Origin of the sequence: Streptomyces sp. NPDC000075 (assembly GCF_040301925.1) — a bacterium.
Classification (GTDB): domain Bacteria; phylum Actinomycetota; class Actinomycetes; order Streptomycetales; family Streptomycetaceae; genus Streptomyces; species Streptomyces polychromogenes.
Window position 1 is genome coordinate 1 of the sequence record NZ_JBEPFL010000041.1, and the last position, 52,853, is coordinate 52,853.

Sequence of the window (52,853 nt, forward strand, 5' to 3'; positions counted from 1 at the left end):
GCCGACGTGCCTGATGGTCTCGTTGGTCCAGACCGGCCGAGCCCGGATGGATCCGTGCATGCGCCCGCGCGCTGCTGCGCGCCGGCGCCCGGACGGCGCGCCTGCGCTCGCGCGCCGCGGAGCTGGACCGGCTCGCGCAGTGGTGCGCGGGTACCGGCACCGAGGCCCACCTGCTCCACGGGCCCAGCGGAGTCGGCAAGTCCCGGCTGGCCCTCGAACTCGCCGACCGGCTCGCCGCGTCGGGCGCCTGGGACATCGAGTTCCCGGCCCCCGACGCCGAGCCGACCCGTACCGACCGGCCGCTGCTCGTCGTCGTCGAGGACGCCGAGACCCGCCGCGAGCAGGTGGCCCGGCTCCTCGACCCGGCGGACGCCGGCCCGTCCCGGGCACCGGTCCGCGTCCTGCTGCTCGCCCGCACCCGGGACGGGTGGTGGGACGAGTCTCAGGACGGCATCCGCACCAGGCGGGAACTGACCGCGCCCGACGACACGGACTCCGCCCACGCCGACGCCGTACACGACGCGGTACGGGACTACGCGGCCGCACTGACCGCGCCGGGCCGGCCCTGTCCACCGCTGGAACAGGACCGCTCGGACCGGCTCGTCGCCACCACGTCGGACCAGCCGGGCAGGCCCGGATCCCTCCAGAGCGCGGTCCTGGCCGCGCTCCTCGACACCGCCCACGGCGTCGAAGCGCCCCTGGCCGTACGGGAGATGGGCCACCTCCTGCACTCCGCGGCCGCGTACGGACTGGAGCTGGCCCCCCAGGTGGTCGAGGCGGCCGTCGCCACGGCCGCGCTGTGCGGGGCGGCGGACGAAGAGGCGGCTCTGGCAGCGCTCGGGCACGTCCAGGCACTGGAGGAACCCGGCCTGCGACTGCGCACCGCGCGGTGGCTGCGCACGGAGTTCCCGCCGGAGCCCGCGTCCTGCCCCGGCTACTGGAACCAGTCCCTGCCGGACGCACTGACCGAGGACCTCCTCGCCGGCCTGGTCACCCCCCGGTTCCTGATGAGCGCGCTGATGGAGACCACCGAGGCCCAGGACCGCCGGGCCCTGACCGTTCTCGCGCGCGCCGCCGACACCCGCCCGCAGGTCCGCGCCCACCTGCGCGAGCTGGTGTCCCTGCTGCCGGGCGTCTCCCCCATGGCGATCGAGGTGGCGCTCGGCAGCGGCTACGCCGCCCCGCTCGCCGAGGCGCTGACCGCCCTCGCCGAAAAGCACCCCGCGCTGCCCGCCGACCTGCTGGACGCCGTACCCCCGGGGGTCACGGTCTTCGGCGAGTTCCCCGTGCTGCTGGCGGAGAGCCTGGTGGACGCCTACGAGCTGCGCGCGAAGACGCAGAACGGTTTGCGCGGACTGACCAAGACGCTCGTGGCACTGTCCGGGCGGCTTGCCGACCTGGGCCGTGGGGAGCAGGCCCTCGGCGTCGCCCGGCGGGCCGTCGAGAGCGCCGCCCTGCTCGAAGACGGGCAGGAGTGGCAGGGCCACGCCGCCCGCGCGCTGCACCGAGCCACCGACCTGACCCCCTGACAGGAAGAAGACCCGTGAACCTCGACGTCACCTCCATACGGGCCCAGTACCCGGCGTTCTCCGACGATTCGGTCTGGCTGGACGCCCCGGCCGGCACCCAGATGCCGCAGAGCGTCATCGACGCCATCGCGGACGCCTACCGCGCGGGCATCGGCAACCTGCACGGCGCCTTCCCCGCCAGCGCCCGCTCCGACGCCATCGTGGCCGAGGCCCGGCAGGCCGTCGCCGACCTGGTCGGCGGCTCGCCGGACGGCGTCGTCTTCGGCCCGAACATGACCACGCTGACCTACCGCTTCGCCGCCACCCTGGCCAAGACCTGGGGCCCGGGCGACGAGATCGTGCTCTCGACCCTCGACCACGACGCGAACCTGCGGCCGTGGGTGCAGGCGGCCGAGGCGGCCGGCGCGACCGTCCGGTACGCCGAACTGGAGGTCCCCTCCGGGGAACTGCCGGCCGAGCAGTACCGGCATCTGGTGGGCCCCCGGACGCGGCTCGTCGCCGTCACCGCGGCCAGCAACATCCTGGGGACCATGCCCGACCTGCCGCGCATCGCGGAGATCACCCGTGCCGCGGGCGCCCTCCTGTTCGTCGACGGGGTGCACGCCACCCCGCACATGCCGGTCGACATGGTCGCGCTGGGCGCCGACTTCTGGGCCACCAGCGCCTACAAGTGGAACGCCCCGCACGTCGGCGCGATCGTGGCCGCCCCCGCACTGCTGGCGGAGCTGCACCCGGACAAGCTCCTTCCCTCGCCGGAAACCGGACCCGAGCGGTTCGAGACCGGCACGCTGCCCCTCGCGGACCTCGCGGGCGTGCGCGCCGCCGTGGACTACCTCGCGGGACTCGACCCGACGGCCGAGGGCTCCCGCCGCGAACGGCTCCTGCTGTCCATGGCGGCGGTGCGGGAGTACGAACAGGGCGAACTGGCCCACCTCCTCCAGGGTCTCGCGGCGCTGCCGGCGGTACGGCGGATCGGCGCGCCCGCCCGGAGCACCGCCACCGTGTACTTCACGGTGGACGGACGCACGCCGCAGCAGGTGGCCGAGTACCTGGCCGGCCGGAAGATCAACGCGTGGTACGGCCACTCCTACTGCTGGGAGGCGACCGCCGCCCTCGGCATCCGCGACCAGGGGTCCGCCGTCCGCGTCGGCATCTACCACTACACCAGCCGCTCGGACACGGACCGCCTCCTGGCCGCACTCGCCGAGCTGGCCTCCTGACCGCCCCCTCCCCGCTGCCCCACCACGCACCCGCACGACCGATTGGACGAGAACGCATGCCCGAGTCCGAGTCCCTGCCGGCCCCGCTCCGGCTCCGTTCCGCGACCCGGCGCCGGCTGCTCATGTGCCCGCCGACGCATTTCGAGGTGTCCTACTCGATCAACCCCTGGATGGACCCGGCCCGGCCGGTGGACACCGACGCGGCGATGCGGCAGTGGACCGGCCTGAAGTCCCTCTACGAGGACTTGGGGCACGAGGTACTGGAAGTACCGCCGGTTCCGGGCCTCCCGGACATGGTCTTCGCGGCCAACGGCGCCACCGTGGTCGGCGGCAAGGTGCTCGGGGCCCGGTTCCGGCACGCCGAGCGGACGGCGGAAGGCCCGGCGTACCTGGCCTGGTTCCGGGCCCAGGGGTACGAGGACGTGCTGTGGCCGGAGCACATCAACGAGGGCGAGGGCGACTACCTCACCGTCGGCGACCGGCTGCTCGCGGGCACCGGCTTCCGGACCGACCTGAGGTCCCACGCCGAGGCACAGGAGTTCTTCGGCGTTCCGGTCACCGGACTCCAACTGGTCGACCCCGCCTACTACCACCTGGACACCGCGCTGTCCGTACTGTCGGACGACGAGGTCATGTACTACCCGGCCGCCTTCTCCGAAGGCAGTCAGGCGGTCCTGCGCCGGATGTTCCCGGACGCGATCCTCGCCTCGGCCGAGGACGCCGCGGTGTTCGGACTGAACGCGATGTCGGACGGCCGCCACGTCATCCTTCCCGAATCCGCGACGGGGCTCGCCAAACAGCTCTCGGAGCGGGGCTTCGAACCGATCGGGATCCGCATGGACGAACTGCTCAAGGCGGGCGGCAGCGCGAAGTGCTGCACGCTCGAACTACGCGACTGACGCACGGCGCACCACGGCCACCGGGCCGCCCGTGGACCGGGCGGCCGGCCGGACACCGCGCGACGCCCGTCATCCCAGCCGGTGCATCCAGCCGTGCGGATCGGCGGCGCGCCCGGTCTGCACCTCGACCAGTGCCTTCCGGAGCCGCATGGTGACCTCACCCGGTCCACCGTCCCCGTGCACCCATGAGGCCTTGGCGGACTTGACCGAGCCGACCGGGGTGACCACGGCCGCCGTGCCGCAGGCGAACACCTCGGTCAAGGTGCCGGCGGCCACGTCCCGCTGCCAGTCCTCGGTGGAGATCCGCCCCTCCTCGACCACGTAGCCGAGATCGCGGGCGAGGGTGAGCAGCGAGTCGCGGGTGACGCCGGGAAGCAGGGTTCCCGTCAGCTCCGGGGTGAGGATGCGCCGCCGCTCCCCTTCCGCTCCGTACACGAAGTACAGGTTCATGGCGCCCATCTCCTCGACCCAGCGGCGCTCCACCGCGTCGAGCCAGACGACCTGGTCGCAGCCGTGCCCGGCGGCCTGGGCCTGGGCGGCCAGCGACGCCGCGTAGTTGCCGCCGGTCTTGGCCGAACCCGTACCGCCCTTGACCGCCCGCACGTAGTCCTCGGACAGCCAGACCGACACGGGCTTGACCCCGCCCGCGAAGTACGCGGCGGCCGGGAAGGCGATCACCATGAACAGGAACTCGTTCGACGGGCGGACGCCGAGGCCGACTTCGGTCGCGAACATGAAGGGCCGCAGGTAGAGCGCGGATCCGTCGGTGTCCGGCACCCAGGCGCGGTCATGTTCGACCAGCGCGTCGCACGCCGCGACGAACAGATCGGCGGGCAGCTCGGGCATGGCCATCCGGCGGGCGGAAGCCCGGAACCGCTCGGCGTTGGCATCGGGGCGGAAGGTGGCGACGGTGCCGTCGGGCTGCTTGTACGCCTTGAGGCCTTCGAAGATGGTCTGCGCGTAGTGCAGGGTCATGGTCGCCGGGTCGATCGACAGCGGCGCGTAGGGAACCAGCTCGGCGTCGTGCCACCCCCGCCCCTCGGTCCACCTGATCTGAACCATGTGGTCGGTGAAGTGCCGCCCGTAGCCCGGATCGGCCAGGATCGCCCCGCGCTCCGCGGCGGACCGCGGGTTCGACGAAGGCTTGAGCACGATCGTGGGCGTTGTCATGCGACTTGTCCTTCGTTGGTCGTTTTCGCAGCACCGGTTTCCGGCTCCGAGTGTCCGATTATCGCAGTGCCGATGGCCGGATGGAATGGCCTCCCGGCCGCAGCGGCGGCACGGCGCGGCCGGGCGGCGGGGCTTCGGCGTGCCGCCCGGCCGGTGTCGTGGGGTCAGCGGCTCGCGTAGGGCAGCAGGGCCATCTCCCGGGCGTTCTTGATCGCGGTCGCGAGGTCCCGCTGCTGCCGCGCCGTCACCCGGGTGACGCGTCGGCTGCGGATCTTCCCGCGATCGGAGATGAACTTCCGCAGCAGGTCGGTGTCCTTGTAGTCGACGTACGTGATCCCGGCCGCGTCGAGGGGGTTGGGACGGGACGTGACGGGCTTGCGGGGATCGTTGCGCCGGGCCATGGCGGTACTCCTGTGGGTGGTGGGTCGGGTGGGTCAGATGTGTTGAGTGGTCGGGTGCGGTGCCGGGGGCGCTGTCAGGCGGGGTCGAGCAGGGCGTCGAAGGCCGCCGGCAGGGTCTGCCAGGACGCGGGCCCCGACGCGTACTCCGCGTCCGTCAGCAGGCACGAGTCGAGGAGTCGCTCCAGCCCGTCCCGGTCGAGACCCGGGGAGGTGAAGACGAGGTGCTGGCAGCAGTCGCCGTGGTCGGGGTGCCAGTCGAGGGCGGCCGCGGCACGGCGTACGGGCGGGACCAGGTCCCAGGCCGCGTCCGGCAGTGACGCCAGCCAGGGACCGGCGCTCTCCACGCACAGGGCTCCCCCGGCCGCGTCCCAGGCCAGCAGCGTGTCGGGGCGGTCGGCGAGCCAGAACCGGCCGCGGCTGCGGGCGGCCGCGCAGCACAGGTCCTCGAGCGCCTGGTAGAGGCGTTCGGGGTGGAACGGGCGGCTGCGGTGCCAGACCAGCGTGGTGACGCCGGCCTCGTCGGCTTCCTGGGGCAGGAGGGCGCAGGCGGGGTGTTGGGCGGCCGCGGCCGCCTCGACGTCGAAGCCGGCGAACGCCGCCCGGGCGAGCTCGACGGACGCGGCCGGCACCCGCCGCGCGGTGGGGTGCAGTTGCGCCAGCAGGGCCCGGTCCTCGTCGTCGGCCGCCTCGCTGTCGACGACGGCCAGCACGGGCGCGTACTCCAGCTGACGCGCCCAGGTGTCACCGACGGTCCGCCGGTCGGTGGGCGCGGCCGCCAGTCCGGCTTCGGCCAGGTCGTCGCCGTTGCCGAGGTACGGCAGGACCAGCGCGGGGTCGACGGCGGTGATCACGTTCGTCAGGAGGAGCCGCTCCCCGCCGTGTCCGGCGATCACTTCGGCCATGGCCCTGGGCTCCACCGAATCCCACAGCTCGACCACCGCGAGGCGGGTGAGGCCGCCGTCCGCCAGCCGCTCCAGCTCCGGGACCAGGTCCTCGCGGAGCGCGCAGCACGCGCAGTCGTTGACCAGGGGTGTCTCCTCGCGGGAGAGGGTGCCGGAGGCGTCCCGGATGAGGCGGAGCACCGTGCCGCCGGGGGCGTTCGCCAGGTCGTGGTGGAGGGCCACGCTCCCGGGAACGGTGCGCAGGAGGCGGTCGACGACCTGTGTCCGGGCCTCGGCGTGCAGGCCGGCGACGATCACGACGGGGAGCTCGTGTCCGTGGTCCATCAGCAGGCTCCGTAGCGGCGCTGGAACTTCTCGACGCGGCCGGCGGTGTCGAGGACGCGGGCGGTGCCCGTGTAGAAGGGGTGGCTCGCGGAGGAGATCTCCACGTCGACGACCGGGTAGGTGTTGCCGTCCTCCCAGTCGACCGTCTTGTCGGCGGTCATCGTGGACCGGGTGAGGAATGCGGTGCCGGAGGCGGTGTCGCGGAAGACGACGGGCCCGTAGGCGGGGTGGATGCCGGGCTTCACGGCAGGAACCTTTCGACGGTGGGGCGGGTGCGGGGCGGTCCGGGTCAGCGTTCTTCGCGGAAGTCGACGTGGCGGGCGACGACGGGGTCGTACTTGCGCAGCACGAGCCGGTCGGGGTCGTTGCGCCGGTTCTTGCGGGTGACGTAGGTGAACCCGGTGCCCGCGGTGGAGCGGAGTTTGATGACCGGGCGGATCTCGTTGCGTGCCATGGCGCTACTATATGGCAATGGTTTCCATTTCCAATACGGGATGGACGTCTTCACGAGAGGGGACCCAGCACCCATGTCGGCCCACTGCCAACTGACCGGCGCCAAGCCGGGCTTCGGCAACAACATCTCCCACTCGCACCGGCGCACCCCGCGCCGTTTCGACCCGAACGTCCAGCACAAGCGCTACTGGCTGCCCGGCGAGGGCCGGTACGTCCGCCTGACGCTCAGCGCCAGGGCGATCAGGACGGTGGACGCGATCGGCGTCGAGGCCGCGGTGGCGCGGATCCGCGCGCGGGGAGGGAAGGTCTGATGGCGAAGCGGAGCAAGATCGCGCGGAACGAGAAGCGCAAGGAGACCGTCGAGCGGTACGCCGCGCGGCGGGCGGAGCTCAAGCGGACCGTCCGGCGCCCGTCCTCCACCCCGGCCGAACGCGCGGCCGCCCTCGCGGAGTTGCGCCGGCAGCCGCGCGACGCCAGCGCGACCCGGGTACGCAACCGCGACGGCGTCGACGGCCGGCCGCGCGGCTACCTGCGCAAGTTCGGGCTCTCGCGGGTGAGGACCCGGCAGGAGGCGCACGCCGGGCACCTGCCGGGAGTGACCAAGGCGTCCTGGTAGCCCCGTCCGCATGCCCGACCGTCCGGGAGGCGGTCAGGACGGGGGGCGGGAGGCGGTCAGGACGAGGTCGATCAGGCGCGGGGCGAGGGCCTCGTCGAGGGGTTCGCCGGTGAGGAGGACCCTGGCGAGGAGGGGACCCGTGATGGCTTCCACCAGGAGGTGGGGGTCGGTGCCCTCGGCCAGTTCGCCGCGGTCGATACCGCGCCGGACGAGCGTTTCGGCGCGTTCGAGGCGGGCCTGCCAGTACGCGCGCCGCCCTTCCTCCAGCGCGCCCTGCTCGCGGACGGTGCCCAGGAGCAGCAGCGCGGTGCCGGCGGGGGTGGCGAAGAAGCGGGTCAGCGCCGTGAACAGTTCGCACAGGTCCTCGCGGACGGTGCCGGTGTCGGGGGTGGGCAGGGCCTCCTCGGTGCGGGTGGCGAGCGCGTCGAAGATCAGGTTCTCGCGGGTCTTCCAGCGCCGGTAGACGGAGGTCTCGTGGACGCCCGCGGCGCGGGAGACCGCGGCGACCGTGGTGGCGGCCAGTCCCCGGGAGGTGAGCAGGTCGACGGTGGCGGCGAGGACGGCCTGCCGCATCCGTTCCCCGCGCCGTCTCAGGGGCGGGGTCTCCTGCGGGGCGCTTTCCTCGTGGCTCGTCACCCGGCCAGGCTATCGCAAGACTCCTTGCGATAGGAGGAGGGGCGGCGTACGTTGGAACGCAAGACGACTTGCGTTAGCTCGCGGTCGCAGACCTGAGACGACAGACGAAAGAGGTTCCGTTCGTGGAACTCATGCGTGCCGCGCGCCTGCACATCCCCTCGCGCACCCTCACCGTCGAAGAAGTCCCCGTTCCCTCTCCCGGACCCGGCCAGGTGCTGGTCAAGGTGGAGGCCGCGGGCGTCTGCCTGTCCGACGTGCACCTCGTCGACGGCTCCCTCACCCCCGTCCACCTCACAGGCGACACCGTCACCCTCGGGCACGAGGTCGCCGGGACCATCGCCGAACGCGGACCCGGCGTGACCGGCTGGACGACGGGCCGGCGCGTGGTCCTCCAGGCCGGCGAGGTGCGCGACGGCCGGGTCCTGACGCGTGGCGTCGACTACGACGGCGGCTGGGCCGGGTACGCCCTCGCCACCGTCGAGACCCTCGTCCCGCTGCCCGGCCCGATCCCCTTCGAGCAGGGCGCGATCATCCCGGACGCCGTCTCCACCCCCTGGGGAGCCATCACCACCACCGCCGACGTCCGCCCGGGCCAGGCCGTCGGCCTGTGGGGCATCGGCGGGCTGGGAGCCCACGCGGTCCAGCTGCTGCGCGCCGTCGGGGCCTGTCCGGTCATCGCCGTGGACCCCGCCCCCGCCGCGCGCCGGCGGGCCCTGGACTTCGGCGCCGACCTGGCGCTGGACCCGGCCGACCCGAGCCTGGCCGACCGGGTCCTCGCCGCCACCGGCGGGCGGGGGCTGGAGGCCGCCTTCGACTTCGCGGGAGCCGCCGCCGCCCGGGAGCAGGCCCTGACACTGCTCGCGGCCAGGGGATGCCTCGTCCTGGTCGGCCTGAGCGCCCAGCCGCTGACCGTCCCCGACGCAACCCGCTTCAGCTACCTCCAGCACCGCATCCTCGGCCACTACGGATCCGCCGAGGACGCGGTGGCGCGAGTGACGGCCCTGGTCGAAGGCGGCAGGCTGGACTTCTCGCGCTCGATCACCGACACGTACCTGCTCGCCGACGCCGCCAAGGCCGTGGAGCGCCTGCGCACCAAGGAGGGCGACCCGATCCGCCTCGTCCTGCGCCCCTGACCCCCGTCCGCCGGCCGCCGCCCCCGACCGCCCTGACGGACAGGGCGGACGCGACGGACACGACGGACGCGACGGACGCGACGACCCGCCCCGAGACAGGAACCCGGCCATGCCCCTGGACCCGCCCCTCTCCGCCCTCCTCGACCAGCTCAACGCCACGCCCGCCCCGCGCATCCGCGACACGGACCCGGAGGAGCTGCGCAAGGCACAGCGGCAGCTCGGCGCGGGCCTCCCCGCGCCGGAAACACCCGCGGTCGGCTCGGTGGAGGACGCCTCCGTGCCCGGCCCCGCGCGGGACATCCCCGTCCGCGTCTACCGGCCCGCGACGGACGGCCCCGTGCCGACCGTGGTGTTCTTCCACGGCGGGGGCTGGATCACCGGCGACCTCGACTCGCACGACGACGTGACCCGCAGGCTGTGCCGCGACGTGGAAGCCGTGGTCGTCGCCGTCGACTACCGCCTGGCACCCGAGCACCCCTTCCCCGCCGCCTACGACGACTGCCTCGCGGCGGCCCGTCACATCGCCGACCACATCGCCGACTACGGCGCCCGCCCGGACCGGCTCGCCCTGGCGGGCGACAGCGCGGGGGCGAACCTGGCCGCCGCCGTCGCGCTCGCCTTCCGCGACGAACACCGGCCCCTGGCCGCCCAGCTGCTCGTCTACCCCGCCACCGACTTCGACGGCACCTACCCCTCCCGCACCGAGAACGCCGCCGGATACCTCCTGAGCCGGCAGGACGTCCTCGACCTCCAGACCCTCTACGCGGGCGACGACCCGGCCGTACGCGCCTGCGCCCGCGTCTCCCCGCTGCGCGCCGACAGCCACGCCGGCCTCGCCCCTGCGGTCATCGCGACCGCCCAGTACGACCCCTTGCGCGACGAGGGCGACGCCTACGCCGCCGCCCTCACCCGGGCCGGAGTGGACGTCTTCGCCCGAACCTACGACGGGCTGATCCACGCCTTCCTCCACCTCACCCGCCTCTCCCCCGCGGCCGACGAGGCCGTCACCGAGCTCCACGCCCAGCTCAAGACCCGGCTCGCCTGAACGGTGTCCCACCCCGCCCTGCGGTCTCACCGCCCGCGCACCGGTCCCCGGCGCCCGGCACAAGCCCGTCCGCACCGCGCACCGCGCACCGCCGCGTCACCGCGCCCCCGGGCCGGTGTCGGCCCGGGGACGCGGTGGGCGGTTACTCGGGCCGGTAGGCGCTGATGGCGTCGGCCATCGGCTTGCCGAAGGTCATGTCGCCGGACGGGACCGGGCCGCCGTCGAGGGAGGCGACCATCTTGCCTTCGTCGGGGCCGGCGCTGAGGGTGCAGGTGACCCCGTGGGCGTCGGCGCGTTCGAAGCCGAAGCGCGGGTAGTAGGCGGGGTGTCCGAGGACGGTGACGGTGCGCTCGCCCAGGGCGCGGGCGGTGTCGAGGCCGGCGCGGATGAGCGTGCTGCCGATGCCCGCGCCCTGGTGGGCGGGGTCGACGGAGACCGGGGCCAGCGTGAGCGCCGGGGCGTCGCCGATGCCGGCGCGGGTGAAGAGGATGTGCGCGATGACGGTGCCGTTCTCGTCCTCGGCTACGAGGGAGAGTTCGGGGATCCAGCACGCGTCGGCGCGCAGGGCGTCGACGAGGTCGGCGTCCTCCGGGGAGCCGAAGGCTGCGGTGATCACCTCGCGTACGCGGTCGTGGTCGTGGTGGGTCTCGGTCCTGATCTTCACTGCGGGAACGTTCGCTTTCTGTGGTGGTGTGAGGTGGGGAAGGAGGGGCCGTGGGGCGGGGGCACGGCTGCGGGCGTGCCCCGGCTGGGGCCGCCGCGGCCCGGTCACAGGGTGAGCAGGGCGCGGCCGGCGGCCTGGGTATCGGCGAGGGGTCTGAGGGCCAGGCGGACCAGGGCGAGCGGGTTGTCGTCGCCCGCGATGCGGTTGGCGGAGAGCTCGCCGCAGGTGACGCACTGGTGGATGATCACCCACTCGCCGTCGGTGCGGACGGACATGCCCAGCGCCTCCATGCGGCCCCGGCAGTCGGCGTCGCGGTCGCCGGGGATCTTCCGGTCGACGTGCAGGCTGGCCAGGCAGTTGGGGCAGTGGTTGCGGTGCGCGGTGCCGGGGGCGTCCGGGGAGACGTCGAGCCGGCAGGACGTGCACCGGAAGTCGCCCGCCCGGTGGCGGCCCTGGGTGTGCAGGACGTCCTTGTGCCGCTGCGGACGGCGCTGACGGCGGTTGTTGGTGCGTGACATGGGGGTGCTCCTTTCCTGTCGGGCAGTCAGAGGGTTCCGAACGCTTCGAGCGGGAAAGGCGGTTGGGCCAGCGGGCGGACCGCCATGCGCATCAGGATGAGCTGGTTGTCGTCCGGGCGGACGGGGTGGGAGGTGAGCTCGTCGCAGCGCACGCAGCGGTGGATCACCCTCCAGTCACCGGTGCGGAGCACGGCGATGGCGATCGGGGACATCCGGCCCTCGCAGTCGCTCGGACCGCCCTCGACGTGGTCGAGGACGTGCCGGGAGTGCAGGCAGGACGGGCAGTGGTTGCGCGGCGCGCCGTCGGCGGCGTACGCGGACACGGTCAGACCGCACCACGCGCAGGCGAAGGTGCTGAGGCTGAGAGTGTTGTGGCTGGTGTTGCTGGAGTTGGTGGTGTGGCTGGACACCCGGGTGCTCCTTGCTGGGAAGTGGTCAAAACAGCAAGAGCAGGCCGAGTGGCCTCGTCAGAGGGCAGCCCGACGACACCGCAGGACGGCGGACGGGCAGATCGGAACACCGGAGGACACGTCCGGCAGCAGCCCGGGGAAACGGGCGGCGGAAAGGCTACGGACGGTTACGCGGTGTGGCGAGGCGCACTCGGCGCGGGCCGGGACATCAAACACCCTTTTCCAGGGCACACAGGCCCAGAACGAATCAGAACGACCCCGACAGGTTAACAAGGCCCCCTCTGCGGGTGTCAACGCAATTTGATCGCCGCGGCGGAGAGCGAACGTACCGTCCTGATCATGAACGTCAACCCGTTCGCCCCCACCCAGGGCGAGGCGTTCCACCCCGACGCCGTGTACCGGCTCAACGTGGACACCGACGGCGACGACATCGCCGACCTGGCGTTCAGCTTCGTCCTCTCCCCACCCGACGGCGGCAGCCAGACGGTCACCGTCCACCGGGCGACCGGCGACCGGGCGCGCGAACACGCGGCAGGCGGAGAGGCCGTCATCTCCGGCGCGGCCGTCGCGTTCGGGGCGGATCCGAACGTCGTGGACGGCAACGGCTACCGGTTCTCCGCCGGGCTGCGCAGCGACCCGTTCTTCGCCGACCTCGACGACATCGTCAACGACTTCACGTGGACCGGCAACGACTTCGGCATCGACAAGAACGTCTTCGGCATCGTGCTGGAAGTCCCCGACACCGAGCTCGGCGACGGCCCGATCGGCGTGTGGGCGCGGGTCAGCCTCCGTCAGAACGGCCGGCTCGTCTCCGTCGACCGCGGCGCCCGCCCCTCCCTGACCGCGTACTTCAACGCGGAGGACGTCAAGGAGAAGTACAACGCGGGCGACTGGGACACCTACCGCGAGGCATGGAGCGCGGTCCTGGCCCACACCGGCGGATACAGCGCCGAGGACGCCGAGAAGGCCCTGCGCACGGTGCTGCCGGACGTCCTCCGGTACGACCGCAGCCGGCCGGCGGCCTATCCGAACGGGCGCACGCTCACCGACGACGTCACCTCCGCCCGCCTCGCCATGGTCTCCGGCGGCAAGATCACGGACGATCACATCGGCCCGCACACCGATCTGCTGGACCGGTTCCCCTACCTCGGCCACCCTCACCCGGCTTCCTGACCACCCACCCGCCCCCGCGCCAAAGCTTTACCCGGCCCGACGCACGATCAGGCCGGCGGTGGGTAGGTTGGAGGTAGACCAGCCTGGTCTGGTGGGAGACCCCGCGCTACCGGGTGGCCACACCGAGTGGTCAGTGGAAGGTACGGGTGGTCTCGCTCGGCTGTGCGCGACACCGATGCCGCGTGCTTGACGGCCCTTGATCCGTGCGTGCTGCGGACGCCGACCGTGATGGGCTCAATCCCGAATCGGCGGCACACCATGCACCCCACCGTGGGCGTGGACATCGCCACGTACGACCACACGGTCGTCGTGACCCTGTCGGGGGAACTCGACACCGACACCTCGCCCCTGGTCGCGCAGACCACCGGCACCCTGGATCTGTCCTCGGGGGCCCGGACCCTGATCCTCGACCTGGCGGCCGTGACGTTCGTCGACGCCAGCGCCCTGAACATGCTGCTCGCCCTGCGCCACCACGCGCGGGCTCGCGGCACCGCCCTGCGCCTGCGCGCGGTCCCCCTGCAGGCGCAGCACCTGCTGGACCTGACCGGCACCCGGCACCTCTTCACCCTGTGTTCCGCCCGGGACGCGGCCGGCGGCACCTGACCGCGAAGCCCGCCCTGCGGGCCGGCCGCCGTGCCCGCGCGGCGGACGCGGGCGCATCCGGGCTCAAGCGTGCCCGCGCGGCGCATCCGGGCTCAGGCGGCGTCGGTGGGACGGGGGCTCGTGGCGGGAACGTGGACGTGGACCGTTTTGCCGCCCTCGGCCGCCGGCCGCACGCAGACCTCGGAAGCCAGCAGGTTCACCACCGGCCAGCCGAACCCGCCGCCACCCGCCAGATCCGGCGGGCGCGCGCAGGGGGGATTCGGGCTGGTGTCGGTGACGTCGATGTCGAGACCCTCGCGCGACCAGGCCAGCTGAAGGGTGCAAGGGCCCCGGGTGTGGCGGACGGCGTTGGTCACCATCTCGGAGGCCACCAGCAGCGCCGCCTCCCGCACGAACTCCGACACCATCCGGCCCCCGGCCACGCTGTCCGCGACGAAGCGGACCGTCTCGGCCCGCGCTCGCGCGGCGGCGCCCCGACCACCGCAGACGCAACGACGACGCACCGGACGATCCATCTCCACTCCCGAAACCCGCTCACCCCACCCCTCACCTCTTGCGCCCCTACCCCACGAGAGGCCCCGGCAGTCTTACGGCAGATGGCGGGCGAAGAAGGTCCCCACCCGGCGCCGTACCTCGGTGAGCGTCGCCGTGGGGTCGCCGGTGCCGACGAGCGCGGTCCGCGCCGCCGCCGTCACGAGACCGGACGTCTGGAGTCGCGGGACGAGCGAGCCGTAGTCGGTCAGCGCCCAGTGGTTCGCGCCGGGGAGCAGCGCTCGGCGGCCGGGGAGGCCCGCCCAGGACGACTCGATCCGGGCGGCGCCGTCGAATCCGTCGGTGCGCAGCAGCAACAGCGGCCAGCCGGGGCCGGCCGGCGCCGGGTACAGGTCGAGGTAGCCCTCCAGGTTGGCCACCGCGCCGACCCGGCGGTCGCCACGGGCCGCGTACACCGCCGCCGTGCCGCCTGCGGAGTGCCCGTACAGCCCGATCCGGCGGGAGTCCATGACCCGGGCGAGGGGAAGGCCGCCGAGCCGGTCCAGGACCAGCCGGAGGTCCGCGATCCGGGTGTCCACCATCGTGCGGAAGGTCGCCGGGTCCGGCGGTCCGGTCAGGACGGTCGTCCGCATCCCGGTCGGCAGCTCCACCTGGGATGCGTCACCGGGGTGATCGAGGAGCACGACCACCCGGCCGCGGCTCGCCAGGTCCTCGGCGAGGGTCGTGCCCAGCGTGCGGGAGTCGCCGCCGCCCGGTGAGTACACCAGCACCGGCCGCCGCCCGGGCAGCGGCGGCGCGCCCACGTGCCCGTGGGTGAGGACCGCGCCCCAGTCCACCGTTCCCGGCTGCGGCAGTCCGGGATGGACGCGGGGCGCGAGACCGGCGAACTCCCGTGCCTCGGCCGCAGTGAGCTGCGGGGCCCGGGGAAAGCCGTGGACCGACCGGGCCGGGTACAGGACGGTCAGCATCAGCTCCCGTACACCGCCCACCCACGGATCGGTCCGGGCCGGGTCGGTCAGATGGACCGTCCGCACCCCCACGGGGTTCGGACCGGCGGGCGCGGGCAGCCGGAGGTCCGGGCCGCCACCGGACGCGGACGCGGCGGTGGGCAGCAGGGCGGCGGCACTCCCGAATAGGGTGCCCTTGAGAAGAGTGCGTCGAGAGGTCATACGGGCATCGTCGGGGCGGGCCCGTCACGCCGCGAGGGTTCAGGCCCTGGCCGAAAGGCCGCCCCGGGACGGGGAGTTGTGCGAGTGTTGCGCGTCCACTTCACCGCGCGGGACTTCGCCCGCATCCGGTTCGCGGCCCGCCCGGCGCCGCTCCAGGAGCTGCACGCCGCCCTGACGACAGCCCTGGCCCGCAGCGGCGGGCCGCTGTTCGCGCCGTGGCGCGGCCGCGTGCTGCGCGCCCTCCCGGCCGCGAGCAGCCCGCTTGCCGACCTGGTTCCGCAGGGGCGCCCGCCTTCCTTCCTCGACGTCCTCGGCGACACCCTCGCCGAGGGCTTCGAACAGATCCGCGCCGCCGGCCCCGCTCTCGTCCGGTCCGAGCTGGAGCGGATCTACGGGGCGTCGCAGGCCCCTCGCTGGATGCGCGGCCTGCACGCGGACGAGGAGAAGGCCTGGCACACCCTGCACCGCGCCCAGCGGGCCGCGTACGAGACGGTCCTCGCGCCGGTCTGGCCCGTCGTACAGGACCTGCACCGCCAGGAGTTCACCCGCTACGCGCTGACGGTCGCCGAGCACGGCGTGGCCGCCGCCCTGACCGGCCTGGCCCCGGGCAGCCGGCTCGACGGGGGCGTGTGGGAATGGCCCCGTGCGGCGCCGGCCCGCGACGTCCGCCTCGACGGGCGCGGCCTGGTCCTGCTGCCGACCTTCCACCACCCGGCGGGACCGCTCCTCCAGGACACCCCGGGCCGTCCCGCGGTCCTCACCTACCCGGCGGGTCCCGGGCTCCCGCCCACCGCCGGGGACCCGGTCGTCTCCGCCGAGGCCCTCGCCGCCGTCCTGGGCCGCACCCGGCTGGACGCGCTGCGCCTGCTCGCCGAACCTCACACCACGACCTCCCTGGCCCGCGCCCTCCGCGTCAGCAACGCGACGGCTTCGTCCCAGGCGGCGGCGCTGAGGGCGGCGGGCCTGGCGACGACGACCCGCGCGGGCCGCGCGGTCACCCACCGTCGCACGGCCCTCGGCACACTGGTCGCGGGCCCCTGGCCGCCGTAGTCCGCCCCCTGACCGCTGATGCCCCGGCGGACCCCCGCGCACGGCTCCGCCCGGCGCCTCCGGCTACGGGCCGGCCGTGTGCCGGGACCTGAGGCCTCTCACTCCATGGGCCGGCTGGTGACGTAGACGGTACGGAGGACGATGGCGGCGGAGAGCAACAGCAGGTTGAAGCCCAGCAGTTCGTACAGTCCGAAGTGCCCGCTCACCCGCGGGCCGCCTTCCATGCCCAGGAGTCGCAGGCCCGCGAACCCGAGGAAGATCCCTACGAGGGCGTGCACCACCCGCCCGACCAGCTCGCCGGCGACCCGCCGGTCGCGGGGATCGGCGAAGAGCCGCACGTTGACTCCGAGCCGTCCCTCCTCCAGCGCACCGCCGAGACGGTCGAGGCGGCGCGGCAGGCGGCGCAGTACGGGCAGCAGCGCGATCAGTTCGTCGCGGGCCGTGTCGCGGACGCTCTGCGGTCCCAGCCGGTCGGTCAGCCGGGCCGAGGCGTACGCACGGGACGCCTCCAGCATGTTGAAGCCCGGGGAGAGGCGGACCAGGGTGCCCTCCAGGGTCGCCAGGGCCCGGAACACGGCCGCGATCTCGGGCGGGACCGCCAGGCGGAAGTCGGCCACGAGCCGGAACAGATCGCTGAACATCTGCGCGTCGGGTGCGGACCCGTGCCCCAGGTGGCGGGCGCTGAACTGCCCGAGGGCGCGCAGCAGCCGTTGTTCGTCGACTTCCTCGGGACGGTCGGTGATCTCCAGCAGGGCGTCGCGGAGGGCCGTCGGATCGCCCCGGTCGACGGCCAGGAAGAGGCCGCCCATCGCCTCGCGGAGCCCGGAGTCGAGCCTGCCGACGGAGCCGAAGTCGAGCAGGGCGGCCGTACCGTCGGGGCGGAGCAGGATGTTGCCGGGGTGCGGATCGGCGTGGAAGACGCCGTCCCGCGTGATCTGGTCGAGCAGCGCGGTGAACAGGGTTTCGGCCAGCTCGGTGCCGTGCCGCCGGTCGTCGGGGACGGCCTTGCCGAGCGAGGTGCCCTCGATGCGGCTCATGACGAGGACGCGTTCCGTGCTGAACTGCCCGTGCAGGACGGGTATGGCGACGCCGGCGTCGCCGCGGGCCTCGGCGGCCCGGCGCACCGCGGTCATGTTGCGGGCCTCGACGCGGAAGTCCAGCTCCTCGCGCAGCGCGACGGCGAAGCCGCGCGCCAGCTCGTTCAGCCCGAGACCGCGCCCCCAGCCGGTGCGGTCGCTCAGAGCGGCGGCCAGGCGCCCGACGATGTCCAGATCGCGCTCCACGAGTTCCGGTATCCCGGGCCGCTGCACCTTGACGATCACCTCGGTCCCGTCGTGCAGGACGGCCGCGTGCACCTGGGCGATGGAGGCCGCCGCCAGCGGGACCTGCTCGAACGTGGCGAAGAGGTCCTGTACCGGCGCTCCCAGACACTCCCGGAGCTGTGCCTCCACCTCGCTCCAGGGCGCGGGCGGCACCTGGTCCTGGAGCAGGCTGAGTTCCTCGACGTAGACCTCGGGCAGCAGGTCCCGCCGGGTCGACATCAGCTGACCCAGCTTCACGAAGGTGGTCCCGCCGGCCTGCAACGCCTGCCGCAGCTCCCGCGCCAGCAGCTCGTGCCGTACGCCGGGCGCGCTGCGGCGCCCGCGCAGGTACGGCCCGAGGCCGTGCCGGGTGGCGATGCGCACCACCCCGGAGTACCGGCGCGCACGCGCGATCCGCCCCCGCACCGACCGCGCCCAGCCGAACGGCCGCAGCGCTCCCACGGGCACCAGGACGTCCAGCGCGACGAGCACCACCATCGAGGTGAGCATCCCCACCCCGGTCATCAGGGACAGCAGCGGCGCGAGCTCCCCCGACGCCTCCAGCCGGGGCCCGAACAACCCGCCCGACACGGCGAGTCCGCACGCCCCCGCAACCCCGACCCGCACCACGCCCGCCCGCACTCCCAGCAGCCGCCGCGCCACCACCGCGGGCGCCACGACCACGAGCAGGAAGACGAGCACCCCGACCAACGCCCCCGCGATCCACATGCCGTCATTCAACAGCACATGCGTGCGATCGGCGGCGAGTACGTGATCCTCGACCTGGCGACCACCGACCGGCTGCCCGACCAGCCGCCCGCGAGAAGTGGGATCCGTGGCCAGATGACCCGAAAGGACAAAATGACTCAAAATGACTTGGGTTCGGCCGAGTACCAGCTCCATCTACTCGAGACGATGAGGCCGCTGCCGGAAACTCTGGACAGGGTGCTCGAGGTGATCGGATGCTCCCGCGAGCAGATGGAGCAAGGATCGGAACGCATTCGGTCAGCGACGGAGATGCCGGCCGGGTCTGCGGGTCTGACACGGGAAATCCTGAGAGACGTTCGGACCCATCAGGAGCAGGAGGGGCTCGTGGAGCGTTACGCATTCCCTCTCTGGCCGGACTATGAATTCGAAGTCGAATACCATCCGGCAGGGGACTTCTTCATGCGGCTCTGGTTCGTCCGAGCCCCCGGAAGCGAGTCACCCACTGGTCAGCCGACGCCGTGGACCTGGCTCAAGGATGAGGTCCTTGCGCAGTACGAGGACGTCAAGGAACTCATGCTCTGGCTCCCCTACGAGACCTATGACGTACTGAATCCGCAGGATGGGAAGCGCTACTTCCTCCGCTTCGGATGGCATGTCCTGCAGGAAATCGACGAGATGTGACGGACGATCCCCTGGGATTCCTGCTGGGCTGGCTAGCCGAGCCAGACGATGTTCAGGACGGTCAGGCGGTGCAGGGGCCCGTTCACCCAGTAGGTGAGGGACAGCCGGCCGACGGAGGCGTAGCGCACGTCCTCGCCCTCCGGGTCGTCGGCGTTCCACTGCTTGAAGCCCCATGGGTCGGCCGCGGCGGCGTCCAGGACGTCCCACACGCCGTCCTCGGCGTGCTCGGGCAGGGCGCCGAGGACCTTCGCGGCCGACGCGGAGAGGCGGACGGCGTACGGCTGTCCGCTCACCGGCGCCTTCCCCGCAGCTCCGCCATGTCGATGGCCTCGCCCTCGTCGTAGCCCGAGGCGACGAACGCGTCGACCGCAGGGGCGTGGGCGAGGCGGCCCTGCCAGTCCTGGACGACCTCGTACAGCCCGGCGAGGGAGAACGTCCGGCGGGACTCCTCCAGGGCGGCCGCCCACTCCCGCTCGAAGGCCGGCACCCACCGCTCCGCACGCCGGTCGGCGCGCAGCCGGGCGAGGAGCTCGGCCGGGGCACCGGGTGCGGGCGCGTACGGCGACGAGGGAGCGTGGTCGGGCTGAGCGCTCATGTTCTTCCTCCGGGAAGTCCTGAGGCCTCAGAGTAGTGCGGTCGCCGCCGGCAGCGCCCCGGTTCCACCGCGCCCGGTGCTGACGCGGGGCTGCCCGGGCGGCGGCCCGTTCAGATCTCGGCGTCGATCATCCGCTCAAGGCTCCAGCGAGCCATGATCTCGGCGACGGCGGGATACCGTTCGAGAAGCTCCTCGTTGCTCAGCTCCGCCTCGGGTCGCGTCGGCGCCGTGCGGACGTCGGTGCGTTTCGGCAGGGTCATCGCTGTCGTGCGGAGCTTGCTCACGGGACCTCCAGCGCTTGCTCGCGTGGCTGAGGCGATCACGATCCGTCCGACCCATGGCCTACGTCAAGCCTTGCGGAGGAATTCATTCCGGGATGCTCACGAATGGGCGCACGACCGGCGTACCACGACGCGGTCGCCCAGAGGCGGCGCAGCATCTGGTCGAGGAGGTGGAGTGCCCGGCCCGTGAGGGGTGCCGGCCGGTGGGTCGGGCTCCAGTACTGGCTGGTGAGGGCCTCCACCGCGGTGAGGACGTTCGTCCGGTCGCCGACCGTGATCGTCCCCGCCAGGCGTACGTAGTCCCCGGGCAGGGTCCAGCCCGGGTACGTGCGGGCCAGGGTCCGCAGTCCCGGCAGCAGGTCCTGGGACGGGACGGCCGACGGGAAGGCCGCCGCGAGCGCCGCCAGAGCCATGCGGACGCCGGCGTGCTCGGTCTCCCAGCGCGCCAGGAGCTGCGGAAGGGCGGCCTCGACCGCGGCCCGGGCGCGTGCCTCGGCGCGAGGATCCGCGTGGGGAGGCGTCTCGGGCCAGCATGCGGCCTCCTGCCGGTCGGTCACGGTCGCGATGGAGAACAGGAAGGACACCAGCGACATCCGCTCGCGCGGGGGAACACGGTCGTCGGTCGCGAGCGCCACGAGAAGGGGCACGCCCTCGTGCGTGTGCCCGTTGCAGGTTCCTTGGTGGAGGATCTCGTGGGAGAAGTCGCTCAGGAACTCCTCGTCGGAGTCGAAGGGGGTGTCGGTGAGCAAGAGCCACGCGTGCGCGGGGGCCGGCCTGCCGGCGAAGCGGTCGGTCATCACGGTGCGGAAGATCTCGCGCAGGCGCGGTTCGCTGCTCGGAGTCGACGGGGCGGCGGCCATGGCCGACACCCTAAGGGTGTCCGCCACGTGGCGCGGTCCGCCCGGGTGGCGGACGGCCGTGAATGGTCTGGACCGGTGGGCGGGCGGGTCGGAGACTGCGGGGATGGACCGGTTCCCGCACACCCGTTTCCCCGATCTGCCCCTGCACCGGCTTGAGGTACCCCTCCCCCACCTGCTGCCCTTCGCCATCGGGACGTTCGACACCATCGGCCCGCTGTCGCGCGCCGCCTTCCCCCACCGGCACACCTTCTACGAGATCGTCTACGTGACCGGCGGGAGCGGTGCGCACGTGCTGGACCTGGTCCGGCGGCCGGTGGAGCCCCCGCAGCTGTGCGTGATCGCCCCCGGTCAGGTCCATCACTGGGACGGGGGCGAGCAGCTCACCGGGCACGTGGTGCTCTTCAACGAGGACTTCCTCCTGCCCCACGCCGACGACGCGTCCGCCCTGCGGGCGCTGGCCGGACGGCCCGGGCATCCGGCCGGTGACCAGGCCGCGCCGGTCGCCGCGCTCCTGGCCGACATGGGCGGTGAGTACCGGGACCTGCGGCCCGGGTACCAGAACGTGCTGCGCGCCTGCCTGCACATCCTGATCGCCCGGGCCTCCCGGACCCTCGGCCCGACCGGCGCTCCCCGGGCCGCGGCGCGTGACCGGGCCGCGGAGCTGGCCTCGGCCTTCGGCCGGCTGCTCTGCGAGCCCGGCGGGGCGCAGCGGCCGGTGGGCTGGTACGCGCGGGAGCTCGGCGTGTCCGCCGGGCACTTCCAGACGCTCGTGCGGCGGGCCACGGGACGTTCGCCCGGCAGCCTGATCCGGCAGCAGCAGACGCTGGAGGCGAAGAGGCTGCTGGCGGGCAGCGATATGACCGTTCGTCAGATAGCACGGCTGGGCGGCTTCGCGGACCCGGCGTACTTCTGCCGGTTCTTCAGGAGGGAGACCGGAATGTCACCGGGCGAGTTCCGCGGCCGGGCCGGTCTAAATCACCACGATCCCCGGATCGAGTCCATCGCCGACCATCCGGACGGCCCGTAGGTTGGCTGCGAGGTCGCGCTTCATCCCGCCTCCCCACCCCCCCCACCCGCCCCCGCAAGGAGGTCTCGATGCCCGTGCCCGAGGAGTCCACCGGAACCGGAACCGGAAACGGAAACGGAACCGGAGCCGGAACCGAACACCGCGTCAGCCGCAAGGCCGTCCTGCGGGCCGCCGCCGCGCTCGGCGCCGCCCCGCTGCTGATCGGGGCGCCGGTCGCGCTCGCCCGCGAACGAACGGCTCCGGGCGGCGCGCCCCTCGTCCCAACCCCGGAGTGCCACGACGGGGACGGGCCGACGGTGGAGCAGACGGAGGGCCCGTACTTCAAGCCCGACTCCCCGCTGCGGAACTCCCTGATCACCAGCGGTACGCCCGGCACCCGGCTCACCGTCACCGGGTACGTCTTCGGGCGGGCCTGCCGCCCGGTCCCCGGCGTGCTGCTCGACTTCTGGCAGGCGGACGACAACGGCGCGTACGACAACAGCGGCTACGCCTTCCGCGGGCACCAGTTCAGCACGGCGCAGGGCGCGTTCAGCCTGACCACCATCGTTCCGGGGCTCTACCCCGGGCGCACCCGCCACCTGCACGTGAAGCTCCAGGCGCCCGGGCGCCGGGTGGTCACCACCCAGCTGTACTTCCCGGGTGAGCCGCGCAACGGCACGGACTCCCTCTTCGACGGCCGTCTGCTGATGAACGTGCGCCAGGCCGGGCCCGGTCTGGAGGGCACCTTCGACTTCGTCCTGGACGTGGCCCAGGACCCGACCACCCCGCCGACCACTCCCCCGCCGACGACCCCGCCGACCACTCCGCCCACGGGCGCCTGGACCCCGGGCCGGGCGTACCGGGCCGGCGACGGGGTCACGTACGCGGGGGTCGCGTACCGCTGCGTCCAGGCGCACACCGCGGTCACGGGGTGGGAGCCGCCGAACGTCCCGGCGCTCTGGCAGCGCCTCTGAGGCCCGGCGGGAACCCGTAGCCCCGGCCCGCGCCGCGCCGGCCCGCGCCCGCCCGCCCCCGCCCCGGCCCGCCCCGCGCCGCCCCGCCCCGGCCCGCGCCGGCCGTCAGGCGCGCACGTGCAGCCCGAACCCCGTGCGGCCCGCCGGTTCCAGGCCCTCCTTCAGGTGCAGTGAGGGGATCTCGTAGTCGCCGAAGTTCTGCCGCCGGAAGGCGATCGGTTCGGTCGACTCCAGGGTGAGGAGGCGCTGCTCCCAGGCCTTGGCGACGTCCGGGAAGTCCTCTTCGGCCATCCGGTCGGTGCCGTACAGCACGAACGGGGGCAGGACCTCGATGCCCGGGTAGTAGAGGATGCCGTGCTGGAAGGGGAACAGCAGGTCGTCGATGGGGCCGTTGATCCCGCGGGCCGCGTAGTGCGACTCCGGGCCGCCGGTGGTCACCGACAGCAGGGCCCTGCGGCCGGCGAGGGTGCCTTCGCCGAAGCGCTCGCCGTACTTCGTGTCGCTGTGCTCGCCGACCCCGTACGCGAAGCGGTGGGTGAACACCCGGTCCACCCAGCCCTTGAGGATCGCGGGCATCGAGTACCACCACAGCGGGAACTGGAAGACGATCGTGTCGGCCCACAGCAGCTTCTCCTGCTCGGCCAGGACGTCGGGGGTGAGCGTCCCGGCGCTGAAGGCCCGGCCCGAGTCCTGGGCGACCTTCAGCGGGGCGGAGGCCTCGGGGCCGTAGTCTGCGGCGTCCACGACCGCCTTCCAGTTCATCGCGTACAGGTCGCTGACCCGTACCTCGTGGCCCGCCTTCTCCAGGGTGGAGACCGCGAGGTCCTTCAGCGTGCCGTTGAGCGAGTTCGGCTCGGGGTGGGCGTAGACGATCAGCGTCTTCACGGGGGACTCCTTCGTCGGATCGGATGCCCCTGATCCTGGCCTCCCCCGCGCCCCGCGTTCAGGGACGCCGTATCCGTAGGACGGGACTTCCTGGTACTGGCGGGGCCACCCTCAGGGGCGGCGCGGCGGCGATACTGGGCGCATGGACGATCTCGCGGGCTTCCTGCGGACCCGGCGCGCCCGGGTCGACCCGGCGGCGGCCGGCATCCCCGCCGACAGCAGGCGCCGGGTCGAGGGGCTGCGCCGGGAGGAGGTGGCGCACCTGTCGGGGGTGAGCGTCGACTACTACGTGCGCCTGGAGCAGGGCCGGGCCACCCAGCCCTCCGAGCAGGTCCTCGACGCGCTGGCCCGCGTCCTCGGCCTCGACGAGACGGAACGCGGACACCTCCACCGGCTGGCCCGCCAGCGCCGCCGCCGCGCGAAGGCGCCGGGCGGCCGGGTCCGGCCGGAACTGCTGCGCGTGCTCGACCTGGTGACCGGCGCCCCCGCGCTGCTCATGGACCACCGGCTGGACGTGCTCGCCGCGAACCGGCTCGCCGGGCTGTTGTACGGGCGGCCGATACCGGGCCTGAACATCGCCCGGCACATCTTCCTGGAGGAGGACGGGCACGGGCTCTACGCGGAGTGGGAGCCCTGCACCCGCGACGTGGTCGGGCTCCTGCGGCTGGCCGCGGGAAAGTACCCGGAGGACCCCCGCCTGGCCTCGCTGATCGGGGAACTGTCCATGGGCAGCGAACGCTTCCGCCGCCTGTGGGCCCGGGCGGACGTGCGGGCCCGCACCCATGGACGCAAGGTGTACCGGCACCCCCTGGTGGGGCTGCTGGAACTGCACCACGAGAACTTCGCGCTGCCGGACGCGTCGGGCATCGAGCTCCTGGTCCTGTCGGCGGCTCCCGGCACCCCGTCGGAGGACGGCCTGCGGCTGCTGGCGGGCCTGGACACGGACAGCGACGCCCCCCGCCCCCACGAGGTGCCGGCGAAGTAGGCCGTCTCGTGCGGATCGGCGTGTGCGTAAGCGCTCCGCGCTCAGTCGCCGTTCAGGTCCGTGTAGAGCAGGTGGTGGTCCGAGTACGGGCTGGGGTGGACCCGGTGGGTGCGGGGGGTGAGGCCGCGGAGGAAGACGTAGTCGAACTTGAGGTTCCAGTCGGTGGTCGTCGCGCAGGCGTCGGTGGCGGACGTCGTCGAGGGGCGGCAGGCCGGGTCGGTGTCCCGGGCCAGGGCCCACATCGGGGCGAGTTCGGCCGCCTGCGGTACGGCGTTGAAGTCGCCGAGGACGATCGCGCGGTCGTACCGGGCGACTTCCGCGGCGAGCACCCGCACCTGGCCCGCCCGTACCTGCGGCTGCCGGCGCTCGGCGAGGTGGGTGTTGAAGACGCGGACGGGCCGGCCGCCCACCAGCGTGGTGACGGCGAGGTAGCCGCGGGCCTCGGAGCCTCCGTCGGGGTATGCGGCGCTCACCCGGTCCGTCATCGGCGCCGCCGCGAGGATCGCCTGGCCGAAGCCGCCCGGGCGCCACGGCAGGCCTCCGCAGCGGTTCCAGTTCCGCAGGACCGATCCGTACGCGACCCGGTAGACCAGCCCGTAGACCTCCTCCAGGTAGGTGCGGATCTCCTCGACGTCCCGTACGCACGCCTCCTGTAGGCCGATGACCTGCGGCGCCGCCGCGGCGATCTCCTTCGCCCGGCCGAAGTTCCGCCCGCTCCCGCCGCACGGGTTGCAGATGTTCCACGTGCCGGCCCGCTCCGGTACGGCCTCCCCGGCGGCGGCGGAGGGCAGGGGCCGGGCGGCCGGTGCGCTGCCGGGGCCCAGGAGCAGCACCACGCAGACCGCGGTCATCACGCCCGCGGCCCACCGCGCGCCCCTTCTGAGCACCATCGCCTCCCTGAGTCGACGCACATCATCACACGGCGTGCTCGACCCTCGATCGAGGGCGCGATACTTGAAATTCTTACGAGTTTTGCCCAACTGGCCGAAAATTCTTGCCCAATTTGGCGACTGGGGGATTGATGTTTCATCATCATGACTGTGCGTCACGTCCTGGCGCGCACTGAGCAGACGGGGCACCGGGGGGTCCCCGCTCTCGCCGCCGTCGCGGCTCCCTTCCTCTTCCATCACCTAGGCAAAGGCCCATGTCCGCCCAGCAACTCTCGGACCTCATACGTTTCGCCCGTCACAACTCGCCCTTCTACCGGGACCTCTACGCGTCCCTGCCGCCGGACGCCGACCGCCTCACCGACCTGCCGGTGGTCGACCAGCAGGCGTTCTGGGCGGCCAACTCCCCGCTCGACGGCCGCGTGCTGACCGGCCCGCTCAGCGAGGCCACGGTCTACAAGACCGGCGGCACCACCGGGTCACCCAAGTTCTCCGTCTACACGCGTGACGAGTGGCGCACCTTCGTCACCGCCTTCGGCCAGGGGCTCGTGGACACCGGTCTGCGCCCGGGGCACCGCGTCGCCGACCTCTTCTACGCCGGGGAGCTGTACGCCAGCTTCCTCTTCGTCCTCGACTCCCTCGCCCACGCCCCCGTGGACAACGTCCGCCTGCCCATCAGCGGCGGCGCGCCGCTGGAGTCGACGATCCCCACGCTGCGCGATCTCGCCGCCCAGGTCCTGGCCGGCACGCCGACCACCCTGTGCCGGCTCGCCGAGCAGGTCGTGTCCGCCGGCGTCCGGCTCGACTCCGTGGAGCTGCTCCTCTTCGGCGGCGAGGCCCTCTTCGACGACCAGCGGCGCCTGCTGGCCACCGCGTTCCCGCGCGCCGAGGCCCGTTCCATCGGATACGCCAGCGTCGACGCGGGCCTGCTCGGTCACCCCGTACCCGGCCCCGACGCACGCGTGCACCGCGCCTTCACCCCGTACTCGGTCGTCGAGATCCTCGACGACTCCACCGACGAGCCCATCACCGAACCGGGCCGGCCCGGCCGGGTCGTGGTCACCAGCCTCTTCCGCCGCCTCATGCCGATCATCCGCTACCCGGCGGGCGACCGCGCCGAGTGGACCGGCACGGGGCCCGGCCACTTCCGGATCCTCGGCCGGGCGGAGGAGGGCGTACGGGTGGGGCCCGTCTCCCTCTACACCCAGGACGCCCAGGCCGCCGTGGCCACGGCCGACACCGAGGGGCACGTCGTCGGCATGCAGCTCGTCGTCCGCCGCTGGGACGGCCGCGACGGGCTCGTCCTGCGGCTGGCCGCGGCTCCCGGCGGGCAGCACGGCCGGGACGAGCTGGCCGGGGCCGTCGTCTCGCGGCTGGAGCGGGTGCGGCCGCTGTATCCGGACAGCGTGCGCGCCGGGTTCGTGCACCCGATGGCCGTGGAGTGGGTGCGCCACCGCGACCTCGCCGTCAACCCGCGCTCGGGCAAGCTCGTCCGGGTCCTCGACGAGAGGCCGACCGCATGACCGCCACCGTCCCGCCCCTGACGGAGAACGCCGCCGGCCGGCGGCGCGTTCCGCTGGTCCTGCGCAACCGGGCCTTCGGCGCCGTGTGGCTCGGCCAGGTCCTCACCCAGGCCGCCGTACGGATGTTCCAGGTCGGCACGGCCTGGTGGATCGTCGCCTACGCCGTCCACGACGCACGGGGACTGGCCTCCGGGCTGTTCATGGCGGCCTGCACCCTGCCCGCCGTGGCGCTGGCGCCCGTCGTGGCCTCGGCGGTCGCCCGGTTCGCGCACCGTTCGCTGCTGCGGACCGCCGCCGCCCTGGCCGGGGCCGCCTCCGGTGCCCTCGCGGCCTGGGCGTACGCCGGTGGCCCGCCGCTCGCCACCGTGTACGCGGCCGGTCTCGCCCTCGCCGCCTGCCAGGCGTTCTTCGACCCCTGCCTGACCACCTCGGTACCCGAACTCGTCGACGACGCCGACATCGAGGCCGCCACCGGCTTCGAGCTGTCCACCCAGTCCCTGGCCGGCCTCGGCGGCGCGCTGCTCGGCGCCCTGACCGTCGACCGGGCCGGCGTGGCCGGGCTGGCCGCCGGCTGCGCGGCCGCCTACCTCGGCGCCGCGCTCCTCGTGACGGGCGCCCGCTTCCGTACCGTCGCCCCGCCGGGCGCCGGGGACGACGCGCCGGCGGGCCCCGCCGAGCGGCGCACGCTGCGCCGCATCCTCGGGGGACTCCCCTACGTGCGGCGGATCCTGGTGTGCTTCACCGCGGCCAACCTCTTCACCACGGCCGTGTTCGTCGTCATCCCCCTCTACACCCGCTCCGTCCTCGCGGGCGGTGGGGGCACCGTGGCCCTGCTGGAGGCCTCGCTGGGCACGGGCGCGCTGATCGGATCCTTCACCGGCACCCGCGTGCCGGGACGGCCCACGGTCGCCGGTGCCTGGTGCCTGGGCCTGATGGCCCTCGCCCTCGCGCTGCCGGGGCTGGTCGCGCACCGGCCCGTCGTCGCGGGCTGTCTGGCCGTGGCCGGCTGGTGTGCCGGCGCCGTCAGCGTCCGCTTCGTGGCCCTCTTCCAGCGGCTGGTGCCGCCGGCTGACAAACCCGGCTTCTTCGCCGTGATGCAGGCCGTCCTGGGTGCCTCCCTGCCGGTGGCCTCCCTGGCCTTCGGCTTCGCCGGTGACTTCGTCTCCCCGCAGAGCTTGTGCCTGGTGCAGGGCGCCGGACTGGTGCCCGCGGCCTGCGCCCTGGCGCTGCTGAAGTCCCCCACGACCGTGCCGGCCGCCGGAGGTGAGAGGTGAGCCCCGCCGTCGTCACCCCCCTCGTCACCGCCGCCGCACGCCCGGACATCGCCGAACTGCGCCAGCTCTACTACGCCGTCTACGGGCCCCACTACCCCGTGGCCCTCGGCACCGACCCGGCCGAGATGGCCCGGCTCATCGAGGACCCGTACTCCCTGTGGCTCGTCGGCCGCTGCCCCGGCACCGGGGCCCTGACCGGGTCCGCCGCCATCCACGGTGAGGCGGGCAGCCGCATCGGCCGCCTGGAGGGGATCGCCGTGCACCCCGAGCACCGCTCGGCGGGGCTGGCCGCCACCCTCACCGAGGCCCTGTGCGCGGGCATGCTGGACACGGGGCGGCTGGACTCGGTGTACGCGACCGTGCGCACCGTCAGCGCCGGCCCGCAGCGCGTCGTCGCGCGCAACGGCTTCCGCCCGCTGGGCATCCTGCCCAACGCGGTGGATCTCCGCAGCCGCGAGAGCCTCGCACTCTACGCGCGTCACTCCGCCGGGGTGCTGGACCGGCGGATCCCCGTCACCGAAGTCCCCGCCCCGCTCCTGCCGTTGCTGCGCACCGCCGGGGCCGCACTGGGCGTCGACTACTCCGGGGTGCGGGCCACCACCGCCCCGCGCCCGGCGCCGGCCGGGCCACAGGGCGCCGGAGACCGGCTGGAACTGATCGAGGCACCGGCCTTCGTCCGCCGCCGCTTCCGCGAGCGGTTCCCGAGCGCCGACGGCTGGTTCTACCCGCTGCACACCCCGAACGTGCTGCTCACGCCCGAGGACGGCCGGTTCGAGGTCTACGCCTACCTCAACCGCGCCGGAGGCTACTGCTCCCTGCTGACCGCCCACCCCGACCCGGCCGCCGCGGCCGCCTGCCTCGAACCCGTCACCCGGGCCCTGGCCCGCGCGGGCGCGGGCTACGTCGAGGCGCTGGTGCCGCTCGCGCACCACGAGGTCCTCTCGGCCTTCCTGTCCGAGGGGTTCGTCGCCGGGGCCGTCTACCCGGCGATGCGCGCGGACGGCGACGGCTTCCACGACTACGCCGTCCTGTCCCGCTCCGGCGAGCGCGTCGACTTCCGCGGCGTAGCCGTCGAACCGCCCCTCCAGCCCTATCTGGACTGCTACGTGTCGGCCTGGGCGTCGGCACACCTGCCCACACCATCCGAGGTTGCCCCATGAACCCCCATCTCGCGCCGGTCGCCGTACCCGACCCGGCCCTCCTGCCGCACGTACAGCGGCTGTGCGACCTGACCGACCCGTACGCGTGCGGACCCGCCGAGGACGAGCTGTTCGCCGCCGCCATGGCCGAGTCCAACGCCTGGCACGCCGAGCGCTCCCCCTTCTTCCGCTCCCTGTACGAGGCCACTCCCCCGGCACGGCCGTACCGGACGCCGCTCGTCCACGCGAACTTCTTCAAGCGGCACGAGGTCCTCTCCATCCCCCGCGAGGACGTCGAGCTGCACCTGACCTCGTCCGGCACCACCGGCCAGAAGTCGCAGATGTTCTTCGACCACTGGACCATCCGCTCCGCCCAGCGGATGGTCGCCCGGATCTTCGAGCGCCACGGCTGGATCACCCCCGACCAGGAGGTCAACTACCTCCTGTACAGCTACGAACCGGCCCCCTCGCTCAACCTCGGGACCGCCTTCACCGACAACTACCTGTGCGACTTCGCCCCGGCGCGCAGCGTGGCGTACGCCCTGCGCGACACCGGCGGCGGCCACGAGTTCGACCCCTTCGGCTGCGTCGCCGCGCTGCGCCGCTTCGAGCGGGAGGACGCCCCGGTCCGCATCCTCGGCTTCCCGGCCTTCCTCTTCTTCACCCTGGAGCGGATGCGCGCCATGGGGCTGCCCCCGCTGCGCCTGCCCGAGGGCTCCCTCGTCGTCCTCGGCGGCGGCTGGAAGGGGCACGCCGACCGGCGCGTCGAGAAGGAGGAGCTGTACGCCCGCGTCACCGAGCAGCTCGGCATCCCGGGCGAGCGGATCCGGGACACCTTCGGGTCGGTGGAGCACTGCGTCCCGTACATCGAGTGCGACCACCACCGGCTGCACGCCCCCGTCTGGTCGCGGGTGACGATCCGCTCCACACGCACGCTCGAACCCCTGCCGTACGGGGAGCGGGGCTACCTGCACCTCGTCTCGCCGTACATCACCTCGGTGCCGGCGCAGAGCGTGGTCATGGGCGACCTCGCCTCCCTCCAGCCGGGCGAGGCCTGCGGGTGCGAGCTGGCGACCCCCTGGTTCACCGTCCACGGCCGTGCCGGGGTGAGCCGCAACCGCAGCTGCGCGGTGGCCGCAGCGGAACTGATGAAGGGCATGGCGTGACCATGACGGAGACGACCAACGAGGCCACCGCGTACGAGCGGCACGGCGGTGGCGGCGACGCCCCTCACTTCTGGCAGGGTGACTTCATCGGCGACGAGGAGGCCGGGCGCCGGCTCACCGAGCTGCCCGCCGCCGTCGAGGCCGCGCTGGCCACGGTGCTGGAGACCGAGACCGTACTGGCCGCCTGCGACGCCCTCGCCGCCGCCCTGTGCGACCCGGCCCACCCGGTCCGCGCCCGGCTCGCCGCGCACCTGCCCGCCGGAGAGGACCCGGCCGTCCTCGCCGAGCTCGGCGGCCTGCTGAGCCGACGGGAGCTGACCCGCAAGCTGCGCCGCGAGCTGGGGAGCGCGACCCCCGGCCGGCTGAACCGGGCCGATCCGCGCGAGACGGTCTACGAGGCGTGGGCACCCGTCGGTCTGGTCGTCCACGTCGCCCCCGGCAACGCCGCGACGGTCGCGCCGCTGAGCGTCGTCGAGGGGCTGCTCGCCGGGAACGTCAACGTCCTCAAGACCAGCGGCGCCGACACCCTCCTGACCCAGCACCTGATGGCCGAGCTCGCCGCCCTCGATCCCAGCGGCGCGCTCGCCGCACGGGTCGTCGTCCTGCGCTTCCCGTCCTCCCGGCAGGAGTGGCTGCGCCTGATGTGCGCGCCCGCGGACGCCGTGGCCGTGTGGGGCGGGGAAGGGGCCGTCGAAGGGGTCGCGGCCCATGTGCCGGCCGGGTGCCGGCTGGTGGAGTGGGGTCACCGGATCTCCTTCGCGTACCTGACGGGCGACGTCTGGTCGGACGACGCGACGCTCGGGGCGCTCGCGGACGACGTGTGCCTGTACGAGCAGCAGGCCTGCTCCAGCCCCCAGGTGGTTTACCTCGACACCGAGGACGAGGAGGAGGTGTTCGCCTTCGCCGAGCGGTTCGCCGCGGTCCTCGCGGACCGCCCGCCGGCCGTGGCCACCGGCCCGGCGGGCGAGCCGGACCCGGCCGAGGCCGCCGAGCTGACCACGACCGAGCTGGTGGCCCGGCTGGAGGAACACCTCGGGCTGACCCGGGTGTTCGCCGCGCCCGACGGCTCGTGGCGGGTCATGGCCGACACCCGCTCGCCCCTCACCGCCTCGCCGCTGCACCGCAGCGTGTGGGTCAAGCCGCTGCCCCGCGAGCGGCTGATCGCCACCCTGCGCCCGATGCGCCGCTACCTGCAGACGGCGGGCCTGGCGGGCAGCCGGGCCGACGTCGCCGAGCTCTCCCGTACCGCACTGGCCGCGGGCGTCACCCGTGTCACACCGGTCGGCGCCATGCACGCCAGCTACGCGGGCGAGCCGCACGACGGGGTCTACGCCCTCCAGCGCTACAGCCGCCGCGTCGCCGTCCAGGCCGACCCGCAGCGGTTCGCCACCACCGCCTGCCTCGACGACCTGGTCCGGCCCGTCGTCCTGCCGCAGCCGACGGGCCCGCTGCTGGGCAAGGAGGACGTGCAGGGGCCGGCGCGGGAGCTGGCCCGGGCCGACGCCGAGCTCTACTTCCGCAGCGGCGGCAGCACGAGCGCCCCCGCCCTGTCGGTGTTCAGCTACGACGACTACGACACCCAGATGCACGCCGCCGCCCGCGGCCTGCTCGCCGCGGGCTACGACCCGGTCGGGGACCGCACCGCCAACCTCTTCTACTGCGGCGGCATGTACGGCAGCTTCATCAGCTTCTTCTCCGTCCTCGAACGGCTCGGCGGCGTGCAGCTGCCCCTGTCCGCGGGCCCGGACCACCGGGCCACGGCCCGGACCATCGTCGAGCACCGGGCCGACACCCTCTTCGGCATGCCCTCCTACCTGTGGCAGCTGCTGCGCGCGGAGGGGGAGACGCTGCGCGCGTACGGGGGCCTGCGCAAGGTCTTCTACGGCGGGGAGCACTTCACCGAGGAGCAGCGGCGCACGCTGGAGACGGAGTTCGGCATCGAGGTCGTCCGCTCGATCACCTACGGCAGCACCGACCTCGGCCCGTTGGGCTACCAGTGCGCGGACAGCTCCGGCGGCGTCCACCACCTGCACGCCGACCTCCACACCCTGGAGATCGTGGACCCGGCCGAGGACCGGCCGGTGGCCCCGGGCGAGACGGGGCGGCTGGTGTTCACCACGCACGCCCGGCGCGGCCAGCGGCTGGGCCGCTACCTGATCGGCGACCTGGGCCGGGAGGTCCCGGGCCGCTGTCCGTGCGGCCGGCGCGCGCCCCGCTTCGAGCTGATGGGGCGCACCGGTGACGTGATGCGGGTGGCGACGTACTTCCTCAACCACCGCCGCTTCCTGGCCCTGGCCGAGGAGCAGGGCGGGCACCGGGGCGAGTTGCAGGTCAGGCTCGACGGCACGGACGCGCGCGAGCGGCTGACCGTCCGCGTGGAGCGGACGCCGGCGACGGACCCGGAGCGGCTGCGGGAGGTCTTCCTGTCCGGCTACCCGGAACTGCGCTCGGCGGTGACGGAGCGGCTGCTGGACCTGGTGGTCGAGGCGGTGGACGGCGCGTCGCTGGACCGCAGTCCGGCGAGCGGCAAGCTGCTGGCGGTGGTGGACGCCCGCCGCTAGCGCCCGGTGCCGGCCTCCTGCCCTGGTCTGAGGACCGGGGCAGGAGGCCGACGGGTGATACGCCGGTCAGCGGTCGAGGGGTTCGTGGGCGCGCTCCGGCAGCCGCAGGTACACCGCCGAGGAGCACAGGCACAGCACGGCGACGTACCAGGGGAACAGGCCGGGCCTGCCCAGTTCCTGGAGCAGCGTGCCGATGTACGGGGCCGTGCCGCCGAAGAGCGCGACCGTCAGCGAGTACGGGAAGCCGATGCCCGCCGCCCGTACCCGGGCCGGGAAGACCTCCGCGTTCACGGCCGCCGAAACCGAGGTGAAGCCGGTGAGCAGCACCATGCCGGCGCACTGGACGAGCAGCAGGGAGCCGAACGAGCCGTCCAGCGCGCGCAGCAGCGGTACGACGAGCAGGGCGAAGCCGAGTCCGAAGAACAGCAGGCACGGCTTGCGTCCGAAGCGGTCGGACAGCAGCCCGCCGACCGGCTGGAGCAGGGTGAAGAGGGCCAGGGACAGCGTCCCGGCGAGCAGGGCGTCGCCCTTGGCGATGCCGGTCTCGAGCTCGGCGTACGTCGGCAGGTAGGAGGTCCACGTGTAGTAGGCGAGGGTGCCGCCGGCCGTGATGCCGGCGATCAGAAGCGAGGCACGGGGGTGGTGCCGGAGCGCGTCGAAGAGGCCGGGGCGGGGGCGGCCGCCGACGGGGCGGGCGGCGAGGGTCTCCTCGGCGCCGCGCCGGATCCAGAACCCGGCGAGGCTGAGGACGGCGCCGAGCAGGAAGGGCACGCGCCACCCCCAGCCGTTCATGGCGTCCTCGGGGAGCCGGGCCACGAGCAGCGCGGCCAGGCCGGAGGCGGCGAGCTGGCCGATGGAGGTGGAGACGTACTGGAACGAGGAGAACAGACCCCGGCGGCCGGGCCCGGCGGACTCCACGAGGAAGGTGGTCGAGGCGGCGAACTCCCCGCCGACGGACAGTCCCTGGAGCAGCCGCGCGGCGACGAGCACGACCGGGGAGAGCACGCCGACGGCCGTGTAGGCCGGGGTGAGGCCGACCAGCAGACTGCTGCCGCCCATGAGCAGGATGGTCACGGTCAGCGCGGTACGCCGCCCCCGCCGGTCGGCGATCGCACCCATCAGGAGCCCGCCGACGGGGCGCATGAAGAAGCCGACGGCGAAGACGGCGAAGGTGGAGAGCAGCGGGACGAGGGAGTCCCCGGCGTGGGAGGGGAAGACCTGCCGGGCGATGTGGGTGGCGAGGAAGGTGTAGGCGTACCAGTCGTACCACTCGACGGCGTTGCCGACGGAGGCGGCCAGCAGCTGGCGTAAGGGGCGGCGGGGAGGGGAGGGGGTGGACGCCGCGTCCTCTGTCCCTGACCCTGACCCTGTCTCTATCTCTGTCATGACCACGCTCTTCCCACCGGCAACAGCCGTCACGCCACGGGCCGGTGTCAGTGGCTGCTGGGAACATCGAGGCATGACTGACCGGACTGCTGCGATCACCGCCTACTGGGACGCCGCCTCGGCGGCCTTCGACGACGAGCCCGACCACGGGATGCGGGCCGCCCCCACACGCGCCGCGTGGGCCCGGCGCCTGCGTTCCTGGATGCCGCCCGGGCCGGCCGACGTGCTCGACATCGGCTGCGGGACCGGGTCCATGTCCTTGCTGGTCGCCGGGTCCGGACACCGGGTGACCGGGGTCGACCTGGCTCCCCGGATGATCGAGCGGGCGCTGGCGAAGTTCGGCGCCGCCGGACTCGAAGGCCGTTTCCTGGTGGGTGACGCCATGGCGCCTCCGACGGGGGACGGGCGGTTCGACGTCGTGCTGGCCCGGCATCTGGTGTGGACCCTGCCCGATCCGGAGGCCGCGCTGCGGGAGTGGGTGGCGCGCCTGCGTCCGGGTGGCCGGCTGGTGCTGGTCGAGGGGCGGTGGCGGGAGGCGGGTCAGAGCGGGGTGCCGTACGTGGCGGGCGCCGCGTCACTGCCGTGGAACGGCGGAATCGGCGCGGAGGACCTGGCCGCGGCCGTACGCCCGCTCGTCTCCGCCCTCCGCGTCGAACCGCTCAGCGGCGACCCGGACCTGTGGGGCGGCGAGGTGGACGACGAACGCTATGCCCTGATCGCCGGCCTCTGACCCCGGGGACCCGGGCCGCCGCCCGCCCTCGGAGGCCTCGGCCCCTCCACCCGCTTCCCGTCGGCCCTTGAGTGGCTGCCGGGAACCTCGTCACACAGCCGACAGCACCGCGACCGTGAGAGGGGACTTCATGCGCGTACGTCACGCACTCATAGGCATGGCTCTGGGGAGTGCGCTCGTCCTGGGAGGTACCGCCGTGACCGCCGAGGCGGCCGTGCCGGCACGAAGCGCGGCGGCGGACCCGTCGTGGCACTGGTCCGGCTACTACGCGACCCAAGCCGAATGCCAGGCCGCCGGCCAGGCCACCGGCGCCCAGAAATTCACCTGCCAGTTCTTCGTCTTCGACACGCTGATCCGCGGGTGGATCCTGAACACCTGGTACTGAGACGCCCGCCCGGCGGCCCGGGAGCGTTCGGCGCGGCCGGGCCGCCGTCAGCCGGCCTGCGGGGCACCCTGCCCCGAGTGGTCGAGGGAGGTGCCGAAAACAGCCCTGTGGCGGGGGTGCGGTACGAGGTAGAACTGGTGCTCCATTCAGGCCGGACGGGATGCCTTGCGGGGGGCCATGACGGGGGAACGGCGGGAGGGGTCGCTGGTCGGCGGGCGCTACCGGCTGACCGGCGGGCCCGGACACGGCAGGTTCCGGCTCGTGTGGGAGGCGTACGACGAGCTGCTCGGCGTGCGGGTGGACGTCCAGGAGGTGCGGCCTCCGGACGGGTGGGACGACGACGGGCGCGCGCGGTGGCGGGAGGGCGCCCTGCGCAGGGCCCGGCTGCTCGCGCGCCTCAGCGCTGCCCCCGGCATCGTCTCGGTGTACGACGCCACGGCCGAGGACGGCGTTCTCTGGCTGGTCACCGAGCACGTGGCGGGGCAGGCCGCGGACGCGTACGTCGACCGCCTCGGCCCCTTGCCCGCCGACCGGGCCCGGCAGATCGCGGGGGCGCTGCTCGCGGCGCTGGGGGCGATGCACGCGGCCGGCATCGTCCACGGAGGCCTGACTCCACGGGAGGTCCGGATCGACGACTCCGGTCAGGTGTGGCTCACCGGGTTCCACGCCTGGGTACGGGGCCCGGGGGGCGGGGTCCTGGGCGTTCCGGATTACCTGGCCCCGGAGCGGTTCGAAGGCCACGTGCCGAGCGAGGAGGGCGACCTGTTCGCCCTGGGGGCGACGCTCTTCCACCTGCTTCAAGGGTTCAGCCCGTTCCGGCGGGAGAGCCCGGAGGCCACGATCGCCGCGGTGCGGAGGGTCGACGAGGACCCTCCCCCGTCGCTCCACGACCCCGCCCTCGCCCCGCTGATCGGCGGCCTGCTGCGGAGGGACCCGGCGCGGCGCTGGACGCTCGCCGAGGCGCGGCGCTTCCTCGGCCCCGTCGAGGACGAGGTCGACCCCCCGCCCCCGCCCCCGCTCCTCGGATACCCGGCGGTCCGGCAGGCGCAGGCTGCGACCCCGGCGTCGGCGGGCCCTGCCCCCGTCCCGGTGCCGGTGGCGTCCCGGCCCGCCCTCTCGCCGGCCTCGGCCACGTCCGGGCGGGGCTTCGTGGTGCTGCTGGCGGCGGTACCGGCGGTGTGGCTCCTCCTCGTCCTCCTGAACTCCGACGGCGGGCCGGCCCTGCTCGTCGGGTTCCTGCCCTGGGCGGCGTTCGGCCTCGGGGTGGGGCTGCTGGCCGTTCAGGTGCGCATCGCGCTGCGGCGTGGGCGGCGTACCCGGCGGGCCGGCCGGGCGGGACCGGCCGTCCGGCTCCTGCCGTCTGTGGCGCCGCCTGTGCGCTGGTCCCAGGCGGAGCGACGTGCGCGGCGGGCGCGTGCGGAGGAAGCGGTGGACAGGGAGCTGCGGCGACTGGACCGGCTGACCGCCGGGGCCTCGCGGCACGGCGGTGGGGACGGTGGGACCGGTGTCTGAGTACGAGGCGAGCCCCCTGCCGCCCTCGGCGCTGCCGTCACCGCCGCCCTCACCGCCGTCGGCGCCGGCTCCGGAAGCGGGCGCGGAACAGACGGCGTTCATGCCGCCGTCCGCCGGCTTCGTGCCCCCGTTCCCCAACGCCGATGAGGCCTCGAAGTGGAACGGTATCGAGGCCGACCACCTCGCGTGGCGCCGTCGGCTCGTCGAGCGTCAGCTGCGGCAGGAGCGGCTGGATCAGTGGGCGGGGTACGGATTCCGGCTGCTCGAGTACCTGATCGTCATCGGGTTCGGCCTGGCCTTCGTCCGGCTGGGCTTCTACGCCGTGGACCACGAGGCGTCGTCGCAGGCGGTCCCGTTGATCAGCGGGGGCATAGCCGGCCTGGCCGGGGCGGTACTCGCCGTGCGCAACAAGCGGAGGTGACGCGGGGGGCGAGGCCGTTGCCGGGCCCCGCGTCAGCCGAGGCCGAGCAGTTCCGCCAGGGTCGCGCCGAGGACCGCGTCGCGTACGCCGCCCGGGGCGGTGACCCGTTCCACCATGGCCCGGGCCAGGACCGGGTCGCCGTACGGGGCGTCCGAGCCGAACAGGGTGCGGCCCGGGAGTTCCCTGATGGCCAGGCGGACCGCGAAGACGATGCCGGCCGTGGACAGTTCCAGGTACATGTTCGGGGTGTCCCGCACCAGCTCGACCGCCTGCATCCAGTGCTGTCCGCCGAGCTGGCTGACCACCAGGGGGACCCTCGGGTAGCGGCGGCCGAGCGTGGACAGCGTCGTCAGGTCGTCCGCCGTGGTCGGGGCCGAGCCGTGGACGACGACGGGCAGCCGGCCGTGGTCGGACGCCGCCCGCAGCACGGGTTCGATCAGGGCCGCCCGCCCCGGGGGCGGCGTCAGCTCGCCGATGCCGTGGAACCCCCGCCCGACGACCTCCCGTTCCACGGTCTCGGCGATCCGCTCCGGGCCCTCGTCCAGCGGTACGGACAGGAAGCCGATGTACCGCTCGGGATGCGCGGCCAGGGCGGCGTCCAGTTCCCGCCACGCCGTGCGGTACCCCTCGGCCGTGCCGCACCCTCCGGCGAGGGCCTCCTCCAGTACCGCCATCTCCCGGCGCAGCCCGGCGAGGTCGGTGGCCCGCTCCGGGTGGGGGCGGGTGGCGAACAGTACGGCGCGGTCGACCCCGGCTTCGTCCAGCAGCCGCACGTGGGCCTCGGCGGAGTCATGGACGTGGCTGTGCGCATCGATGATCAACGGTTCACTCTTCCCCTGTGACGACCGGACCCGGAATTCGGGCGGTCGGCCCACTGTTGCTCCCTGACACGGTGGGAAGGTCAAGTCGAAGGGAGCGGCGCTCGGTGCTGATCGGGGAGCTGTCGCGTCGTACGGGGGTCAGTGAGCGTCTGCTGCGCTACTACGAGCGGACCGGGCTGATCGACGCGGAGCGCCGGGCCAACGGCTATCGCGAGTACGACGACGGGACGGTCGAGGCGGTGCGGCGCGTCCGCGCCCTGCTGGCCGCCGGCCTGCCCACGCGCGTCATCCGTCAGGTCCTGCCGTGCACCTCCGCCTCCGGCGGGGCGGCGCTGCGCCCCTGCCCCGGGGTACTGGCCAACCTCCGCGCGCAGTTGGAGGTCCTCGACCGGCGCGCCGGGGAACTGGAGACCGCACGGGACCTGCTGCGGCGGACGATCACCGCGACGGAGAACGCGCCGAGCCGGGTCCCGGGGCCGGAGGCCTGAGCCCCCGGGGCCCGGCCGGTCAGGCAGTCGGGTCGCCGAGGGCGGTGAGGATGTCGCCGACGGTGTGCTCGAAGAGGGGTCCGGGGTCGGTGAGGGCGAAGTCGAGGTGTCCGAAGACCTCCACCGCGACCGCCCCGTACAGGCGGGCCCAGGAGGCGACGAAGACGTAGATCACCTCCAGCGGCACGGGCGCCCCCGCCAAATGTTCGCGCACCTCCTCCAGCTGGACCGTCCACGCCGGGTCGAGACCGGTGGGCGCGCGGACGCCGCCGTGGCGCCAGAGCTCGACCATCAGGTCGAGGAGGACGCCGCCGAAGCGCCAGCCGGGGTCGTGGGCGGCGGCCCCGGGGCCGGTGTCGGCGTCCGCGACGGGCTTGGCGAAGAGCAGGGTGAACTCGTTGGGGTGGGCCAGCGCCCACCGGCGCAGCTCGCGGGCGGCCTCGCGCAGCCTCGGTCCCGGCCGTTCGGGCGGCTGCCGCTCGCGCGCCGCGGCCAGGGCGGTGGCGAGCTCGTCGTACAGGTGGGAGACGAGGGCCTGGACCAGCTCGCGGTGGCCCGCGTAGTAGCGGTAGAGGCCGGGGGCGGTCAGGCCCATCTCGCGGGCGACCGCGCGGACGGTCACGGCGGCGGGCCCCTCCTCGACGAGGAGCCGGCGGGCGATGCGCATCGCGTCGGCCAGGGCCTCCTCACGCACGCGGTGGCGGCGCCTGCCCGCGTCGGATCCTGCGTCGGATCCCGCGGTGGATCCCGCGGTGGTGTCCGTCATCTGCCTGCTCCTGCCCTCCCCTTGACAAAGTTAACACGTATCACTTTAGCTTCCCATCAGAGTTAACGGTGTAAACAATTGGCTTTGGGGGATACGACTCATGACGTACGGCATCGTGCTGACCTACACGCTCACGCCGCGCTGGCTGGCTCTGCCGCGCGAGGAGCGCGACCGGATGCGCGCCGCGCACATCGAGCCGGTGTTCGCCCGGTACGCGGACCGGGTCACCGCTCGGTTCTTCGACGGCGAGGCCTTCAACAGCCGCTTCTCCGACTTCGCCGTGCTGGAGACCGAGGACCTGGGCGCGTACTACTTCCTCGTCGAGGCCCTGCGCGACACCCCGCTCATCAGCGAGGGCCACCTGGTCCTAGGCGAGGTCATCCTGGGCGTCGAGGACGGCTTCCGGTCCTACGAGCGCCACCTCGCCGCGTAAACGCGCCGGGCCCACGGGCGGCGGCGTGACCCGGGGTCAGGGCCTCTTCGCCGGGGCGACCGCCACGCCGGTCGGGCCGTCGCCGACGGGCACCGTGTCCGTCACGCAGGCCGTCGCGGTGTCGATGACCGACAGGGCGTCCGAGTCGAAGTCGCTGACGTAGACCCGGGAGCCGTCCGGGGCGACCGCGAGGCCGTTGGGGCTGTGGCCCACGGCGACGGTCGCCGTGACGGCGCGGCGGCGGGTGCTGATCACGGACACGCTGTCGGACCCGATGTCGGCGACGTACACCTGGCGGCCGTCCGGTCGCACCCCGATCCCGGCGGGCTGGTCCCCGACCGGGATGCGGTCCGATTCCACGCCGGTGTGGAGGTCGACGACCGACACGTCGTCCGAGGTCATGTTGGAGACGTACAGGCGACGGCCGTCCGGGGCGAGGACCAGGGCGGTCGGTCCGCCGCCGACGGGGATGGCGCCGGTGACCGTCCCGCTCGCGGTCCGGACCACCGAGACGGTGCCGGATCCGGCGTTGGCGACGTACAGGGTGCATCCGTCGGCGGTCACCGCCACGCCCAGCGGGGCGTCGCCCACCGCGATGGTGTCCGTCACGGTACGGGTGCGGGTGCTGATCACCGACACGTCGTCCGACTTGACGTTGGCGACGTAGACGTTCCGGTTGTCGGGAGAGACCGTCACCCTGCTCGGTTCGTCCCCGACGGGAATGGTGTCGATGACCTTCCTGGTACGGGCGTCGATCACCGATACGGTGTCCGCCGCCGAGTTGGTGACGTAGACGCGGGAGCCGTCCGGGCTGACCGCCACGCTGTCCGGCCCCTTCCCGACGGGGACGCTGTCCACGACCCTGCCGCTGCCGGGGTCGACGACCGACACCGTGTCGGAGTGGAGGTCGGCGACGTAGACGAGGGCACCGGGGCGCGGGGACGGCCCGTCCGCCGGCGCCCCGGCGGCCGCACCGGCCGGGTTGCCCGGCCCCATCAGCGCCGCCGCCACACAGAGCACCACGGCCGCGCGCCGCGCCATGTCCTGATTCCTCGTCATGGCGCCAGGCTAGGGCGCCCCTTGCGGATCTCACCGGATCCGCGCCGCCCGCCGCCACACCTCGCCGGCGTCCTCATCCGGACGGCCCCGGGACCGGCGGAGGGCGGAGGAGCGGAGGAGCGGAACCCACGCCGGCGGCTGGACCTACGCCGGCGGCGGAACCTACGCCGGCGACAGGACGGCCGCCAGGGCGGGGGCCAGGCCGTGGACCACGGCCTCCGGGGACAGGGCCGTCACCGCGGGGAGCTTCAGGAGGTAGCGGGTCAGGGCCAGGCCCAGGAGCTGGGACGCGACCAGGCCCGCCGCCGACGCCGCCCGCCCGGGGCCGAGGGCCGCCGCCAGCGCCGGGGCCACCTGCGCCGCGAACACCTCCCGCATCCGGCCCGCCGCCTGCTCGTTCGTCACGGCGGAGCGCAGCAGCACCAGCAGGGCCTCGTCCGCCGGATCCCCCTCCCACCGCTCCACGAAGTGCCGTACGAGCGCCCCGGGCAGTTCCGCTTCCGGCACGGCCGCCAGGTCCGGCAGGCGCAGGTCGATGGCCAGGCTCGCGTCGAAGAGCAGCTCCTTGCTGCCGAAGTACCGCATGACCATCGAGGGGTCGATCTCCGCGTCGGCGGCGATGGCGCGGATGGTGGTGCGCTCGTAGCCCTGTACGGCGAACCGTTCGCGCGCGGCCCGCAGGATGGCCGCCTTGGTGTGGTCGGAGGTGCGTCGTGCCGTCATGCCAACAAGCGTAGGCCAACAAGCGTTGACAAGCCAGCGAGGCCGCCGCACTCTTGAGTCAACAGCCGTTGGCCAACAACCGTTGGCCCTCTGGAGGAGGCCCGCGATGACCGCCACCGCCCCGCTCCCGCTCCCCGCCACCACCGAGGTCGCCATCGTCGGCGCCGGCCCCACCGGCCTCGCCCTCGCCGTCACCCTGGCCGAGGCCGGCATCGGCTTCGTGCTCCTCGACCGGCAGGCCGAGGGAGCCAACACCTCCCGCGCCGCCGTGGTGCACGCCCGCACCCTGGAGGTCCTCGACGAACTGGACCCCTCCCGCGCCCTGTCCGCCGAGCTGATCGGCCGCGGCCTCCCCGTCAGCACGTTCCGGATCCGCGACGGCGCCCGCCCCCTGGCCACGATCGGCTTCGACGGCCTGCCGACCGCCTACCCGTACGCGCTGATGGTCCCCCAGGACCAGACCGAGGCGGTGCTCCTCGCCCGCCTGCGCGCCCTCGGCGGCGAGGTCCACCGCCCGTACGAGGTCACCGCGCTCACCCAGGACCCGGACGGGGTCACCGTCACCACCGCCACCGGCCGGACCCTGCGAGCCCGCTACGCCGTCGGCGCCGACGGGATGCGCAGCGCGGTCCGCGAGGCCGCCGGGATCGGCTTCACCGGCAGCGCCTACGAGGAGTCCTTCGTCCTGGCCGACGTCGTCATGGACTGGGCGCCCGGCCCCGGCGAGGTCTCCCTCGGCCTCGGGGCCGCCGGGCTCACCGTGGTCGCCCCGCTGCCCGGAGGGCACTACCGGGTGGTCGCGAGCGTCGCCGACGCCCCCGCCGAGCCGGACTTCGCCTTCGTACGGGGGCTGCTGGACGAGCGCGCGCCCGGCCAGGCCACCCTCCGCGAGGTCGCCTGGTCCTCCCGGTTCCGGATCCACCACCGCGTCGCCGACCGCTACCGGGCGGGCCGGCTGCTGCTCGCCGGGGACGCCGCCCACGTGCACAGCCCGGCCGGCGGGCAGGGCATGAACACCGGCATCCAGGACGCGTACGCCCTCGGCCGCGCCCTGGCCGGTGGGGACCTCGACGGCTACGAAGCGCGACGCCGGCCCGTCGCCCTGCGGGTGGTGGCCCTGACCGACCGGATGACCCGCGTCGCGACCACCCGCAACCCGGTCCTGCGCACCGCGCGCGACACCGTCCTACCCCTCGCCTCCCGCATCCCCGCCCTGCGCCGGCGCCTGGCCAGCGAACTCGCGGAGCTCAACTACCGCTAGAGCCACCGGGTTCCCCGGCACGCCGGTGGCACCGGGCCGTCGCGGGCCTCGGTCAGCGGTCCTGGAGAAGGGCGACCGCTTCGGCGAAGTCGGCGTGCGCGGGTGCGAAGGACCGTGCCGCGAGCAGGAACATCGACCGGTCCGTGAGGGCGCGGGCCAGGCGGACGGGGTCGTCGGGCAGGCGGCGGGCGAGCGCCACGCCCTCGTCGAAGTGCGGGGTGAACCGCTCCTCGAACCGGTAGTGGTGGGCGCCGTCGCGGACGGCCGCGCGGACGGCGATCCTGCGCCGGACGTCGACCAGCTCGGCCAGTCGGCCGGCCTCGCGCAGTTCCGCCGCCTCCGCCACGAGGCCCGGCTCCATGCCGAGGAACCCCCCTCGCACGTCGCCCGACCATCCGTGCGCCGTGCCGAACGGCGGCATCGGGGACTCGGGGCTCGCGGCGGGTTCGGCGGCCCGCCCCGACAGGACGAAGAGCGTCCTCCAGCACTCCAGGATGCAGCTCCAGTTCTTCGGCTCGCCCGTGGCCGCGAGCTCCTCCAGGACTCTCAGGGCCTCGCACCGGGCCACTGCGGCACCGGCCCCGTCCCCGGCGGCCTCCCGCATCCGGGAGAAGTGGACCAGCTCCCAGGTGAACCCCGCCAGAGAGGTGCGCTGTTCGGCCGCCTCGCACCGGCTCTGCTCAAGGAGCTCGCCGAAAACGGCCGACGCGGCGTCGTGCCGCCCGGCGCCCTCCAGGTTCGCGGCCCGGCAGACCGCGTGCCAGAAGTCCGGGCCTCCGTTCCGGGCGCCCTTCCCGTCGAGCTCCGCGGCCTCCTCGAAGTACCCCTCCTCGGCCAGAACCTTGGCCAGCGGCCCGCTCCAGCCGGCCTCCGCCAGCTCCTCACAGACCGCGCGCCCTTCCGCCCTGTGCCCGAGGTCGAACAAGGCGACCTGGTGGGCGTCGAGGGCCTGGCGCAACAGCTCCGCCCGGTCCCGTGCCCCGGGCTCCAGCCTGCGAGCAGCCCGGGAGGCCTCGGCGGTCAGCGTGACGGCCACCTCCGGGTCCCGGCTCTCGTAGCGCAGCGAGAGCAGGGCGCCGACCAGCTTCGGCAGGTACGCCTTCGGACTCACCTCGGCCAGAACCCGGTACGCGCCGGCCAGCTCGGCCCGGCTCGGCCGGCCGGACCCCAGCAGCAGCACACGGGCCCGAAGCACCGCGTCGTGATCGATCGTCACCATTCCCCCTGTCTCCGGATGACGTACGGAGGAGATTCTGGGAGCCGGGGAACGGATCGGACAAGCCTCGCGAACTGTGCGTTCCGTCCTACGAAAAACGGCGCTGACCTGTCATGATGGACATGCGTTCGCCCCAAATCCCCGAGCGGCCCACGCCCCACCGGCGGTCTGACGCCCCCTCTTGCCGCCGGCCGGCCGAGAAATCGGCGGCCGATCACCTCTTGGCCTTGACCTCGACCGCGCTTGAGGTAAGAGCGTGTTCCCCATGACCACGGAATCCGCTGCGTACACCGCAGACATCGAAGCCATCGCGCAGGTCGTCGCCGCCGTCGAGCACTCCCAGCAGCACAAGGACCCCGACGAGTTCCTCGCCCTCTTCCACCCCGAGGCGGTGTGGACGACCGCGGGCGGCAAGGTCCTCATAGGCCTCGACGCGATCTCGGCGTTCACCCGCGAGGTCCTCCCGGCCGCCGACTGGGACGGCAAGGTCACCTACGAGGTGGTCCACGTGTTCTTCATCCGCCCCGACGTGGCGGCGGTCAAGGTCCGCCAGCGCTACCTGAGCCCGGGCGCCGAGAGCGAGGGAGCGCCGCTGTACGTGATGTCCCGGCAGGCCGACGGCCGCTGGCTGCTGACGGCCTGCCAGAACACCGCCGTCGCCACGGCCTGAGCCCCTCACCGGCGGCGTCGCCAGCAGGACGATCCCCTTCGGCAGGCCCCAGGACGGCCGGCTCCTCGTCTGCCTCTTCCGCCTCGCCATGCCGCGATCCAACACCATCGGGGCCCCGGCCTGACAGTGCGTCAGGCGGGTCGGGCCTGGAGGTAGCGGTGCAGGATGAGGTGGAGGGTGGGGAGTTGTTCCGCCGGGCGGAAGGAGGGGTCGGCGGCGGCGCTGGTGTAGAGCGAGGCGATGAGCGCGAGGACCCAGGTGGCCGTGTCGTCCGGGTCGAGGCCCGGGTCGATCCGTCCGGCTGCGGCGGCCCGCGTCAAGAGGGTGCTCACCGCCGCGTGTTCGGTGGCGTTGTCGCGGCTCAGCAGGGCCTCGAGCTCCGGGTCGCGGTACGCCTGGACCATGGCCTCCATGACCAGGTGCGGGACGAGCGGCTCGACGGCCGCCTCGGCGAGCAGGTCGACGGTCTCCAGTAGCGCTTCCCACGGGTCCTCGGCCGCCTGGGCCCGGGCGAGGCGTTCGGCCTTCTCCTCCCGGTCGCCGTCGAAGACGGCGAGGAAGATGGCCCGCTTGTTCGGGAAGTAGTGGAAGAGGTTCCCGGCGCTCATCCCGACCGCCTTGCAGATGTCCGCGGTCGTCGTGCGCTCGAAGCCCTTGGCCGCGAAGAGGGCGGCCGCGGCGTTCACGATGCGCTGGCGCTGGGCCTGGTGCTTGACCGGGTCGACGGTCCTCACGGTGTCGGCGTCCTTCCTGCGGGTGTCTGGTCCTGTCTCATCCTCGCGGAGGATTAATAGACCGAGTACTCGGTTTATGTTGGGCGCATCGATCGGCTCGATCGGCCCGCACCGTCAGTGAAGGGAACACGTCGTGGACAGCTCCGCCCCACCCGTCCTGCCCGCCTCACCTACCCCGCCAGCCCCGAAGCCGGCCGTGCTCCGGAGGCTGTTACCGGTCCTGGGACTCCTCGTACTCGCTCCGGTCTGCGCCGAGTACCTGATCGGGTACGACCAGATCATCGGCCGCCCGCTGGAGCTGCTGACCGGCCTGCTCTACCTGGCCCCGCTCTACGGCACCGTCGCCGTGCTCATCCGCGAGACCGCCCGCCGGACGGGGCGCGGGTGGCCGACGATCCTGCTGCTGAGCGCGGCGTTCGGGCTGGTCGAGGCGGGGCTGATCGACCAGAGCCTCTTCAACCCCGACTTCGTGGACGATCCCTCGTGGGACCAGGACCGGATGCCGACGCTGGTGCCCGTTCTCGGGGTGAGCGTCAAGCAGTTGCTGGGATTCGTCGCGGGGCATGTGATCTGGAGCTTCGCCGCACCGGTCGCCGTGGTGGAGGCGTGCGTTCCGCGGCTTGCCCGCCGGCCGTGGCTCGGCCGTGCGGGGACGGTGGTGGTGGCCGTGCTGTACGTGCTGGCGGTGGTCGTGTTCACCCACGAGCACACGCGGAGGTTCACGGCGAGTCCCGTCCAGCTCGGGGTGACGGCGGCGGCCGTGCTCGGGCTCGTCGCCGCGGCGTTCGCCGTACCGCGCCGGCTCGCCGTCGCGTCCCGGCGGGGCGTGTCCCCCTGGGCGGCCGGGGGCGCCGCCGGGGTCCTGCTGGCCGCGCACCAGTTGTCGCCTTCCACCTGGACCGGAGCCGCCCTGGACGCCGTGGTCCTGGCGCTCGGCGGGGGTCTGCTGCTGTGGTGCTCCCGTGCTGCGGGATGGGGCGGCCATCACGTGCTGGCCGTCGCGGGTGCCGCGCTGGTGGTCAACGCGGGCCTGTCGTTCGCGGTGGATCCCCTGGGGGAGGTGTCCCTCACCGTCAAGTACACGGTGAACGCCGCGCTCACGCTGGCGGTGCTGGTGCTGCTGGCGGGTGCGCATCTGCGGGTGCGGCGGGCGGGGGCCGGGCCTCTTCCCGGGCCTTGAAGCTCATCAGGAGCATGTCGCGATGGCCGGACGCCGCAGGTCCGGCCACGGAGACCGGGGTGACGTCATGGAGGACGCGGGCGTCCTCGGCGTAGAGGCTGTCCAGCGGGGACCGGAAGGTGGTGGCGGCGATGGGTGGGCCGTCCGGGGTCGTGTAGAGGATCGTGCGGCCGCCCTCGACGTTCGCGCGGCCGATGTGGTGGAGGGCGATGTAGTCGAAGCCGTCGCGGTGGCGGCCCTCGGGGGACGGCATGCCCCGGGCGCCGGCGGTCGCGGTGACCCTGATCAGATGGGCGTCGACCTCCCAGAACGGCGGCGGCTGCCCTGCGCACCGGTCGAAGGTCAGGGCGTTGTGCCGGGCCAGGGCGCGGAAGAACGGGTTGTCGGCCTCGTGGTCGCGGAAGGGGGCGAACCGCCGGATGCGGCCGCCGATCAGCGGGTTCGCTTCGGCGCTCTGGTGGTATCCGGCGCCGGGGACACGGGCGAGTACGAGTCCCGTCCGGGAGTACAGGAACTTGGCGTGCCGGCGGCGGCGGTAGGTGCCGTGGCCGGGCAGGTAGCCGTCGGGCGGCAGGTCGTCCCAGGCCGCCCGGAACCGCCGGAAGGCCCGGGCGCAGTCGGGGTCCAGCCTGAAGTCGGCGCCGCGGACGAAACGGTATCCCCGCCCCGCGAGGGAACCGACGAGGTCCACCGTGACTTCCACTCCCATCCTCCTTCACGCACCTTCCGGTTCCTGGGAACGCTGGTGCGGCAGGGTGGTGCCCTCGAACTCGCCGCGCGAGAAGTACAGGTCGGTGATCGTGGGGTGCCAGGCCAGGTGGCTGAGGTGGTAGGCGCGCAGCACCGGGCTGAGCGCGAACATCGAGCCGACGTAGTCCGCCCAGGCCTGGCGGTCGACCTCCGTGATGCCCTCCCGCCTGTGCCAGATCCATTCGAAGACGTCGAGCATGAGCTCGGCCACGGCGTGCGCCCGGTGGTAGTTGGGGTCGTCCCGGGTGAGTGACTTGCCGTCGTAGAAGTACGGGCGGACGTGCGGGTATTCCACGAACACCAGGTTGAGCTGCATGAAGAGGTCGGTTCCGGAATGGTAGGAGGCCGATTCATGGCTCTTGGCGGCGGTCTGATGGCTCTTCGACGCGGAGTTCTGGGCGAGTACGCTCGCGCCGATCGAGATGGCGACGGCGAGCAGGGCTATGAGGTCAGACGTCTGCATCAGGCCCCCCTGGTCCTGGTCCGACGCGCCAGGATGACCAGTGCCGGAGCGGGATTCAAGGGCGCGCGGAGGGGGCGCGCGGAGGATCGGGAGGCGCGCAGGACACGGCGTTCAGAAGCGGCGGCGTGTGGCTTCGACGATCTCCGCCGCCGTCCGGCCCGCGAAGAGCTTGTCCTCCGCGCGGCGGACGGCGAGCACCGCGTCGAGGAGGCGGTCGCCCATGGCCCGCCGGAGCAGCGCGGACTTCTCCAGGTGCCCGATCGAGGCGGTGAGGGTGTCGGGGAGGCGCCGGACGCGCAGACGTTCGAGCATGGCGGGGGGCGCGGCGGCCGGATCTGCCGTGTATTCGGTGGGCAGCCGTAGCCCTTCGTCGACTCCCGCGAGCCCGGCGGCGATGACCGCGCCGACGACCAGGTAGGGGTTGGCCGCCTGGTCGAAGCATTTGACCTCGGCGTTGGCACTGTCGGAGGCCGCGTGCGGACCCGTGACCAGGCGCAGCGCGGCCTCGCGGTTCTCCCTGCCCCAGCACTGGTAGGCGCCCGCCCACTGGGAGGGGATCAGCCGCAGGTAGCTGGCGGGGCTCGGGCAGCCGATCGCCGTCAGGGCGGGGAGGTGTTCGAGGATCCCGGCGAGGAAGGCCTCGCCGTCACGGGTCATGCCGTACGGGCCGGTGCCGCCGTGCAGCAGGTTGGAGCCCGACCGCCAGGGGCTGAGGTGGAGGTGGCCCCCGTTGCCCGCGCCGGTGGGGGTGGTGAGGGGGGCGAAGGAGGGCAGCAGCCCGTGGCGGACGGAGAGGGCGCGCACGCAGTGGCGTACGAGGACGGCGGTGTCGGCGGCGTCCACGGGGGACTCGGGTGCGGTGGAGACCTCGTACTGGCCCGTCTCGTACTCCGGGTGGATCTGCAGGAGGTCGATCCGCTGGTCGGCGAGGACGTCCGCGATGTCGAGGAGGTAGGGGCCGGATCCGGCGAGGCGGGCCAGTCCGTACGCGGGCCCGGGTCCACTGCGGCCGGACAGCGCGGGAGCGGCGCGGGGGTCCTCCTCCACGGTCCACTCGGTCTCGAAGCCCATCCGCAGCTCGATGCCGCGGGCCTCCGCTTCGCGGCTCATCCGGCGGGCGAAGGAGCGCTGGCAGCCCTCGTACGGTGTGCCGTCCTGGGCGTACCGGTCCGCCGGCGCCCAGGCCCAGCCGGGCTGGGCGGCGAGCGGGGTCAGCCGGGTGAGGTCGGGGCGCAGCCGGAGGTCCCCCACGGGGCCGTCGAACCCGGGGCCGCCGGCCCTGGAGTCGTCGACGAGGAAGGTGTCGAAGACGGGGGCCATGCCCACGCCCCACCGGTCCGCGTGCTCGATCCGGTGGGCGGGGACCGCCTTGACCCGGCTGATCCCGGCGTTGTCCACCCAGCTCAGTGCCACGACACGCACACCCCGGCCACCGTCCGCGCTTTCGCTCATGCCCTGCATGATCCTGCGCGGCGGGGCCGCTGGAAAGGTCGCCTCCCGGGAGGGGCGGGGATCGCGGCGCGCCGCCCCGGGCCGGGGTCGGCGGGTGCGGGGAATAGGGGTGCGGGGGTGGGGGGTTGGCGGACTGCAAGATCGGGTCGGGGTTCGGGAGGGGTGTCATGGCTGTTCAGGGGACGGTTGCCGCCGGGTTCGAAGGGGTGCGGGAGGAATTCGCCGGCTTCCTCGCTGAGGAGGAGAACGCGCCCGGGGCTCAGCTCGTCGTGTACCGGGGCGGGGAGCGGGTGGTGGACCTGTGGTCCGAGGGGGTGGGGGCCGAGTCGTTGGTCGGGGTGTTCTCGTCCACCAAGGGCGCGGCGTACCTCGTGGCGGCGCTGCTCGTGCAGGACGGGCTGCTGGAGCTGGACCGGACCGTCGCCTCGTACTGGCCGGAGTTCGCCGCCGAGGGCAAGGGCGGGGTCACGCTGCGGGAGTTGCTGGCGCACCGGGCCGGGGTGATCGGGCTGGACGCCGGGTTCACGCCGGAGGAGCTGGCCGATGACCGGGCGATCGCGGCGCGGCTGGCGGGGCAGCGGCCGTTCTGGCAGCCGGGGCGGTTCTTCGGGTACCACGCCCTGGTGATCGGGGCCCTGGTCGGCGAGGTGGTGTTCCGGGCGACCGGGCGGACGCTGCGGGCCTGGTACGAGGAGCGGGTGCGCGCCCCGTACGGGCTGGACCTGTGGCTGGGGCTGCCGGAGTCCGAGGAGCCGCGCGTGCTGAGCACGCTGCCGATGCTGCCGACGCCGGCGCAGGCGGCCGAGATGGAGGCCGGCGCCTGGAGCCCGTACAGCATGGGCGGGATCGCCTTCAACGAGCACGCGCCCGGGCACGTCGAGCTGTACGAGTTCCCCAATTCGCGTGCCGTGCGCGCCGGAGGCCAGGCCTCGGCGGGCGGTATCGGTTCGGCGCGCGGTCTGGCGGGGATGTACGCCGCCGCAGCGTTCGGCCTGGCCGGGGAGAAGCCGTTGCTGGAGGCGGATACCGCCGCCGAGTTCGCCCGGGTCCACTCCGAGGGCAGGGACCTCGTGGGCGGCATGGCCAGCACCTTGGGCCTGGGCTTCCAGAGCTACGGCCACCGGTTCCCCTCCCTCGGCGCGGGCGCCTTCGGGCACAGCGGCGCCGCCGGTTCCCTCGGCCTGGCCGACCCCCGGCAGGGCTTCGCGTACGGCTACACGCGCCGCCGGTGCGCCTACCCGGGCGGCGCGGCCCCGGAGAACGAACGCCTGCTGCGGTCGGTGGTCCGGGCCCTGCGCTGACCGCCGCCCTGACGGCCGGTCACACCCCGGTTCCCTGACGATGCGGCCGCCGCGATGGTTTCACGGCGGCCGCATGGCGGGGGCGGGCGGGCGCCTCAGGAACGGCCGTGCCTCGCGGGCGGGTCAGAAGGGCTTCGTCGGGAGGTACTTGCCGTCGAGGGTGATGACGGCGCGCTCGCCGCCCTCGGGGTCGGCGACCTTCTTCACGTCGAGGCGGAAGTTGATCGCGGAGATGATGCCGTCGCCGAACTCCTCGTGGACCAGGGCCTTCAGTGTCGTGCCGTAGACCTGGAGCATCTCGTAGAAGCGGTACATCGTCGGGTCGGTCGGGATCCGGTTCGGCATCGAGCCGCGGACCGGGATGGTCTGGAGCAGCAAGGCCGCGTCGGCGTCGAGGCCCAACAGCTCGGCCACGGCCCGGGCGGACCGCTCCGGCAGCGGGTGCTGGCCGAGGACGGCGGCGGTGGTGAAGGCCACCGACAGGCCGGAGGCCTCGGCGATCTGCTTCCAGGACAGGTTCTTGGCGGTCTTCGCGGCCACGGCCTGGTCGGCGAGGGCCTCGCGGGCGGTCTGCGTGAACTGTGCCTGCGTCATGGTCGGTACGTCCTTTCGGAGACGGTGTGTGAGGGGTACGGGGAGGTCAGGCCGCGGGCGTGAGGTGCTCGACGCGGCCGGTGGGGATGTCGTAGACCCAGCCGTGCAGGGCGGTCCCGCCCTCCGCCAGGGCCCGGGCGACCGACGGATGGGTGGCCAGGTTCGCCAGCTGGGCGAGTACGTTCTGGCGCACCAAGGCCGGGACGTCGCCGTCGGCGGCGGTACGGGCCACCGAGGCGTCGGCGAGGCGCAGCCAGTCGGCGACCGCCGGGGCGGCGCTGAGGTCCTGGCGCTGGGCGAGGGCGGTCATCGCGCCGCAGCCGGAGTGGCCGCAGACGACGACGTCCCGTACGGCCAGGACGGCGACCGCGTACTCGATGCTCGCCGCGACCCCGTCGGCCCCGGGGGTGTAGGCGGGGACCAGGTTGCCGGCGGTGCGGATGACGAACAGGTCACCCGGCTCGGTGCCGGTGATCAGCTCGGGGACGACGCGGGCGTCGGAGCAGCTGATGAACAGCGTGTGCGGGGTGTGGTGCGTGGCCAGGTGGGCGAAGAGTTCCGCCTTGGCGGGGAAGACGTCCCGCTGGAAACGGGCGACGCCCTCGGTGAGGTCCTGCACGGTCACTGGTCACTCCCTTCGGGTGGTGATCGATCCCTGTGGGCTGGTGAGATCCACCATGCATGACCTGCTTCTATAGTGTCCAAGAGCTGTTGGGCATGGCAGCTATTGGTGCCATCTATAGTGAGAGTCATGGCCGCCCTCGAACTGCGTCACCTGCGCTATCTGCTCGCCGTCGCCGAGCACGGGAACTTCACCCGTGCCGCCGAGGAGCTGCACATCTCCCAGCCGACCCTCTCCCAGCAGGTCAAACAGCTGGAACGGACCCTGGGCGTGCAGCTGCTGGACCGCACCGGCCGCACGGTGCGGCTCACCGACGCCGGCGCCGTCTACGCCGAGCACGCCCGCCGCGCGCTGCGCGACCTGGCCGCCGCCGAGCGCGCCGTGCACGACGTCACGGACCTCTCGCGGGGCCACCTGCGGCTGGGCGTCACCCCCACCTTCACCGCGTACCTGATCGGCCCGCTCACCGCCGAGCTCCACGCCCGCCACCCCGGCATCGGCCTGACGCTGACGGAGCTGCCCCAGGACCGCATCGAGGCGGCCCTGCTCGCCGACGGGCTCGACCTCGGGATCGCCTTCGCCGGCCCCCACCCGCCCTCCGTCACCGCCACGGCACTGTTCACGGAGACACTCAGCCTCGTCACCGGCGCCGC

Annotated in this window: 60 protein-coding genes (1 of these 60 running past the window's edge); 30 read left to right on the forward strand and 30 right to left on the reverse strand. The window is 73.6% G+C overall.

Features of this window, described 5'->3' with window-relative positions; genetic code table 11:
- Nucleotides 1-101 precede the first annotated feature (101 nt).
- The 3 genes from ABT403_RS33315 to ddaH are packed head-to-tail and all read left to right on the forward strand — an operon-like array spanning nt 102 to nt 3,648.
- Nucleotides 102-1,529, forward strand: coding sequence for an ATP-binding protein (locus ABT403_RS33315; RefSeq protein WP_351650533.1), 1,428 nt, complete (start codon nt 102-104; stop codon nt 1,527-1,529).
- Between the two features lie 14 nt (nt 1,530-1,543).
- Entirely contained in the window at nt 1,544-2,749 is a 1,206-nt protein-coding gene (locus ABT403_RS33320; RefSeq protein ID WP_344152203.1) for a cysteine desulfurase-like protein, read from the forward strand.
- A 56-nt stretch (nt 2,750-2,805) separates the two neighbouring features.
- A complete protein-coding gene (gene ddaH, locus ABT403_RS33325; RefSeq protein WP_344152206.1) occupies nt 2,806-3,648 on the forward strand; it encodes a dimethylargininase in 843 nt (280 codons plus the stop codon).
- A gap of 69 nt (nt 3,649-3,717) precedes the next feature.
- Here the strand turns inward: ddaH and ABT403_RS33330 are convergent, their stop codons facing one another.
- From ABT403_RS33330 to rpmG, 5 genes are all read right to left on the reverse strand, one after another.
- Complete coding sequence (locus ABT403_RS33330) at nt 3,718-4,818, reverse strand: branched-chain amino acid aminotransferase (protein ID WP_344152209.1); 1,101 nt, start codon at nt 4,816-4,818, stop codon at nt 3,718-3,720.
- A 164-nt stretch (nt 4,819-4,982) separates the two neighbouring features.
- Nucleotides 4,983-5,219, reverse strand: coding sequence for a 30S ribosomal protein S18 (gene rpsR, locus ABT403_RS33335; protein ID WP_344152212.1), 237 nt, complete (start codon nt 5,217-5,219; stop codon nt 4,983-4,985).
- 74 nt (nt 5,220-5,293) lie between these two features.
- Complete coding sequence (locus ABT403_RS33340; RefSeq protein ID WP_344152215.1) at nt 5,294-6,445, reverse strand: CobW family GTP-binding protein; 1,152 nt, start codon at nt 6,443-6,445, stop codon at nt 5,294-5,296.
- The gene (locus ABT403_RS33345; protein WP_344152218.1) at nt 6,445-6,690 is read right to left on the reverse strand and encodes a type B 50S ribosomal protein L31; all 246 of its coding nucleotides are present in this window, start codon (nt 6,688-6,690) and stop codon (nt 6,445-6,447) included. Before ABT403_RS33345 ends, ABT403_RS33340 begins: the two co-directional genes overlap by 1 nt.
- 44 nt (nt 6,691-6,734) lie before the next feature.
- Entirely contained in the window at nt 6,735-6,899 is a 165-nt protein-coding gene (gene rpmG, locus ABT403_RS33350; RefSeq protein ID WP_344152223.1) for a 50S ribosomal protein L33, read from the reverse strand.
- A gap of 73 nt (nt 6,900-6,972) precedes the next feature.
- On the opposite strand from rpmG, the gene rpmB reads away from it, so the two are divergent.
- Together rpmB and rpsN are read left to right on the forward strand one after the other, a co-directional pair.
- The gene (rpmB, locus tag ABT403_RS33355) at nt 6,973-7,209 is read left to right on the forward strand and encodes a 50S ribosomal protein L28 (protein ID WP_344152226.1); all 237 of its coding nucleotides are present in this window, start codon (nt 6,973-6,975) and stop codon (nt 7,207-7,209) included.
- Entirely contained in the window at nt 7,209-7,514 is a 306-nt protein-coding gene (gene rpsN, locus ABT403_RS33360; RefSeq protein ID WP_344152229.1) for a 30S ribosomal protein S14, read from the forward strand. Before rpmB ends, rpsN begins: the two co-directional genes overlap by 1 nt.
- 33 nt (nt 7,515-7,547) lie before the next feature.
- Here the strand turns inward: rpsN and ABT403_RS33365 are convergent, their stop codons facing one another.
- On the reverse strand, nt 7,548-8,087 hold the full coding sequence (locus tag ABT403_RS33365) for a TetR/AcrR family transcriptional regulator (RefSeq protein WP_344152992.1): 540 nt from the start codon (nt 8,085-8,087) through the stop codon (nt 7,548-7,550).
- 185 nt (nt 8,088-8,272) lie between these two features.
- Between ABT403_RS33365 and ABT403_RS33370 the strand changes: the two genes are divergently transcribed.
- The gene (locus ABT403_RS33370; protein ID WP_344152232.1) at nt 8,273-9,283 is read left to right on the forward strand and encodes a zinc-binding dehydrogenase; all 1,011 of its coding nucleotides are present in this window, start codon (nt 8,273-8,275) and stop codon (nt 9,281-9,283) included.
- 109 nt (nt 9,284-9,392) lie between these two features.
- Nucleotides 9,393-10,328 carry an alpha/beta hydrolase gene (locus tag ABT403_RS33375; protein WP_344152235.1) on the forward strand — a complete coding sequence of 312 codons (936 nt, stop codon included), beginning with the start codon at nt 9,393-9,395 and terminating at the stop codon, nt 10,326-10,328.
- 142 nt (nt 10,329-10,470) lie between these two features.
- On the opposite strand, the gene ABT403_RS33380 is transcribed toward ABT403_RS33375, so the two are convergent.
- The 3 genes from ABT403_RS33380 to ABT403_RS33390 form a co-directional block, all read right to left on the reverse strand.
- On the reverse strand, nt 10,471-10,992 hold the full coding sequence (locus ABT403_RS33380) for a GNAT family N-acetyltransferase (protein ID WP_344152238.1): 522 nt from the start codon (nt 10,990-10,992) through the stop codon (nt 10,471-10,473).
- Between the two features lie 104 nt (nt 10,993-11,096).
- Nucleotides 11,097-11,510, reverse strand: coding sequence for an RNHCP domain-containing protein (locus ABT403_RS33385; RefSeq protein ID WP_344152241.1), 414 nt, complete (start codon nt 11,508-11,510; stop codon nt 11,097-11,099).
- Nucleotides 11,511-11,536: 26 nt separating this feature from the next.
- On the reverse strand, nt 11,537-11,920 hold the full coding sequence (locus ABT403_RS33390) for an RNHCP domain-containing protein (protein WP_344152244.1): 384 nt from the start codon (nt 11,918-11,920) through the stop codon (nt 11,537-11,539).
- Between the two features lie 300 nt (nt 11,921-12,220).
- Here ABT403_RS33390 and ABT403_RS33395 point away from each other — a divergent pair, with 300 nt between their 5' ends.
- Together ABT403_RS33395 and ABT403_RS33400 are read left to right on the forward strand one after the other, a co-directional pair.
- Entirely contained in the window at nt 12,221-13,093 is an 873-nt protein-coding gene (locus tag ABT403_RS33395; protein WP_344152247.1) for a DUF4331 family protein, read from the forward strand.
- A 258-nt stretch (nt 13,094-13,351) separates the two neighbouring features.
- Entirely contained in the window at nt 13,352-13,696 is a 345-nt protein-coding gene (locus tag ABT403_RS33400; RefSeq protein ID WP_344152250.1) for an STAS domain-containing protein, read from the forward strand.
- A 92-nt stretch (nt 13,697-13,788) separates the two neighbouring features.
- Here ABT403_RS33400 and ABT403_RS33405 read toward each other — a convergent pair whose 3' ends face one another.
- Both ABT403_RS33405 and ABT403_RS33410 read right to left on the reverse strand, forming a co-directional pair.
- The gene (locus ABT403_RS33405; protein ID WP_344152253.1) at nt 13,789-14,211 is read right to left on the reverse strand and encodes an ATP-binding protein; all 423 of its coding nucleotides are present in this window, start codon (nt 14,209-14,211) and stop codon (nt 13,789-13,791) included.
- A 72-nt stretch (nt 14,212-14,283) separates the two neighbouring features.
- Complete coding sequence (locus ABT403_RS33410) at nt 14,284-15,357, reverse strand: alpha/beta hydrolase family protein (protein ID WP_344152256.1); 1,074 nt, start codon at nt 15,355-15,357, stop codon at nt 14,284-14,286.
- An 84-nt stretch (nt 15,358-15,441) separates the two neighbouring features.
- Here ABT403_RS33410 and ABT403_RS33415 point away from each other — a divergent pair, with 84 nt between their 5' ends.
- Nucleotides 15,442-16,407 carry an ArsR family transcriptional regulator gene (locus tag ABT403_RS33415; protein ID WP_344152995.1) on the forward strand — a complete coding sequence of 322 codons (966 nt, stop codon included), beginning with the start codon at nt 15,442-15,444 and terminating at the stop codon, nt 16,405-16,407.
- A 98-nt stretch (nt 16,408-16,505) separates the two neighbouring features.
- On the opposite strand, the gene ABT403_RS33420 is transcribed toward ABT403_RS33415, so the two are convergent.
- Nucleotides 16,506-18,437: an ABC1 kinase family protein gene (locus tag ABT403_RS33420; protein ID WP_344152259.1), complete on the reverse strand. Its 1,932-nt coding sequence runs from the start codon at nt 18,435-18,437 to the stop codon at nt 16,506-16,508.
- An 18-nt stretch (nt 18,438-18,455) separates the two neighbouring features.
- Between ABT403_RS33420 and ABT403_RS33425 the strand changes: the two genes are divergently transcribed.
- Complete coding sequence (locus ABT403_RS33425; protein WP_344152262.1) at nt 18,456-19,097, forward strand: hypothetical protein; 642 nt, start codon at nt 18,456-18,458, stop codon at nt 19,095-19,097.
- A gap of 32 nt (nt 19,098-19,129) precedes the next feature.
- Here the strand turns inward: ABT403_RS33425 and ABT403_RS33430 are convergent, their stop codons facing one another.
- The 4 genes from ABT403_RS33430 to ABT403_RS33445 all read right to left on the reverse strand — a co-directional run bounded on the left by ABT403_RS33430 (nt 19,130) and on the right by ABT403_RS33445 (nt 20,833).
- Nucleotides 19,130-19,390, reverse strand: coding sequence for a hypothetical protein (locus ABT403_RS33430; RefSeq protein WP_344152265.1), 261 nt, complete (start codon nt 19,388-19,390; stop codon nt 19,130-19,132).
- On the reverse strand, nt 19,387-19,692 hold the full coding sequence (locus tag ABT403_RS33435; protein WP_344152268.1) for a DUF6247 family protein: 306 nt from the start codon (nt 19,690-19,692) through the stop codon (nt 19,387-19,389). Before ABT403_RS33435 ends, ABT403_RS33430 begins: the two co-directional genes overlap by 4 nt.
- Before the next feature lie 110 nt (nt 19,693-19,802).
- Complete coding sequence (locus ABT403_RS33440) at nt 19,803-19,976, reverse strand: hypothetical protein (RefSeq protein ID WP_344152271.1); 174 nt, start codon at nt 19,974-19,976, stop codon at nt 19,803-19,805.
- Nucleotides 19,977-20,011: 35 nt separating this feature from the next.
- Nucleotides 20,012-20,833: a hypothetical protein gene (locus ABT403_RS33445; RefSeq protein WP_344152274.1), complete on the reverse strand. Its 822-nt coding sequence runs from the start codon at nt 20,831-20,833 to the stop codon at nt 20,012-20,014.
- A 103-nt stretch (nt 20,834-20,936) separates the two neighbouring features.
- Between ABT403_RS33445 and ABT403_RS33450 the strand changes: the two genes are divergently transcribed.
- Both ABT403_RS33450 and ABT403_RS33455 read left to right on the forward strand, forming a co-directional pair.
- Entirely contained in the window at nt 20,937-21,860 is a 924-nt protein-coding gene (locus ABT403_RS33450) for an AraC family transcriptional regulator (protein ID WP_344152277.1), read from the forward strand.
- Between the two features lie 68 nt (nt 21,861-21,928).
- The gene (locus ABT403_RS33455) at nt 21,929-22,813 is read left to right on the forward strand and encodes a dioxygenase family protein (RefSeq protein WP_344152280.1); all 885 of its coding nucleotides are present in this window, start codon (nt 21,929-21,931) and stop codon (nt 22,811-22,813) included.
- Nucleotides 22,814-22,918: 105 nt separating this feature from the next.
- On the opposite strand, the gene ABT403_RS33460 is transcribed toward ABT403_RS33455, so the two are convergent.
- Nucleotides 22,919-23,698 carry an NAD(P)H-dependent oxidoreductase gene (locus ABT403_RS33460; RefSeq protein WP_344152283.1) on the reverse strand — a complete coding sequence of 260 codons (780 nt, stop codon included), beginning with the start codon at nt 23,696-23,698 and terminating at the stop codon, nt 22,919-22,921.
- A gap of 142 nt (nt 23,699-23,840) precedes the next feature.
- Here ABT403_RS33460 and ABT403_RS33465 point away from each other — a divergent pair, with 142 nt between their 5' ends.
- Entirely contained in the window at nt 23,841-24,683 is an 843-nt protein-coding gene (locus ABT403_RS33465; RefSeq protein WP_344152286.1) for a helix-turn-helix transcriptional regulator, read from the forward strand.
- A 41-nt stretch (nt 24,684-24,724) separates the two neighbouring features.
- Here the strand turns inward: ABT403_RS33465 and ABT403_RS33470 are convergent, their stop codons facing one another.
- Nucleotides 24,725-25,573 carry an endonuclease/exonuclease/phosphatase family protein gene (locus tag ABT403_RS33470; RefSeq protein ID WP_344152288.1) on the reverse strand — a complete coding sequence of 283 codons (849 nt, stop codon included), beginning with the start codon at nt 25,571-25,573 and terminating at the stop codon, nt 24,725-24,727.
- Between the two features lie 254 nt (nt 25,574-25,827).
- Here ABT403_RS33470 and ABT403_RS33475 point away from each other — a divergent pair, with 254 nt between their 5' ends.
- The 5 genes from ABT403_RS33475 to ABT403_RS33495 are packed head-to-tail and all read left to right on the forward strand — an operon-like array spanning nt 25,828 to nt 33,233.
- Nucleotides 25,828-27,093: a phenylacetate--CoA ligase family protein gene (locus ABT403_RS33475; protein WP_344152290.1), complete on the forward strand. Its 1,266-nt coding sequence runs from the start codon at nt 25,828-25,830 to the stop codon at nt 27,091-27,093.
- Nucleotides 27,090-28,367: an MFS transporter gene (locus ABT403_RS33480; protein ID WP_344152292.1), complete on the forward strand. Its 1,278-nt coding sequence runs from the start codon at nt 27,090-27,092 to the stop codon at nt 28,365-28,367. Before ABT403_RS33475 ends, ABT403_RS33480 begins: the two co-directional genes overlap by 4 nt.
- The gene (locus ABT403_RS33485; protein ID WP_344152295.1) at nt 28,364-29,527 is read left to right on the forward strand and encodes a GNAT family N-acetyltransferase; all 1,164 of its coding nucleotides are present in this window, start codon (nt 28,364-28,366) and stop codon (nt 29,525-29,527) included. The genes ABT403_RS33480 and ABT403_RS33485 overlap by 4 nt, the downstream gene beginning before the upstream one ends.
- Nucleotides 29,524-30,672: a LuxE/PaaK family acyltransferase gene (locus tag ABT403_RS33490; protein WP_344152297.1), complete on the forward strand. Its 1,149-nt coding sequence runs from the start codon at nt 29,524-29,526 to the stop codon at nt 30,670-30,672. Before ABT403_RS33485 ends, ABT403_RS33490 begins: the two co-directional genes overlap by 4 nt.
- A 2-nt stretch (nt 30,673-30,674) precedes the next feature.
- The gene (locus tag ABT403_RS33495; protein ID WP_344152299.1) at nt 30,675-33,233 is read left to right on the forward strand and encodes an acyl-CoA reductase; all 2,559 of its coding nucleotides are present in this window, start codon (nt 30,675-30,677) and stop codon (nt 33,231-33,233) included.
- A 66-nt stretch (nt 33,234-33,299) separates the two neighbouring features.
- Here the strand turns inward: ABT403_RS33495 and ABT403_RS33500 are convergent, their stop codons facing one another.
- Nucleotides 33,300-34,619: an MFS transporter gene (locus ABT403_RS33500; protein WP_344152302.1), complete on the reverse strand. Its 1,320-nt coding sequence runs from the start codon at nt 34,617-34,619 to the stop codon at nt 33,300-33,302.
- A gap of 73 nt (nt 34,620-34,692) precedes the next feature.
- Between ABT403_RS33500 and ABT403_RS33505 the strand changes: the two genes are divergently transcribed.
- The 4 genes from ABT403_RS33505 to ABT403_RS33520 all read left to right on the forward strand — a co-directional run bounded on the left by ABT403_RS33505 (nt 34,693) and on the right by ABT403_RS33520 (nt 37,667).
- Nucleotides 34,693-35,349, forward strand: coding sequence for a class I SAM-dependent methyltransferase (locus tag ABT403_RS33505; protein ID WP_344152305.1), 657 nt, complete (start codon nt 34,693-34,695; stop codon nt 35,347-35,349).
- Between the two features lie 130 nt (nt 35,350-35,479).
- Nucleotides 35,480-35,734 (forward strand): hypothetical protein, encoded by a 255-nt coding sequence (locus ABT403_RS33510; RefSeq protein ID WP_344152308.1) that lies wholly within the window; start codon nt 35,480-35,482, stop codon nt 35,732-35,734.
- A gap of 177 nt (nt 35,735-35,911) precedes the next feature.
- Nucleotides 35,912-37,246 (forward strand): protein kinase domain-containing protein, encoded by a 1,335-nt coding sequence (locus tag ABT403_RS33515; protein WP_344152311.1) that lies wholly within the window; start codon nt 35,912-35,914, stop codon nt 37,244-37,246.
- A complete protein-coding gene (locus ABT403_RS33520) occupies nt 37,239-37,667 on the forward strand; it encodes a hypothetical protein (protein ID WP_344152313.1) in 429 nt (142 codons plus the stop codon). The genes ABT403_RS33515 and ABT403_RS33520 overlap by 8 nt, the downstream gene beginning before the upstream one ends.
- 32 nt (nt 37,668-37,699) lie before the next feature.
- Here ABT403_RS33520 and ABT403_RS33525 read toward each other — a convergent pair whose 3' ends face one another.
- Nucleotides 37,700-38,488 carry an amidohydrolase family protein gene (locus tag ABT403_RS33525; RefSeq protein WP_344152316.1) on the reverse strand — a complete coding sequence of 263 codons (789 nt, stop codon included), beginning with the start codon at nt 38,486-38,488 and terminating at the stop codon, nt 37,700-37,702.
- A gap of 104 nt (nt 38,489-38,592) precedes the next feature.
- Between ABT403_RS33525 and ABT403_RS33530 the strand changes: the two genes are divergently transcribed.
- Entirely contained in the window at nt 38,593-38,976 is a 384-nt protein-coding gene (locus tag ABT403_RS33530; protein WP_344152318.1) for a MerR family transcriptional regulator, read from the forward strand.
- Between the two features lie 19 nt (nt 38,977-38,995).
- Here the strand turns inward: ABT403_RS33530 and ABT403_RS33535 are convergent, their stop codons facing one another.
- The gene (locus ABT403_RS33535) at nt 38,996-39,742 is read right to left on the reverse strand and encodes a TetR/AcrR family transcriptional regulator (protein ID WP_344152320.1); all 747 of its coding nucleotides are present in this window, start codon (nt 39,740-39,742) and stop codon (nt 38,996-38,998) included.
- Between the two features lie 100 nt (nt 39,743-39,842).
- Here ABT403_RS33535 and ABT403_RS33540 point away from each other — a divergent pair, with 100 nt between their 5' ends.
- Complete coding sequence (locus ABT403_RS33540) at nt 39,843-40,175, forward strand: darcynin family protein (protein ID WP_344152322.1); 333 nt, start codon at nt 39,843-39,845, stop codon at nt 40,173-40,175.
- Nucleotides 40,176-40,211: 36 nt separating this feature from the next.
- On the opposite strand, the gene ABT403_RS33545 is transcribed toward ABT403_RS33540, so the two are convergent.
- On the reverse strand, nt 40,212-41,234 hold the full coding sequence (locus ABT403_RS33545) for a YVTN family beta-propeller repeat protein (RefSeq protein WP_344152325.1): 1,023 nt from the start codon (nt 41,232-41,234) through the stop codon (nt 40,212-40,214).
- A 162-nt stretch (nt 41,235-41,396) separates the two neighbouring features.
- The gene (locus ABT403_RS33550) at nt 41,397-41,957 is read right to left on the reverse strand and encodes a TetR/AcrR family transcriptional regulator (protein ID WP_344152329.1); all 561 of its coding nucleotides are present in this window, start codon (nt 41,955-41,957) and stop codon (nt 41,397-41,399) included.
- Between the two features lie 106 nt (nt 41,958-42,063).
- On the opposite strand from ABT403_RS33550, the gene ABT403_RS33555 reads away from it, so the two are divergent.
- A complete protein-coding gene (locus ABT403_RS33555) occupies nt 42,064-43,218 on the forward strand; it encodes an FAD-dependent oxidoreductase (RefSeq protein WP_344152332.1) in 1,155 nt (384 codons plus the stop codon).
- Between the two features lie 52 nt (nt 43,219-43,270).
- Here ABT403_RS33555 and ABT403_RS33560 read toward each other — a convergent pair whose 3' ends face one another.
- A complete protein-coding gene (locus tag ABT403_RS33560) occupies nt 43,271-44,437 on the reverse strand; it encodes a hypothetical protein (protein WP_344152335.1) in 1,167 nt (388 codons plus the stop codon).
- A gap of 262 nt (nt 44,438-44,699) precedes the next feature.
- Between ABT403_RS33560 and ABT403_RS33565 the strand changes: the two genes are divergently transcribed.
- Nucleotides 44,700-45,104, forward strand: coding sequence for an SgcJ/EcaC family oxidoreductase (locus ABT403_RS33565; protein ID WP_344152339.1), 405 nt, complete (start codon nt 44,700-44,702; stop codon nt 45,102-45,104).
- 131 nt (nt 45,105-45,235) lie between these two features.
- On the opposite strand, the gene ABT403_RS33570 is transcribed toward ABT403_RS33565, so the two are convergent.
- Nucleotides 45,236-45,838, reverse strand: a complete 603-nt coding sequence (locus ABT403_RS33570) for a TetR/AcrR family transcriptional regulator (RefSeq protein ID WP_344152342.1) — start codon at nt 45,836-45,838, stop codon at nt 45,236-45,238.
- A 196-nt stretch (nt 45,839-46,034) separates the two neighbouring features.
- Here ABT403_RS33570 and ABT403_RS33575 point away from each other — a divergent pair, with 196 nt between their 5' ends.
- Nucleotides 46,035-47,018, forward strand: coding sequence for an AF_0692 family protein (locus ABT403_RS33575; protein WP_344152345.1), 984 nt, complete (start codon nt 46,035-46,037; stop codon nt 47,016-47,018).
- Here ABT403_RS33575 and ABT403_RS33580 read toward each other — a convergent pair.
- The 3 genes from ABT403_RS33580 to ABT403_RS33590 all read right to left on the reverse strand — a co-directional run bounded on the left by ABT403_RS33580 (nt 46,936) and on the right by ABT403_RS33590 (nt 49,683).
- A complete protein-coding gene (locus ABT403_RS33580; protein ID WP_344152348.1) occupies nt 46,936-47,721 on the reverse strand; it encodes a 2OG-Fe dioxygenase family protein in 786 nt (261 codons plus the stop codon). The genes ABT403_RS33575 and ABT403_RS33580 overlap by 83 nt on opposite strands.
- Before the next feature lie 12 nt (nt 47,722-47,733).
- A complete protein-coding gene (locus ABT403_RS33585; protein WP_344152351.1) occupies nt 47,734-48,231 on the reverse strand; it encodes a hypothetical protein in 498 nt (165 codons plus the stop codon).
- Nucleotides 48,232-48,342: 111 nt separating this feature from the next.
- Entirely contained in the window at nt 48,343-49,683 is a 1,341-nt protein-coding gene (locus tag ABT403_RS33590) for a type I glutamate--ammonia ligase (protein WP_344152354.1), read from the reverse strand.
- A 167-nt stretch (nt 49,684-49,850) separates the two neighbouring features.
- Between ABT403_RS33590 and ABT403_RS33595 the strand changes: the two genes are divergently transcribed.
- Nucleotides 49,851-50,984 carry a serine hydrolase domain-containing protein gene (locus tag ABT403_RS33595; protein WP_344152357.1) on the forward strand — a complete coding sequence of 378 codons (1,134 nt, stop codon included), beginning with the start codon at nt 49,851-49,853 and terminating at the stop codon, nt 50,982-50,984.
- A 123-nt stretch (nt 50,985-51,107) separates the two neighbouring features.
- Here the strand turns inward: ABT403_RS33595 and cynS are convergent, their stop codons facing one another.
- Both cynS and ABT403_RS33605 read right to left on the reverse strand, forming a co-directional pair.
- Nucleotides 51,108-51,578 carry a cyanase gene (gene cynS, locus ABT403_RS33600; RefSeq protein ID WP_344152361.1) on the reverse strand — a complete coding sequence of 157 codons (471 nt, stop codon included), beginning with the start codon at nt 51,576-51,578 and terminating at the stop codon, nt 51,108-51,110.
- 46 nt (nt 51,579-51,624) lie between these two features.
- Entirely contained in the window at nt 51,625-52,197 is a 573-nt protein-coding gene (locus tag ABT403_RS33605) for a carbonic anhydrase (protein ID WP_344152998.1), read from the reverse strand.
- Between the two features lie 132 nt (nt 52,198-52,329).
- Here ABT403_RS33605 and cynR point away from each other — a divergent pair, with 132 nt between their 5' ends.
- Nucleotides 52,330-52,853, forward strand: the 5' portion of a protein-coding gene (gene cynR / locus ABT403_RS33610; RefSeq protein ID WP_344152364.1) for a transcriptional regulator CynR. 388 nt of this gene lie beyond the right edge of the window; 524 of the gene's 912 nt are visible here — the first part of the coding sequence; its start codon is at nt 52,330-52,332; its stop codon lies off the right edge, out of view.

Excerpts from the sequence above, each read along its gene's own strand:
- ddaH (WP_344152206.1), top strand. The coding sequence starts at position 2,806 with ATGCCCGAGTCCGAGTCCCTGCCGGCCCCGCTCCGGCTCCGTTCCGCG.
- ABT403_RS33330 (WP_344152209.1), bottom strand. The coding sequence starts at position 4,818 with ATGACAACGCCCACGATCGTGCTCAAGCCTTCGTCGAACCCGCGGTCC.
- rpsR (WP_344152212.1), bottom strand. The coding sequence starts at position 5,219 with ATGGCCCGGCGCAACGATCCCCGCAAGCCCGTCACGTCCCGTCCCAAC.
- ABT403_RS33340 (WP_344152215.1), bottom strand. The coding sequence starts at position 6,445 with ATGGACCACGGACACGAGCTCCCCGTCGTGATCGTCGCCGGCCTGCAC.
- rpmG (WP_344152223.1), bottom strand. The coding sequence starts at position 6,899 with ATGGCACGCAACGAGATCCGCCCGGTCATCAAACTCCGCTCCACCGCG.
- rpmB (WP_344152226.1), top strand. The coding sequence starts at position 6,973 with ATGTCGGCCCACTGCCAACTGACCGGCGCCAAGCCGGGCTTCGGCAAC.
- rpsN (WP_344152229.1), top strand. The coding sequence starts at position 7,209 with ATGGCGAAGCGGAGCAAGATCGCGCGGAACGAGAAGCGCAAGGAGACC.
- ABT403_RS33365 (WP_344152992.1), bottom strand. The coding sequence starts at position 8,087 with ATGCGGCAGGCCGTCCTCGCCGCCACCGTCGACCTGCTCACCTCCCGG.
- ABT403_RS33375 (WP_344152235.1), top strand. The coding sequence starts at position 9,393 with ATGCCCCTGGACCCGCCCCTCTCCGCCCTCCTCGACCAGCTCAACGCC.
- ABT403_RS33385 (WP_344152241.1), bottom strand. The coding sequence starts at position 11,510 with ATGTCACGCACCAACAACCGCCGTCAGCGCCGTCCGCAGCGGCACAAG.
- ABT403_RS33400 (WP_344152250.1), top strand. The coding sequence starts at position 13,352 with ATGCACCCCACCGTGGGCGTGGACATCGCCACGTACGACCACACGGTC.
- ABT403_RS33405 (WP_344152253.1), bottom strand. The coding sequence starts at position 14,211 with ATGGATCGTCCGGTGCGTCGTCGTTGCGTCTGCGGTGGTCGGGGCGCC.
- ABT403_RS33410 (WP_344152256.1), bottom strand. The coding sequence starts at position 15,357 with ATGACCTCTCGACGCACTCTTCTCAAGGGCACCCTATTCGGGAGTGCC.
- ABT403_RS33420 (WP_344152259.1), bottom strand. The coding sequence starts at position 18,437 with ATGTGGATCGCGGGGGCGTTGGTCGGGGTGCTCGTCTTCCTGCTCGTG.
- ABT403_RS33425 (WP_344152262.1), top strand. The coding sequence starts at position 18,456 with ATGCGTGCGATCGGCGGCGAGTACGTGATCCTCGACCTGGCGACCACC.
- ABT403_RS33435 (WP_344152268.1), bottom strand. The coding sequence starts at position 19,692 with ATGAGCGCTCAGCCCGACCACGCTCCCTCGTCGCCGTACGCGCCCGCA.
- ABT403_RS33445 (WP_344152274.1), bottom strand. The coding sequence starts at position 20,833 with ATGGCCGCCGCCCCGTCGACTCCGAGCAGCGAACCGCGCCTGCGCGAG.
- ABT403_RS33450 (WP_344152277.1), top strand. The coding sequence starts at position 20,937 with ATGGACCGGTTCCCGCACACCCGTTTCCCCGATCTGCCCCTGCACCGG.
- ABT403_RS33455 (WP_344152280.1), top strand. The coding sequence starts at position 21,929 with ATGCCCGTGCCCGAGGAGTCCACCGGAACCGGAACCGGAAACGGAAAC.
- ABT403_RS33465 (WP_344152286.1), top strand. The coding sequence starts at position 23,841 with ATGGACGATCTCGCGGGCTTCCTGCGGACCCGGCGCGCCCGGGTCGAC.
- ABT403_RS33470 (WP_344152288.1), bottom strand. The coding sequence starts at position 25,573 with ATGGTGCTCAGAAGGGGCGCGCGGTGGGCCGCGGGCGTGATGACCGCG.
- ABT403_RS33475 (WP_344152290.1), top strand. The coding sequence starts at position 25,828 with ATGTCCGCCCAGCAACTCTCGGACCTCATACGTTTCGCCCGTCACAAC.
- ABT403_RS33480 (WP_344152292.1), top strand. The coding sequence starts at position 27,090 with ATGACCGCCACCGTCCCGCCCCTGACGGAGAACGCCGCCGGCCGGCGG.
- ABT403_RS33490 (WP_344152297.1), top strand. The coding sequence starts at position 29,524 with ATGAACCCCCATCTCGCGCCGGTCGCCGTACCCGACCCGGCCCTCCTG.
- ABT403_RS33495 (WP_344152299.1), top strand. The coding sequence starts at position 30,675 with ATGACGGAGACGACCAACGAGGCCACCGCGTACGAGCGGCACGGCGGT.
- ABT403_RS33500 (WP_344152302.1), bottom strand. The coding sequence starts at position 34,619 with ATGACAGAGATAGAGACAGGGTCAGGGTCAGGGACAGAGGACGCGGCG.
- ABT403_RS33505 (WP_344152305.1), top strand. The coding sequence starts at position 34,693 with ATGACTGACCGGACTGCTGCGATCACCGCCTACTGGGACGCCGCCTCG.
- ABT403_RS33510 (WP_344152308.1), top strand. The coding sequence starts at position 35,480 with ATGCGCGTACGTCACGCACTCATAGGCATGGCTCTGGGGAGTGCGCTC.
- ABT403_RS33515 (WP_344152311.1), top strand. The coding sequence starts at position 35,912 with ATGACGGGGGAACGGCGGGAGGGGTCGCTGGTCGGCGGGCGCTACCGG.
- ABT403_RS33535 (WP_344152320.1), bottom strand. The coding sequence starts at position 39,742 with ATGACGGACACCACCGCGGGATCCACCGCGGGATCCGACGCAGGATCC.
- ABT403_RS33540 (WP_344152322.1), top strand. The coding sequence starts at position 39,843 with ATGACGTACGGCATCGTGCTGACCTACACGCTCACGCCGCGCTGGCTG.
- ABT403_RS33545 (WP_344152325.1), bottom strand. The coding sequence starts at position 41,234 with ATGACGAGGAATCAGGACATGGCGCGGCGCGCGGCCGTGGTGCTCTGT.
- ABT403_RS33550 (WP_344152329.1), bottom strand. The coding sequence starts at position 41,957 with ATGACGGCACGACGCACCTCCGACCACACCAAGGCGGCCATCCTGCGG.
- ABT403_RS33555 (WP_344152332.1), top strand. The coding sequence starts at position 42,064 with ATGACCGCCACCGCCCCGCTCCCGCTCCCCGCCACCACCGAGGTCGCC.
- ABT403_RS33560 (WP_344152335.1), bottom strand. The coding sequence starts at position 44,437 with ATGGTGACGATCGATCACGACGCGGTGCTTCGGGCCCGTGTGCTGCTG.
- ABT403_RS33565 (WP_344152339.1), top strand. The coding sequence starts at position 44,700 with ATGACCACGGAATCCGCTGCGTACACCGCAGACATCGAAGCCATCGCG.
- ABT403_RS33585 (WP_344152351.1), bottom strand. The coding sequence starts at position 48,231 with ATGCAGACGTCTGACCTCATAGCCCTGCTCGCCGTCGCCATCTCGATC.
- ABT403_RS33590 (WP_344152354.1), bottom strand. The coding sequence starts at position 49,683 with ATGAGCGAAAGCGCGGACGGTGGCCGGGGTGTGCGTGTCGTGGCACTG.
- ABT403_RS33595 (WP_344152357.1), top strand. The coding sequence starts at position 49,851 with ATGGCTGTTCAGGGGACGGTTGCCGCCGGGTTCGAAGGGGTGCGGGAG.
- cynS (WP_344152361.1), bottom strand. The coding sequence starts at position 51,578 with ATGACGCAGGCACAGTTCACGCAGACCGCCCGCGAGGCCCTCGCCGAC.